The organism is Pannonibacter phragmitetus DSM 14782 (assembly GCF_000382365.1).
Lineage (GTDB): Bacteria > Pseudomonadota > Alphaproteobacteria > Rhizobiales > Stappiaceae > Pannonibacter > Pannonibacter phragmitetus.
In genome coordinates this window covers 1-56,797 of record NZ_KB908221.1, presented here as the reverse complement: position 1 = coordinate 56,797, position 56,797 = coordinate 1, and the positions used below count along the sequence as shown (strand labels likewise).

The window sequence follows — 56,797 nt, the reverse complement described above, 5'->3', positions numbered from 1 at the left end:
GCTGTGGCCGAGCTGGACAACTCCATCGCCGCGCTCAAGCAAGATCTCGCGTGGCGCCAGCGCGCCTTTGACGAGTTGCTGCCGAAGATCAGCGCCTATGATGCTGCCACCAGCGGCACCATAGGCCTGCGCCAGCTGCCGCGCCTGCCGCGTGACGTTGCGGTGGCGCTGGCGCCGTGCCTGTCGAAACACCGGGATGTCTCGCTGAATTTCTGACAGCTGGCTATTGACGAAAGCAGGGCGGGGATGGCTGATGGTCTTCCCCGCCCTTTGCTTTTCCGAAAAGGCTCCGCGATGTTCCGCACCGCTCAGGTGATCACGTCCCTCAATTCGGCGATTGGCCGCGCCGTGTCCTGGCTGATGCTGGGCATTGTGCTGGTGCAGTTTGCGGTGGTCATCCTGCGGTATGTGTTCGGTGCAGGGTCGGTCTGGGTGCAGGAAAGCATCCTCTACATGCACGGCTTCCTGTTCCTGCTCTCCGCCGCCTATGCGCTGGCCATTGATGCCCATGTGCGGGTGGATGTGTTCTACCGGGATGCCAGCCCCGCCCGCAAAGCGCTGGTGGATCTGGCCGGGTGTGCCCTGTTCCTCCTGCCCATGTGCGCCGTCATCCTCTGGCACGCCTGGCCCTTCGTGCAGATCTCCTGGATGATCCGGGAAGGCTCGCGCGAGACGTCGGGCATTCCGGCGCTTTATGTGCTGAAGACGGCGATCCTCGTCTATGCCGGGCTGCTGGCGCTGCAGGGCCTGGCCTTGATGCTGCGCGCTGCCGCGGCCCTCTCGGGCAATGCTCCAGCGCTTGAAACATTCGCCCGGAAAGAGGGCTGAGACAGACCATGGACCTGATTTCCATCCTCGACATCCTTATGTTCGCCACGGCTGTGGTCTGCCTGATGGCCGGTTTCCCGGTGGCCTTCACGCTGGCAGGCGTTGCTCTCGTCTTTGCGCTGCTGGGGCATTTCTCAGGTGCTTCCTTGTCGCTCGGGGCCATTCCGCTGCGCATCTTCGGCATCATGACGAACGAGACGCTGATTGCGGTGCCGCTCTTCATCTTCATGGGCGTCATGCTGGAGCGCTCCAAGGTGGCGGAAGATCTGCTGGAGGCCATGGGCCGCCTCTTCGGCAAGATGCCCGGCGGGCTCGGCCTTTCGGTCTCTATTGTCGGCGCCCTGCTGGCCGCCTCCACCGGCATCGTCGGCGCCACGGTGGTGACCATGGGGCTCCTGTCCCTGCCGACCATGCTGCGCAACGGCTACAGCCCGCGCCTTGCCACCGGCTCGATTGCTGCGGCCGGAACGCTGGGCCAGATCATTCCGCCGTCGATCGTGCTGGTGTTCCTCGCTGACCAGCTGTCCAGCGCCTATCAGACGGCGCAGCGCAACCTCGGCAACTGGTCGCCGGACCCGTTCTCGGTGGGCGATCTTTTCGCCGCTGCCCTCATTCCCGGCCTCTGCCTCGTCGGCCTTTACATCGCCTATCAGATGGCCGTTGCCTTCCTGTCGCCCCATAAGGCCCCGCCCATGCGCGGAACGGATGGCGGCGCGCCGCAGAAGGTGAGCCTGAAGGAACTGGTCAGCGTGCTGGTGCCGCCACTGGCGCTGATCATCGCCGTTCTCGGCTCGATCCTGGCCGGTGTGGCAACGCCGACGGAAGCTGCCGCAGTCGGCGCCGTGGGTGCGCTGCTTTTGGCGGGCTTCCGGGCCGATGTGTCGCGGCCCCTGCCGGTTTATGCCGGGGCGGTCTGCCTGCTGGCAGCGCTTGCCCTGTCGCGGGTGGTGGATCTTCGCATCACCCGGCTGGAAATCGGGGCGCTGGAATGGGCCGGCATCGGCCTTGCGGCGCTGCTGTGTCTTGTTGGTGCCTGGGGGATTGCCGTCTGCCTTGCCCGCGTGCTGCGCTCGGGCGTGCTGGCGCCGGTCATCCAGTCCTCGACGCAGATCACTGCCATGGTCTTCACCATCATGATCGGCGCCACCTTCTTCTCGCTGGTGTTCCGGGATCTGGGCGGTGACGAGCTGGTGCACTCCCTGCTGAAGGATCTGCCGGGCGGCGCACTTGGCGCCATGCTGGCGGTCATGCTCGTCATGTTCGTGATGGGCTTCTTCCTTGATTTTCTGGAGATCGTTTTCGTCGTGGTGCCGCTGGTTGCCCCGGTGCTGCTGCAACTGCCCATGCCCGACGGCAGTTCCATGCATCCGGCCTGGCTGGGCGTGATGATGGCGGTCAACCTGCAGACCTCCTTCCTCACCCCGCCCTTCGGCTTTGCCCTGTTCTATCTGCGTGGTGTAGCCCCAGCCTCCGTGCGCAGCTCGGACATCTACCTCGGCATCATTCCCTTCGTGCTGATCCAGCTGCTGATGCTGGTGATCCTCTGGTTCGTGCCGCAGCTTGCCACCTGGCTGCCGGAGGCGATCTACGGGTAGAGCCCGCGCAGGGCATTACGCCCAGTCCACCTGTGCCGTCAGCATGTAGCCCGAGCCGTAAATGGTGCGGATGAGGGGCGTATCGGATTCGGTCGCCAGCTTCTTGCGGATGCGGGAGATGCGCACGTCGATGGAGCGGTCGAGGCTGTCGTCGCGGCCGCCGTGCTCCAGCAGGTAGTCACGCGAGAGCACGCGCTTGGGCGCCCGCAGCAGGGCCTCCAGCAGCGTTGCTTCGCCGGTGGAGAGGAACGTCTCCTCGCCCGAGGGAGAGACGAGGCGCAGGGCGCCGGGATGAAAGGTCCAGCCGGCAAAGCGGGCGGCATTGCCCTTGCCGGGAGCTGCAGTCTGACGCTCGGACGAGCGGCGCAGCACGGAGCGCAGCCGCGCCACGATCTCGCGCGGGTCGAAGGGCTTCACCACATAATCGTCTGCCCCCATCTCCAGCCCCATCACCCGGTCGGAGGAGTGGCTGCGGGCGGAGAGCACGATGACGGGCAGGGAGGTGCGTTTGCGGATCTCGTTGATGAGGCTCATGCCGTCCATGTCCGGCAGGCCAAGGTCGATGAGGCAGGCGTCGGGCAGCTGCTGGTCCATCATGGCAAGCATCTTGCCCGCCTGCTGGAAGCAGACCGAGCGGAAGCCGTAGACCTCCAGGGTGCTGGCCAGAATGGAACAGATCTCCGCCTCGTCATCGCAGATGTAAACCAGCCCGGACGTGGCTGTTGTGCTGCTTCCGGTGCCGGGCGTCTCAGGCGTCATGTGCGGTGATCTTCCTCAAGGTTTCAGACAGTGCCGCCATGTCAAAGGGCTTGGTCAGAAGCGGAAAAGCTGCGGCATCGGCCTTCTGGCAGGTCCCGCCGGCAGGCGCACCATAGTCGGCGTAGCCGCTCATCAGCGCAATGCCGATGTCCGGCCGTCCCTGCCGGATCTGGCGCACAAGGGCGAGCCCGTTCATCTGGCCAGGCATCACCACATCGGACAGCACGGCCCGGATTTCCCGAACATCTTGCGCCAGCTCGAGGGCATCTGCCGGGCTTTCCGCCGTCAGCACTGTGTAGCCGAGGTCGCGAATCTGCAGGGCAACAGCTTCGGCCACGGCTGCTTCATCCTCCACCAGCAGGATCAGCTCACCGCAGCCCATGGCAAGGGCCTTTTGTGCGCCCTCGGCCCCCGTTCCGGAAGGGCCGGTGCTGGCGCTGAGGGGCAGCAGCAGCGACACGGTGGTGCCTGCGCCGGGGGCGGTGGAAATATCCGCATGCCCGCCCGCCTGCCGGGCAAGGCCATAGACCATCGACAGGCCAAGGCCGGAACCGGTGCCGAAGGGCTTTGTCGTGAAGAAAGGCTCGAAGGCCCGCTGCCGGGTGGCTTCATCCATGCCCTGGCCAGTATCGCGTACGCTGATGCGGGCATGGGCGCCTGCGCTCAGGCCGGTGCCGGGCAGATCGCGCTCCGCCAGCTGCTCCTGCGACAGACTGACGGTGATGCTGCCGCCTTCCGGCATGGCATCGCGCGCATTGAAGACAAGGTTGACGATGGCCGTCTCCAGTTGCGCCGGGTCCACCCGCGCCACCAGCCGTTCGCCGGAAAGATCAAAGGACAGGCTGATGGTGCCGGGGAGTGAGCCATGCAGCAATGTCGCCGTGTTGGCCAGAAGCGGTGCCAGTTCCACGGTCTGCAGGTCTGAGGACTGGCCCCGGCTGAAGGCCAGCATGCGCTGCGTCAGGTCCGCCCCGCGCTGCGCCGCCTGCAGCATGGGGGCAAGGTGGGCCTCCACATCGGCGGGCGTCACCTCACTGCCCTTGCGCTTCAGGCTGAGGAGATTGCCCATCAGGATGGCGAGCAGATTGTTGAAGTCATGCGCCAGCCCGCCGGTCAGCTTGCCGACCGCATCCATGCGCTGCGATTGGGCGAGGGCCGCCTCGTTGCGCTTTTGCTCCGTGGCATCCAGCGACAGCACGAAAACGCCCAGCGTGCGCCGGTCCACCGTCATGTCCGGAATGAGGGTGGAGCGCATGTAGGCCAGCTCGCCGGTCTGCTTGCGGCGGCTGTACTCATAGGACACCGCATGGCCGCTGAACGCATGCTCGATCTGCGGCTGCAATTCGGTGAAAAGCTCTGCCCCCAGCACTTCGCGGGCGGCTCTCCCCGCAATGGACGCGATGGAATGGCCGAACCATTCCGCATAGCGCCGGTTGGCAAAACGGAAGACGGGGCCGGCTCCGGAGCCCGTGTCCGGGGCCATATAGGCCACAAGAGCCGGGATGTTGTCGGTGACGAAGCGCAGCCAGTCCTCGCTTTGGCGCAGGGCGCGGGTGCGCTCGGCCACGGTCCGCTCCAGCTTTTCCTGCCGCCGCCGTTCCTCGGTGATGTCGGTGTAAATGGTGACGAACCCGCCCTGAGGCAGGGGCGTGCCGCGCACGGCGATCACCTGGCCGTTAGGGCGGATGCGCTCGAAATAATGCGGCACGAACTGGCGCGCCCGCTCCAGCCGCCGCTGGATCTTGCCTTCCACATCACCGGGGCCGTATTCCCCGCGCTCCGTGTTGACCCGCAGGAACTCCGCCAGATGCGCGCCGCGCCGGGCCAGTTCCGGCGGAAAGTCCAGCATGTCGCAAAGGCCCCTGTTCCAGGCCACAAGCTGCAGGTTTGCATCGAAGACCGAGAAGCCCTGATTCACATGATCAAGGGCAGCCTGCAGCATGTCGATATATTCGGTGGTGCCGGAGCTGATCGTCATGGCGTGAGTTTAGGCAGAAGGCAGCAGGGAACACCAGTCAGCCATCGGATGAAGGGAGGATGGCGCTGAAACAATTCGTCACAGTCTGAACATACTGGAGCAATGCACCGGGTCTACCGTCAAATGCAACCCATGGTGAAACATCCGCAGGCTCCTCCAAAGAAAGAGCTTGCGGCCCTTCGGGAGGAAGGCGTTTCATGAGGGATAAAACGCGACCCTGGCAAACGGGGCGCCTGGGAGGGTGGACGACGCGATGGCAAGATTGACCAGCGCTGCGAGGGAAGGTGCCGACACCTTTCCGAAGATTCTCTTGTGCAATGCGAAAGAACTCGGATCCCGTACTGCAGTGCGGGAGAAGGACCTTGGTATCTGGCAAAGCTGGACCTGGGCAGAAGTTCTTGACGAAACGCGCAGATTTTCAATCGGCCTGGGCAGAATTGGCTTGAAGGCAGGCGACAAGATCGCCATTGTTGGCGCCAACAGACCCCGGCTTTACTGGTCGATGGTGGCAGCGCAGGCGCTCGGCGCCATCCCGGTTCCGGTCTATGCAGACTCCGTCGCAGAAGAAATGGCCTATGTTCTGGGTCATGCCGAAGTTCGCTTTGCAGTTGTGGAAGATCAGGAGCAGGTCGACAAGCTTCTCTCCATGGCGGAGACCGTGCCGAGCCTGAATGCCGTGATCTATGATGATCCGCGCGGCCTGCGCGACTATGACCACAGCCGCCTGTTCAGCTTCACCGGCGTGCAGGATCTTGGCCGCCAGCATGTGGCAGCAGATCCGAAGGCGGTCAGCGCCTGGGAGGAGGGGCTGGCGCAGGGCAAGGGCAGTGACATTGCCGTGATGCTCTACACCTCCGGCACCACTGGCCGCCCCAAGGGCGTCATGCTGTCCTTCGACAATCTGGTCATTTCGGCCCGCAACGCCAATGCCTTCGACAAGCTGGACGAGAGCGAGGACATCCTCGCCTATCTACCGCTGGCCTGGATCGGCGACCACGTGTTCTCGCTGGCGCAGGCCTATACGGCCGGTTACTGCGTCAACTGCCCGGAAAGCCTCGACACGGTGGATCTGGACCGGCTGGAGATCGCACCGACCTATTTCTTCGCTCCCCCGCGTGTTTTCGAAAGCATGCTCACCCGCATCATGGTGCGCATGGAGGACGCGGGCCGGATGAAGAAGGCCATGTTCGACTATTTCATGGGCGTGGCCCGCCGGTCGGGCGAAAAGATCCTCAACGGCCAGCCGGTGCCGCTGAGCGACCGGCTGCTCTATGGCCTTGGCGAGCTTCTGGTCTATGGCCCGCTGAAGAACCGCATTGGCCTGACCCGGCTGAAGGTCGGCTACACGGCGGGTGAAGCCATCGGGCCGGAGATCTTCAGCTTCTACCGCTCGCTCGGCCTCAATCTGAAGCAGCTCTACGGCCAGACGGAAGCCAGCGTCTACATCACCCTGCAGCCGGATGGCGAGATCTTCGCCGATACGGTCGGCAAGCCCGCGCCGCAGGTGGAGCTGAAGATCGCCGAAAACGGCGAGGTGCTCTACCGCTCGCCGGGCACCTTCGTTGCCTATTACAAGAACGACGAGGCCACCCGCACCACCAAGACGGAGGATGGCTGGGTCTTTACCGGTGACGCCGGCTTCATTGCCCCCAACGGCCACCTGAAGATCATCGACCGCGCCAAGGATGTGGGCAAGCTCAATACCGGTGCGCTGTTCGCGCCGAAATACATCGAGAACAAGCTCAAGTTCTTCCCCAACATCAAGGAGGCGGTGGCCTTCGGCAATGAGCGGGATTTCACCGGCGTGTTCCTCAACATCGACCTGACGGCGGTGGGCAGCTGGGCGGAGCGCAACAACGTCAATTACGCCAGCTATCAGGAGCTTGCCGCCCATCCGGACGTCTACCGGATGATCCAGCAGCATGTGGACCAGGTGAACCGGGATCTGGCGGCGGAGCCGATGATGGCGGGTGCGCAGATCCACCGCTTCCTCATCCTGCACAAGGAGCTGGATGCGGATGACGGCGAGCTGACGCGTACGCAGAAGGTCCGCCGCTCCTTCATCGCAGAACGCTATGCCCCGCTGATCGAAGGGCTTTATGACGGTTCCACCTCGCGCCATGTGCGCACTGAAGTGACCTTCGAGGACGGCCGCACGGGCGTCATCGAGGCCACGGTCGAGATCAGGGACATGACGCCGCACGCCCCGGTGCAGGCCATACGGGAGGCTGCAGAATGAATGCCGTGACAGCAACCAGCCTGCCTGCTGCCGAACCGGCGGCCAGAGCCGAACCTGCTCCCGAAGTGCTGCTGAAGGTGGACAATGTCTCGCTGTCCTTCGGCGGTGTGAAGGCGATCACCAACATCTCCTTCGACATCCGCAAGGGCGAGATCCGCGCCATCATCGGTCCCAACGGGGCGGGCAAGACGTCGATGCTCAATGTCATCAACGGCTTCTACCATCCCCAGCAGGGCACCATCACCTGGAGGGGCACGGCCCGCAGCAAGATGCGGCCCTATGATGCGGCGGCGCAGGGCATCGCCCGCACTTTCCAGAATGTGGCGCTGTTCAAGGGCATGAGCACGCTGGACAACATCATGTCCGGCCGCTCGCTGAAGATGCACCGCAACTTCTTCTGGCAGCTCCTGCATTACGGCCCGGCGCGGGACGAGGAAATCGAGCACCGCCGCAAGGTCGAGGACATCATCGACTTTCTGGAGATCCAGGCCATCCGCAAGACGCCGGTGGGCAAGCTGCCCTATGGCCTGCAGAAGCGGGTGGAACTGGGCCGGGCACTGGCCATGGAGCCGGAGCTTCTGCTGCTCGACGAGCCGATGGCCGGCATGAACCTTGAGGAGAAGGAGGACATGAGCCGCTTCATCCTTGATGTGAACCAGCAGTTCGGCACCACCATCGCCCTCATCGAGCATGACATGGGTGTGGTCATGGATCTGTCCGACCGGGTGGTCGTGCTCGACTACGGCAAGAAGATCGCCGATGGCCCCCCTGCCGAGGTGCAGGCCAGTCAGGAAGTCATCGACGCCTATCTCGGCGTGGCGCATTAAGGGGGACGGCGATGCTCTATGATATTTTCATCCTGCCGTTTGCGCAGATGGCCGATCAGCCGGATTTCCTGCTGCAGGTGCTGTGGGAAGGCTTCGTGGCGGGCATTCTCTATGCCCTGATCGCCCTTGGTTTCGTGCTGATCTTCAAGGCCTCCGGCGTCTTCAACTTCGCGCAGGGCATCATGGTGGTGTTCGCCGGGCTGACGCTGGTCGGGCTCTATGAGCACGGGGTTCCTGCGTTTCTGGCGCTGCTGCTGACCATCGGTGTGATGGGCATTCTGGCCTACACCATCGAGCGGGTGGTGATGCGGCCGCTGGTCAACCAGCCGGAAATCATCCTGCTGATGGCGACCATCGGCATGACCTACTTTCTCATCGGTTTCGGCGAGTTCATCTTCGGCGGCGAGCCGAAGCGGATGATCACCGAAGAACTGTGGCTACCGACGGGCTCCACCGCCATCGAGTTTGGCGAGCGCGGCCTCGTCATCCTCCAGCATATCGACATTGCGGCTGCGGTCATCGCCATGCTGATGGTGGCAAGCCTTGGCATCTTCTTCAACAAAACCCGCATCGGCCGTGCACTGCGTGCGGTGGCCGATGACCACCAGGCCGCGCTTTCGGTCGGCATTTCGCTGAACCAGATCTGGGCCATCGTCTGGTTTGCTGCCGGCATCGTGGCGCTGGTGACGGGCATCATGTGGGGGGCGCGTTCGGACGTGTCCTTCGCGCTGGAGATCGTTGCTTTCAAGGCGCTGCCCGTTCTGATCCTTGGCGGCTTCACCTCCATCCCCGGCGCCATCATCGGCGGGCTGATCATCGGCTTCGGCGAGAAGCTCGGCGAGATCTACTGGGGTCCGCTGGTGGGCGGGGGCATCGAGTCCTGGCTCGCCTACATCATCGCCCTGATCTTCCTCCTGTTCCGTCCGCAAGGTCTCTTCGGCGAACGCATCATCGAGCGCGTGTGAGGTCCCATGTTTTACCGTGAGGCAGGCCAGTTCAAGACGAGCTACGAGGCGGATCAGGCGCTGTTCCCGATCCGGCAGGACCGGATCGGCATTGCGATCCTCATCTTTGCAGCCTTTGTCGCAATTCCTTATCTGGCTAATGACTTCTTTCTCAGCTCGATCATGATCCCGTTCCTGGTGTTCTCGCTGGCGGCGATCGGGCTCAACGTGCTGACGGGCTTTGCCGGTCAGCTCTCCCTCGGCTCCGGCGCCTTCATGGGCGTGGGTGCCTATGCAGCCTACAAGCTCACCTCCCTCTTCCCGGATGTGAACGTGATCCTGCTGGTGCTGGTGTCGGGCGTGTTCTCGGCCGGCATCGGCGCGATCTTCGGCCTGCCGAGCCTGCGCATCAAGGGGCTCTATCTGGCGGTGACGACGCTGGCAGCGCAGTTCTTTCTGGAATGGTGCTTCATCCGCATCGGCTGGCTCTACAATTACAACGCCTCCGGCGCCATCGAGATCCCGCACCGGACCATGTTCGGCATCACCATTGCCGGGGCTGAGGCCACACCGCTGACGCGCTACTTCATCGTGCTGTGCATCACGCTTGCCATTGCGGGGCTGGTGTCGAACCTGATCCGCGGCCGCATCGGCCGGTCCTGGATGATGATCCGCGACATGGACATTGCGGCGGAACTGATCGGCATCCGCCCGCTCCGGGCCAAGCTGCTGGCCTTCGCCGTATCGTCCTACATCTGCGGCGTGGCGGGTGCGATGATGGTGTTCTTCTGGCTCAATGCGGCCGAACCCTCGTCCTACTCCATCGCCCTGTCGTTCCAGATCCTGTTCATGGTCATCCTTGGCGGGCTGGGCAGCATCGGCGGCTCGTTCCTGGGCGCTGCCTTCATCTGGATCCTGCCGGTCGTGCTGCGTGCCATTCCGGCCATGACGGGTATCGAGGTGGGGGCCGAGACGATCCAGCATCTGTCTCACATGATCGTGGGCGCGCTGATCATCTTCTTCCTGATCGTGGAACCGCATGGTCTCGCCCGGCTGTGGCAGATCGGCAAGCAGAAGCTTCGGGTGTGGCCGTTCCCGTATTGACGGCCACCTGGAAACAAACCCGGCTGGAGCCTTCGTCCGCCACAACACACAAAGGCAAGCGGACCAGAAAGCCAGCCGTTCTTTGGGAGGAAAGCAACATGAACTTCAAGGCAATCGCATTGGGTACCGCACTTGCGCTGGGGGGCGCCGCGCCCTTCGCCGCCCACACGGCCGCAGCTGCGGAAGGCAACTATATCCCGCTGCTCACCTACCGCACCGGCGCCTTTGCGGGCTCTGGCATCCACATCGCCAATGGCATGTATGACTATCTGCAGATGCTGAACGAGCGCGATGGCGGCATCGGCGGCGTCAAGGTCATCCTTGAAGAGTGCGAGACGGGTTATGATCCGCAGAAGGGCATGGAGTGCTACGAGGCGACCAAGGGTAAGGGCGCCCTGATGTACAACCCGTATAACACCGGCACGACGCTGCAGATCATTCCGAAAGCCGGTGTCGACAAGATTCCGGTTCTGTCCATGGGCTATGGCCTGTCGGCTGCAGCCATCGGCAACACCTTCCCCTGGGTCTTCAACGTGCCGGACACCTACTGGGACGGCCTCTCCGTGGTCATCAAGTACATTGGCGAGCAGGAAGGCGGACTGGACAAGCTGAAGGGCAAGAAGATCGGCTATATCTTCCTTGATGCCGGTTTCGGCCGCGAGCCGCTGCCGCTGCTGGAGCAGCTGTCAAAGACCTACGGTTTCGATGTCACCCAGTATCCGGTGCCGGCCAAGGAAATGCAGAACCAGTCCTCGCAGTGGCTCAACATTCGCCGCGACCGTCCGGATTACGTGATCATGTGGGGCTGGGGCGCGATGAACCCGACCGCCATCAAGGAAGCTGTCAAGACCCGCTTCCCGATGGACAAGATGATCGGCGTGTGGTGGTCCGGCGGTGATGATGATGCCGCAGCCGGTGGCGCCGGTGCCAAAGGCTACAAGGCGCTGAACATCTCCGGCCTCGGCACCGACTATCCGGCACTGGCCGACATCAAGAAGCTGGTCGTCGATGCTGGCAAGTCGCAGACCACCCAAGCCAACTTCGGCACCGTTCTCTACAACCGCGGCGTCCTGAACGGCGTGCTGATTGCCGAAGCCATCCGCACCGCGCAGGAAAAGACCGGCAAGACGGTTCTGACCGGTGCAGATGCCCGTATCGGCCTTGAGGCGCTGGAACTTTCCGAAGAGCGGCTGAAGGAAATCGGCCTGTCCGGCTTCGCCCATCCGATGAAGGTCACCTGTGAGGATCACACCGGTTCGCACCCTGTCTACATTCAGGAGTGGGACGGCACCAAGTGGGTGAAGGCTTCGGACTGGATCGAGCCGATGAAGGACGCCGTGCGTCCGCTGCTTGAGGCCGCCGCCAAGGAATACACCGAGAAGAACGCTCCCTGGCCGGCCCGTACGGAGCCCTGCCCGAACTGACAAGAGTTCAGGAGCGCTTTCTGCCGCGGACGTGAACCGCCCGCGGCAGGGACATGCCGGAAAGAGGATCAGACCCGTGCTTCAAGCTTCCAGCCCGGCTGCGGCCAGCAGCCCCATCCTGTCGGTGAACAACATCGAAGTGATCTATGATCACGTCATCCTGGTGCTGAAGGGCGTGTCCCTGACGGTGCCGGAAGGCGGCATCGTTGCCCTTCTGGGGGCCAATGGCGCGGGCAAGACCACGACGCTGAAGGCCATCTCCAACCTGCTGCGGGCCGAGCGCGGGGACGTGACCAAGGGCAGCATCACCTTCAAGGGCGATCAGGTGCAGGATCTGTCTCCCAATGATCTGGTGCGGCGCGGCTGCATTCAGGTGATGGAAGGCCGTCATTGCTTCGGTCATCTGACCATCGAGGAAAACCTGCTCACCGGCGCCTACACGCGGCGGGACGGGGCAGGGGCGATCAAGGCTGATCTGGAGATGGTCTACAATTACTTTCCCCGCCTGCGGGAGCGGCGGCGCAGTCAGGCGGGCTATACCTCCGGCGGCGAGCAGCAGATGTGCGCCATCGGCCGGGCGCTGATGAGCCGCCCGCGCATGATCCTGCTGGATGAACCCTCCATGGGACTGGCGCCGCAGCTGGTGGAAGAAATCTTCGAGATCGTGAAGCAGCTCAACGAGGAGCAGGGCGTGTCCTTCCTCCTGGCCGAGCAGAACACCAACATCGCGCTGCGCTATGCCACCTACGGCTACATCGTGGAATCGGGCCGCATTGTGCTCGATGGCGAGGCCAAGGCGCTGCGCGAGAATGAAGACGTCAAGGAATTCTACCTTGGTGTCGGCGGTGAGGGCCGCAAGTCCTTCCGTGATGTGAAGCATTACAAGCGCCGCAAGCGGTGGCTGGCGTAACCAGCGCAGGTATTTCAAGGCGAAGCAAGCGAGGACAGGCTATGACGGCGGAACATCGTGAAGCGCGCGAACGGCGGTCGCCGGATCAGCGCGAGGCGGAGCTTTTTGCCCGGCTTCCGGAAATCTTGCGCCATGCGCGAGAGGAAGCGCCCGGCTGGGCCCGCCATCTGAAAGACGTGGATCCTGCTGCCGTCACCTCGCGGCAGGCGCTGGCAGCCGTGCCTGTGCTGCGCAAGTCGGACCTGCTGCAGCACCAGAAGGCGGAGCCGCCCTTTGGCGGGTTTCTGGCCGGTTCTCTCAAGGGTGTGCAGCGGGTGTTCATGTCTCCGGGGCCGATCTGGGAGCCGCAGCCGGAAGGACAGGACCCGTGGAATGTGGCCCGTGCATTGGAAGCAGCCGGGTTTCAGGCGGGCGATGTGGTGATCAACACCTTCTCCTATCACCTGACGCCGGGTGGTTTTCTGCTCGATCACGGCGCGCGGGCGCTGGGCTGCACCGTCTTCCCCGGCGGCGTCGGCAACACGGAAATGCTGCTTGAGGCCATCGAGACGCTGAAGCCCTCCGGCTATGTGGGGACGCCAGACTTCCTGAAGGTGCTGCTCGACAAGGGCAAGGAACTGGGGCGGGACATGTCCAGCCTCAAGCGCGGGCTTGTCTCCGGCGGAGCGCTGTTTCCCTCGCTGCGGGCCGATTATGCTGCACGCGGTATTGCCGTTCTGCAATGCTATGCTACGGCGGAACTGGGCGTCATTGCCTATGAGAGCGAGGCTGGCAGCGGCATGATCGTCAACGAGGACTATATCGTCGAAATCGTGCGTCCCGGCACGGGAACGCCCGTGGCAGACGGCGAGGTTGGCGAGCTGGTGGTCACCAATTTCAACCGCATTTATCCGATGATCCGCTTTGGCACGGGTGATCTGTCGGCAGTGCTGCCGGGCCAGTCCCCTTGCGGGTGCACCGGGCAGCGCATTGCCGGCTGGATGGGCCGGGCCGATCAGCGCACCAAGATCAAGGGCATGTTCGTTGATCCGGTGCAGATCGCCGATGTGCTCGTCCGCCATCCGGAAATCCGCAAGGCGCGGCTCGTTGTCACACGCGCCAGCGAGCAGGATGTGATGACCCTGCAGGTGGAAACGGCCACTTTGGAAACGGTCTCTGCAATTGCCGCAACCCTTCGGGAGGTGACCAAGCTCAAGGGCGCCGTTGAATGCCTGGCCGAAGGCAGCCTGCCGAATGACGGCAAGGTCATTTCCGATGAGCGCGACTATGGAGGGCAGGCGGCCTGATCCGCCTCTTTCCCTTCTTTTTTGGCGGTAATGATCCGGACTGTGAGTTCTGACGTACTGGACAAGGCTGGCTGGTGTCTTATGTTCCGGCCAAATGTGCGCATTTGCACGCCTGCCCGTTTCCGGAGTTGTCATGACCGTCCAGTTTTCCCCTGAAGCCCTGGCTGAAGCCGGCCCATCCATGCGCAGCATCAAGCTGCCGGAGGCCCACCCGCCGGTGAAGGCGGGCAAGATCGGCGTGCTTCTCGTGAACCTCGGCACCCCGGATGCCACCAGCTACTGGCCGATGCGCCGCTATCTGCGCGAGTTCCTGTCCGACAAGCGTGTCATCGAATGGCCGAAGGCGCTGTGGTATCCGATCCTCTATGGCATCGTTCTGATCACCCGGCCGAAGAAGTCCGGCAAGGCCTATGACGAGATCTGGAACAAGGAGCTGGACGAGTCGCCGCTGCGCACCATCACCCGCAGCCAGTCGGACAAGCTCGCCGAGCTGATGGGCGATCACGGCGGACGGCTGAAGATCGACTGGGCCATGCGCTATGGCCAGCCCTCCATCCGCTCGCGCCTTGAAGCGCTGAAGGCCGATGGCTGCGACCGTATTCTGGTGTTCCCGCTCTATCCGCAGTATGCCGCCTCGACCACGGCGACGGTGAATGACGAGGTCTGCCGTGCCCTGCTGGAAATGCGCTGGCAGCCGGCTATCCGCACCGTGCCGCCCTATCACGACGACCCGGCCTATATCGAGGCTTTGAGCCAGTCGGTGGAGCGCCATCTTGCCGGGCTCGATTTCGAGCCGGATGTGATCCTCACCTCCTATCACGGCATTCCGCAGTCCTACTTCAAGAAGGGCGACCCCTATCACTGCCATTGCATGAAGACGACGCGGCTGATGCGCGAGCGGCTGGGCATGAGCAAGGAGAAGCTGCGGGTTACCTTCCAGTCTCGCTTCGGCCCGGAGGAGTGGCTGCAGCCCTACACGGACAAGACCGTCGAGGCGCTGGCGAAGGAGGGGGTGAAGAACATCGCCGTGATGAACCCCGGCTTCGTCGCCGACTGCCTTGAAACGCTTGAGGAAATTGCCGGAGAAGCCGGAGAGATCTTCCACGAGAATGGCGGCGGCGAGTTCACCCACATCCCCTGCCTCAACGACAGCGATCTGGGCATGGCCGTGCTGCAACAGGTGGTGCAGCGCGAGCTGTCCGGCTGGCTCTGAACCGTCCGGCCTTCCAGGACCATGCTTCTGATCCGGGCGGCGGTGCTGCCCGGCTCTTTCCGGGTGGCATCGCAGGCTGATCCGTCGCATACTCTGCCCGTTTTAAAGGCAGATAAGACGGGAGCCTCGCATGCCCTTGGCCGATTACGGTTTCAACATTGTTCTAGTCGCACTCTTTTTCTTCGTCATCCTGCTGATTTTTGCGGGCGTGAAGACTGTTCCGCAGGGCTACAATCTCACGGTCGAACGCTTCGGCCGCTACCGGCGCACCCTCTCGCCGGGCCTCAACCTGATTGTTCCGGTCATCGACAAGATCGGCCGCCGTCTCAACATGATGGAGCAGGTGCTCGACGTCCCCTCCCAGGAGGTCATCACCCGCGACAATGCCACGGTGACGGCGGATGGCATCACCTTCTATCAAATTCTGGACGCCGCCCGTGCCGCCTATGAAGTGGCGGGGCTGGAGAACGCCATTCTCAACCTCACCATGACCAACATCCGCTCGGTGATGGGGTCGATGGATCTGGATGAGCTGCTGTCCAACCGTGACGAGATCAACACCCGCCTGCTGCGCGTGGTGGATGCCGCCGCCGAGTCCTGGGGCGTGAAAGTCACCCGCATCGAGATCAAGGATATCAATCCGCCGCGCGATCTGGTGGATTCCATGGCCCGCCAGATGAAGGCCGAGCGTGACAAGCGCGCCTCGATCCTGGAGGCCGAAGGCAAGCGGCAGGCCGAAATCCTCAAGGCAGAGGGTGAGAAGCAGGCCCTTATCCTGCAGGCCGAAGGCCGCCGGGAATCGGCGTTCCGTGATGCCGAGGCACGCGAGCGCGCGGCTGAGGCCGAAGCCACGGCGACCCGCCTCGTCAGTGAGGCGATTTCTGCCGGCGACATGCAGGCGATCAACTATTTCGTTGCGACGAAATATATCGAAGCCTTCAAGGAACTGGCGACATCCCGCAACCAGAAGACCCTGATCCTGCCGATGGAATCAACGTCACTGCTGGGTGCTCTGACCGGCATCGGCGAGATTGCCCGCGAGGCATTCGGCAACAAGGACGGCGAGAGCCGGTCCAGCTCAGGCTCGGGACTGCCTTCGGTGCCGCGTCCGGGGCAGAGTGAGGGTGCATGAGCACATTTGAGCAGATCTTCCAGGGACTTGGCGCCTGGGGCTGGTGGTTTTCCGGCATCCTGCTCTTCGGGGTGGAGGTGCTCGTTCCGGGCACCTTCTTCCTCTGGTTCGGCGTCGCAGCCATCCTGGTTGGCGTGGTCAATCTGATCGAACCGCTTGCCTGGCAGACGAACATCATCCTCTTCGCAGTGCTGTCCGTCATCAGCGTGATTGCCGGGCGGTGGTTCATGCGGCGGCGGGAAAGCGCCTTTGGCGATCCCGGTCTCAACCGGCGGGGCAGCCGCTATGCTGGCCACATCTATGTTCTGAAGGACCCGATTGTCTCAGGAACTGGCTGGCTTTCCGTTGACGACACTGTTTGGCAAATCTCCGGGCCGGATCTGCCCGCCGGAACCCGCGTGCTTGTGGAAGGCGTGGAAGGTGTGCGCTTGCGCGTCAGGCAGGCGGACTAAGCCCAATTCTCATAGAGAACGGCTCAAGGCGTGCGGCGCTTGAGCCGTTTCAAACCGTGCTGCGCAAGCAGCGCAAGTCCGGGCAGCTTACAGATTGCCCGGCGGGATTGGCGGGGCTTCGCGCATCAGCAAGACGCTGATGCGCCGGTTTGCTGCCAGGAAGGGGTCGTTCGGGAACAGAGGTTCCGTATCGGCCTTGCCCACCACCGAGAAAATCTGGTCTGACGGCACCCCATATTCATTGAGGATCTGCCGGGCGATGTTCGCCCGGTCGGTCGACAGCTCCCACGTGGTGTAATTGGGGTCCGTGGCGGCGCTGCCGGTTGTCGTGTGACCGGTGACCTCGATCCGGTTCGGCATATCCGCCAGAACCGGGGCAATCTTTGCCAGAATCCGGCGGGTTGTTTCGTAGGGATATTTCGAGCCTTCGCGGAACATCGACCGCCCATCCTGATCCACGATCATGATGTTGAGGCCTTCTTCTGTTTCCTCGAAAATGATGTGCTGGGAGATTTCGGTGATCTCCGGCATTTCCTGCAGGGCCTGGCGCAGGGTCGCAGCCGCCGTGGCGAACTGGCGGGAACGCTCGATTTCGGCCTCCACCGTGTCGTGGGTGTTGGCTTCGGGGCCCTGCTTGGTGTTTTTCTCGTGACGCTCGCTGGCGAAGTCCGAATCCAGTTCCTGCGGAACCTGTGAGACCTGCTTCATGTAGTCGCGGATCGGAATGCCTTCCATTTCGATCACGCCAAGACGCCGCGAGTTCTCCTTGACGCCGAAGGCATCCTTCATCGAGCCGGCGACGATCTGGAGCTTCTGCTTGTCCTGAACCGAGAAGGAGATGATCAGCACGAAGAAGCAGACGAGCAGGGACATCAGGTCAGCGAATGTCACCAGCCATTCCGGGGCGCCGCCGCCTGCAGGCTTCTTGCGTGCCATGATCTGTGCTCCCTTTCCGGCTTCTGCCTTATGCCGCGTCGATCAGCCCGGCACGGGCGCTTTCCGGCAGATAGGCGATCAGCATCTCGCGGATCAACGCCGGGCTCTTGGATTCGCGGATCTGCAGGATGCCGTCGATGATGAGGGTCTGGTTGACCTCTTCCACGTCGAACTTGGCGTCGAGCTTGTCCACCATCGGCAGACAGAAGCAGTTGGAAATCAGCGCGCCATAAAGCGTGGTCAGAAGGGCGATAGCCATGGAGGGGCCGATCGCAGACGGATCATCCATGTTGGCCAGCATCTGCACCAGACCGACGAGCGTACCGATCATGCCAAAGGCCGGGGCACTGTCGCCCAGTGCCTTGAACACGCGCTTGCCTTCGGACAGGCGCGAAAGCGTCAGGTCCCGCTCGCGCATCATGGATTCGCGGATGAACTCGATCTCATAGCCATCGGCGATGTACTGCACGCCCTTTGCAAGGGTCGGGTCCGAAACAGCGGCATTTTCCAGCCCAAGCGGCCCGGACTTACGCACGATTTCGGCAAGGCCGCTGATTTCCTCAATCAGGTCGCGCGGCTTGATGTTCTTGGCGCCAAAGCCGACCTTTGCGCCAACCGCAAAGGCACTGACGATGCCACCAAGCGAAAAGCGGATGAGGGTTGCGGCCAGGCCGCCGCCGATCACAATGAGAACGGACGGAACATCGATGAACTGACCGAAGCTGCCGCCCAGCAGGATTGCGACCATGACGATCGCAAAAGAGCCGACAATTCCGATAATTGAACCCAGATCCATTCCTTGCACCGTTTCCAAAGGCCGGAGAGGCCGAACACTCTGGAGAGGGAGCTTAGAGAAACTAGGCTAATCAATCCCTAATCAAGCTGCGAATTGAGGTTTCTGCGTTAAGCAACCCTAGCGTCAGGCAGCGCCGATCCGCAGCAGGTCGTGCATGTGGATGATACCGGCAGGCTTGCCATCTTCCACTACGAAGATCGAGGTGATCGCCGCCGTGTTGAGGAACTCCAGTACGGCACCTGACAGCATGTCGCCCGGAACGGACTTCGGCCGCCGCGTCATGATTTCATCGACGGTCTTGTCGAGGAAATTGCTGCTCATGTGACGGCGCAGATCGCCGTCGGTGACGATGCCGGTGAGCTTGCCGGCCTGATCCGTGACACCGGCGACGCCAAAGCCCTTCTGTGTCATCAGCACGATGGCATCACGCATCCGCGTGCCTTCCACCGTGAGCGGCATGGCCTCGCCCTTGTGCATGATGTCGCGGGCAAGCCTGAGGCTTGCTCCCAGTTTTCCGCCCGGATGGAAGACGCGGAAATCCTGCGCGGTGAAGCCGCGCGCTTCCAGAAGAGCCACGGTCAGCGCATCGCCGATGGCCAGTTGCAGCAGCGTCGAAGACGTCGGCGCAAGGCCATGCGGACAGGCTTCCGTCACCTGCGGCAGCGCGAGGACGATATCGGCAGCCTTGCCGAGCGCGCTGGTGGCCGATGAGGTGATGGCGATCAGCGGCACCTTGAAGCGGCGGGTATAGGCGATGATGCTGGCCAGTTCCGGCGTTTCGCCGGACCATGACAGGGCAACCACCGCATCATTCTGCGTGATCATGCCAAGGTCGCCGTGGCTGGCCTCGCTGGCATGGACGAAGAATGCGGGCGTGCCGGTGGAGGCCATGGAGGCGGCAATCTTTGTGCCGATATGGCCGCTCTTGCCGATGCCGGAAATGATGACGCGGCCTGCAATGCCATGCAGAAGCGCCACCGCACGTGTGAAGGGCAGAGCCAGACTGTCCTGCAGCGCATCGCGCAGCGAGGTCAGAGCTGCCAGCTCCGTGCCGAGTGTGCGGTCCGCTGAGGCAAGAGTCTCGCGGTCCTCACTGGAAAGTGATGAGGGGTCGGTTCCGGTAAGGCTGGCGCTGTGCATGGCTTGTCCTTTTGCGCTGCGGACCTGAGCCCGTTTGCGGGCTGAGCCCCTTTTGCGGACTGGCGTCTGTCTAAGCCAGCTGTGACGGAGGCGCAAGCATCCGGGTGGATGATGGCTTGTGCAAGGCGGCTGCGGAGCCTTCCCGCGCTGCCAAATGCCCGGACGGAAACCCGTGGTTAACCATGTATCCCGCATTTTGAGACGAATTGTACCCATGGGTCCCGGTCCGGCTTTTGATGATGCGCCAGTTCCTCTCCTGTCTGCTCGTGAGCGTCTTTGGCGCCTTGCCTGCGGCTGCGCAGGTGGCCGGCAGTCCGTCGACGGGCGCCACGGGACTGCGCACCAGCACCTTTGATGGCAGCGGGCAAGCCATGGACAGCACCAGCGGACAGGTGCTGCCGCCGGCCGGCGGTTCGGCTCCGGCGGCAACGGGCACCCTGTCACCGGTCAATCCCACGCAGGCGCAGGTCTACTCCCTGACGGGCGGCACGCAAGACGCCGGTTCCGCAGGGCTTGCCGGCACCGGCCGCCAGAGCCAGACGCGGCCCTTTTCCGACCGGGTCAACGCCGTGCGCAGGGTCAGCGCCAATGGCGGGCAGGGCGGTGCCCTCGGCAACGATGTGTTTGACGGCGAGACCACCTATGACGCGCCGCTTGGACTGCGGGTGGGCACCTTCACGGTTGTGCCGCAACTCACGGTCTCCGGGGGCTGGTCGGACAATGCGGCCGGCTCTTCCAGCGGGCGCGCGAACTCGCTCTACTCGGTTGCGCCCGATCTGCAGATCCGCTCGGACTGGTCCCGGCATCAGCTGGATGTTTCGCTGCGCGGCTCCTATGCGGCCTATCCCGGCAGCAATGTGCGAAGCGAGCCTTCCATCGACACCAGAGCGGCGCTGCGGCTGGATGCCGGGGACAGCACGCAGATCAACAGCTCACTCGGCCATTCCTATTCGCGTGAAGACACCTCCACGGCGGAGAACCCGAATGGGGAGGGCGATGTCAATGTGGTGAATGCCTCGCTGGGCGTGACCCGCGAGGCAGGCATTGTGGCGGCCACCCTGCGCGGCGATGTGGCCCGGACGATGTATTCGGAAGGGCAGAGCCGTGAGGGCCGCAGCGGGCGGGACAACACGCTCTATTCTGCGACGCTGCGGCTGGATGCCCGCACGGGCGCAATGCTGCAGCCCTTTGCCGAAGTGACGGCTCTGCGCCGCTCCTTCGATGAGGATTGCGCCGCCCCTTGCATCCGCCGCGATGCCAAGGGCTATGCCCTGCGCAGCGGCGTGACCATTGCCGCCGGGCCAAAGCTGGCGGGCGAAGTGGCTGCCGGATGGCGGGTGGAGCGTCTGGACAGCCGCCAGCTTCAGGATCTGGCGGGCCTGACCATCGACGGTTCGCTCGTCTGGTCGCCGACGCGGCTGATGACAGTCACCGCAGGCCTGACCACAACGCTCAGCCCCTCGGATCTGGCCGGATCCTCCGGCTCGATCCTCTACAGCGCGGACCTGCGCGTGTCCCATGCCCTGTCCGAGCGGCTGGTGGCGCAGGCGGGCGCGGGCTATGCGCGGCGCCACTATCAGGGCGTGGGCATTGAAGAGGCAACCACCAGCACGCTGGCGGGAGCAACCTATGCCCTGACACGCAACGTTGCCTTGACGGGGACATATACCTATCGGACCTTTGACAGCTCAATCGCCGGTGCGGATTACGATGAAAACCGCATCCAGGCGGGTGTCCGGATACGCCGGTGAGCCGATGGGGCCAGAAGATCAGCTTGCCAACATGGGGTGCGGGGGCATTCCGGGCATTAAGGAGGCCTGAATGACGAACAACGGTTTGACCGGACAGGATGTGTCCCGGCCAATGGGCCGGATCGCCAGAAAGGCTCGCGGCCTTGCCGCTGCCGTGCTGCTTGCTGCTGGAGGGATGATGCAGGCTGGCTCTGCGCTCGCGGATGCGGGCTTTCAGACGTGGGTCCGCAATTTCTGGCCGCAGGCACAGGCGGCCGGGATCAGCAGCCAGACCTACAACGCCGTTTTCACCGGCATGACGCCCGATCCGGACACGGTGCGCCTGATGTCGCGCCAGTCCGAGTTCGTCAAGCCGGTGTGGGACTATCTCGAAAGCGCGGTTTCCACCACGCGTATCGAGAACGGCCAGAAGATGCTGCGTGAGCATGCCGCCGTTCTGCGCGAGATCGAGGCCCGCTACGGCGTGCAGAAGGAAGTGGTTCTGGCCGTCTGGGGCATGGAAACCAACTACGGCAGCTTCATGGGCGGCCATGACGTGATCCGCGCGCTGGCGACGCTTGCCTATGAAGCGCCGCGCCGGAGGGACTTCTGGCAAGGTGAACTGGTGTCCGCCCTGGGGATCATTCAGGCGGGCCACGTGCGCCACAAGGACATGATCGGCTCCTGGGCCGGTGCCATGGGGCACACCCAGTTCATGCCGTCGAGCTGGAAGCGCTACGCTGCCGACTTCAATGGCGATGGCCGCCGGGATATCTGGACGTCCATTCCTGATGCTCTGGCCTCCACCGCCAACTACCTGAAGGAACACGGCTGGCAGTCAGGCAAGACGTGGGGCTACGAGGTCAATCTGCCGCGCGGTTTCGACTATTCGATGGCCGATGACACCACCTCCAAGACGCTGGCCGAATGGGGCCGGCTTGGTGTTGTGCGGCCCAATGGCCGCGGCTTCCCGCGTGCCGATGACACCGCCGTGCTGGTCCTGCCGGCCGGGGCGGCCGGTCCGAGCTTCCTGATGCTGAAGAACTTTTCCGTCATCAAGCGCTACAACAACGCCACGGCCTATGCGCTGGCTGTTGGCCATCTGGCCGACCGGATCCGGGGCGGCGATGCCTTTGCCGGGTCTTGGGCGCGGGAGCATCTGCCGCTCAATAAGGATCAGACCATGCAGTTGCAGGCAGCCCTCAACCGCAAGGGCTTCCAGGCAGGTGAGCCGGATGGCCTTGCAGGCCCGGCCACCCGCCGCGCCATCCGCGCCTTCCAGAAGTCGCGTGGCCTGATCCCGGATGGCTATGCCTCGGTGATGCTGCTATCCAGGATCGGCAGCGGTAGCTGACACTTCCGGAGCGGCGCCAGATTGCCTATAGTCTGACCTTGTTCAGATGGAGGTTACCGGGTGCCGCTTCTTTCGTTCAGAATGCGCTGGCTTGCCATTCTCCTTGCAGCGCTGGTTGTTCTGCCGGTGCTGCAGGGGGGCGTGCTGGCGCAGGGGCGCCCCATTCCGCCTCCCCCTTCCGAAGATGGCTTCAACCCGCTGCGCCCGCTCATGCGCCTGTTCGGCGTGTCCCGGCCCGAGGTGCGGGTGCAGGAAGCCAAGCCTGTGGTGCGCAAGAAAGCCCCAGCCGCTCCCAGCAATACCCCTCCCAAAGTCGTGGAAGCGCCGAAAGAGCCGGATGCAGGTGTTGTGCTTGTGCTCGGCGGGCCGGCAGCTGCGGCGCTTGCGGAAGGGCTGAGTGCCATTTTCGCGCAAAAGCCGATGATCCGTGTCGAGCTGCTGAGCGCAGCACCCGCTGTCTCGCAGCCGGCTTCTGCCGAAGCTGCCGCTGCCACCGCCGCTGGGGCGGTGCCTGCTCCCGCACAGCCTGTTGCCCTCCCGGATGGACTGATGGGCGATCCGGACCCGGCCTGGACGGACAGGACCGTTTCCCGGATCCGGCGTGGCGGCGTCAAGGCGGTTGTCGCCGTGTTCGGCTATGCCGACGTCAAGGATGTGCCGCAGCCGGATGGCGGTCTGGTATCCTTTGGAAGCGATGCCTTCAAGGCGGATTACCGCAAGAAGCTGCGGGCTCTGGCGCTGGCCATGCGGCAGGAGCGCAAGCCGCTCGTGCTTGTCGGCCTGCCGCCGACCGAAGCAGCGCGGCTTGATCCCGGCTTCATCATTCTCAATGACCTGTTTCAGGCCGAAGCGGCCATGACCCGCTCGGCCTATGTGGACATCTGGAAGGTGTTTCTTGATGACAACGAGGCCTATACCGCTTTCGGGCCGGATGTGGACGGCCAGCGCCGCCGCCTGCGCGCCAATGATGGCGTCGGCTTCACATGGGCTGGTGCCCGCAAGGTGGCCTTTTTCGTCGAGAGGGAGCTTGCCCGCGTGCTTGGCGGCTATGGTGGGCTCGCCTTTGAAGGGGTGGCGGACGACCCGAACTTCATCGTCCTGACCGGACGCGCCCTGTCGGCAGAGGACCATCTGGCGGGCGATGCCAACGAACCCCAGATCCTGCCCCCGGTGGAAACCGAAGCCGCCGCCCGCCTCGCCCGCAGGTTCCTGGCCACAGGCGACACCGGCACCCCCATTCCCGGCCGCGTGGACTTCACGGGCAGCCTGCCGAATTGACCTTTTCCATGTCCCAAAACAAAAGGAGCGGCCCGGGGGCCGCTCCTGAGGATTGTGCTGTTCCGCCTGCCGCTCAGCGCGGCAGGTTGGAGGAGCCGGTGAGGAATTCGTCCACGGCGCGGGCGGCCTGGCGGCCTTCGCGGATGGCCCAGACGACCAGCGACTGGCCGCGGCGGACGTCGCCGGCAGCAAAGACGTTGGCATAGCTCGTCTTGTAGTCCTCGGTGTTGGCCTTCACGTTGGTGCGGCCATCCAGCTCCAGCTTGCCGTCCAGCTCGGCGATGAAGGTGTCGAGGCGCGGGCCGGAGAAGCCGATGGCGGCCATCACCAGATCAGCGCGCAGGATGAACTCCGTGCCGGGGATCGGCTTGCGCTTTTCGTCCACGCGGGCGCACTTGACGCCAACGATGTGCCCGTCCTCGCCGACGAGGCCGAGGGTGGCGGCGGAGAATTCGCGCTCGGCGCCTTCGGCCTGCGAGGAAGACGTGCGGAACTTCGTCGGCCAGTAGGGCCACACGGTCAGCTTGTCTTCCTTCAGCGGCGGGATCGGGCGGATGTCGAGCTGGGTCACCGACAGGGCGCCCTGACGGAAGGCCGTGCCGACGCAGTCGGAGGCGGTGTCGCCGCCGCCGATGACGACCACATGCTTGCCTGCGGCCCAGATCGGCGCCTCGCCGGACACATCCTCGCCGCCGACGCGGCGGTTCTGCTGGACCAGATAGTCCATCGCCCAATGGCAGCCTTCCAGCTCCATGCCGGAGACGCCCGGATCACGCGGACGCTCGGCACCGGTGCAGATGATCACCGCATCATGGCGCTCGGACAGCTCTTCCATGGTGACGGTGACGCCGACGTTGACGCCATAGTGGAAGGTGACGCCTTCTTCTTCCAGCTGCTTGACGCGCAGGTCGATGTGGCGCTTTTCCATCTTGAAGTCCGGGATGCCATAGCGCAGCAGGCCGCCGGCCTTGGGCTCGCGCTCATAGACATGCACCGTGTGCCCGGCGCGGGCCAGCTGCTGGGCAGCGGCCATGCCGGCCGGTCCACCGCCGATGATGGCAACCGTTTTGCCGGTCTTGGTGGCGGAAGGCTCGGCGCGGATCCAGCCTTCCTTCCAGCCCTTGTCGGCAATGGCCTGCTCGATCGTCTTGATGTTGACCGGTGCGTCCTCAAGGTTCAGCGTGCAGGCTTCCTCGCAGGGGGCGGGGCAGACGCGGCCGGTGAACTCCGGGAAATTGTTGGTCGAATGCAGGTTGCGCAGTGCCAGTTCCCAGTCGCCCTGATAGACCAGATCGTTCCAGTCCGGGATCTGGTTGTGCACCGGGCAGCCGACGGGGCCGTGGCAATAGGGGATGCCGCAATCCATGCAGCGTGCCGCCTGACGCTCGACCTCGCCCTGGTTCAGCGGCAGGGTGAACTCGCGGAAATGGCGGATGCGGTCGGATGCCGGCTGGTACTTCTGCTCCTGCCGGTCGATTTCCATAAATCCGGTGACCTTGCCCAAGGTGACCTCCTCAAAACTCGTTTCATCCTCAGCCGCCTCGACCTGATCTCAGGGAGACGGCTCTGTTGCCGGGTGGTGCCGGCCCTCAGCGTGTGCCGCGAGGGCCGGGTGCAGGTGGCGGGCTTATTCCGCCGCCACCATGCCGAGCCGTTTCTCTTCCATCTCGCGCAAGGCCCGGCGGTACTCGACGGGCATCACCTTGACGAATTTCGGCCTGTACACATCCCAGGCATCCAGGATCGCCTGTGCCTTGGTGGAGCCGGTGTGGGCCACATGGTTGAGCAGGAGCTGGCGCAGGCGCTCGTCGTCGTGGCGGGTCATGTCGCCCGTCACGTCCACGCGGCCCTTGTGCTCGATGTCGCCGCCATGGTGGTGGAGCTTCTCCAGCAGGTCGTCTTCCTCGGCCACCGGTTCGATATCGACCATGGCAAGGTTGCAGCGGGAGGAGAAGTTGCCTTCCTCATCCAGCACATAGGCGATGCCGCCCGACATGCCGGCTGCAAAGTTGCGCCCGGTCTGGCCGATGACGACGACGATGCCGCCGGTCATGTATTCGCAGCCGTGGTCACCCACGCCCTCGACCACTGCAATCGCACCGGAGTTGCGCACGGCGAAACGCTCGCCCGCAACACCGCGGAAGTAGCATTCACCTTCGGTCGCGCCGTAAAGCACGGTGTTGCCGACGATGATGGACTCTTCCGGCACGATCCGTGCCTTGTCCGACGGGCGCACGATGATCTTGCCGCCCGACAGGCCCTTGCCGACATAGTCGTTGGCATCGCCCCGCAGTTCCATGGTGATGCCGCGGGCAAGGAACGCGCCAAAGGCCTGACCGGCAGTGCCCTTCAGGTTGATCTTCAGCGTGTCCGCCGCAAGGCCCTTGTGGCCGTAGCGCTTGGCTACTTCGCCCGAGAGCATGGCACCGGCAGACCGGTCGACCGAGCAGATGGTCTCCTCGACGATGGTCGGCGTCTTGTCTTCCAGCGCCGGGCGGGCGGCCGCGATGAGGCGGCGGTCCAGAATATCCGTGATCGGATGCTCCTGGCGCTGGGTCCAGCGGGTTTCTTCGGGAGCTGCCTCCGGCTGGAAGAAGATGCGGCCGAAGTCGAGGCCCTTCGCCTTCCAGTGGTCGATGGCAGTGTCCTTGTCGAGGAAGTCGGAGCGTCCGATGATCTCGTTGAGGTCGGCAACGCCGAGAGAGGCCATCAGCTCGCGCAGCTCTTCCGCGACGAAGAAGAAGTAGTTGATCACATGCTCCGGCGTGCCCTTGAAGCGCTTGCGCAGCACCGGGTCCTGGGTGGCGATGCCAACCGGGCAGGTGTTGAGGTGGCACTTGCGCATCATCAGGCAGCCTGCGGCGATCAGCGGCGCGGTGGCAAAGCCGAACTCGTCCGCACCCAGAAGGGCGCCAATGAGCACGTCACGGCCGGTCTTCAGGCCGCCATCCACCTGCAGCGCCACGCGGGAGCGCAGGCCGTTGAGCACCAGCGTCTGCTGGGTTTCGGCAAGGCCGATTTCCCAGGGGCTGCCGGCATGCTTGATCGAGGTCAGCGGCGAAGCGCCGGTGCCGCCGTCATAACCGGAGACCGTGATGTGGTCGGCGCGGGCCTTGGCAACGCCTGCGGCCACCGTGCCGACACCGACTTCCGACACCAGCTTCACGGAGATGTCGGCTTCCGGGTTCACGTTCTTCAGGTCGTAGATCAGCTGCGCCAGATCTTCGATCGAGTAGATGTCATGGTGCGGCGGGGGCGAAATCAGGCCCACGCCCGGGGTCGAGTGACGCACCTTGGCAATGACCGCATCCACCTTGTGGCCCGGCAGCTGGCCGCCTTCACCGGGCTTTGCGCCCTGTGCCACCTTGATCTGCAGCATGTCGGCATTGACCAGATATTCGGTGGTGACACCGAAACGGCCGGACGCGATCTGCTTGATGGCGGAGCGCTGCGGGTTCATCGAGCCATCCGGCAGCGGCTTGAAGCGCTCGGCTTCCTCGCCGCCTTCACCGGTGTTCGACTTGCCGCCGATCCTGTTCATGGCAATGGCCAGCGAGGTATGTGCCTCGCGGCTGATCGAGCCGAAGGACATGGCGCCGGTGACGAAGCGGCGGACGATCTTGTCGGCCGGCTCCACGCCGTCGATGGAGATGGGCTTGCGGCCCAGCTCTTCCGCGCTCTTGATGCGGAACATGCCACGGATCGAGAAGCGGCCGGTTTCCTTGTTGGAAAGCTCGGCGAATTCCCGGTACTTGTCCGGCAGGTTGCCGCGCACGGCGTGCTGCAGGGTGGCGATGGAATCCGGCGTCCACATGTGGCTTTCGCCGCGGATGCGGTAGGCGTATTCACCGCCCACTTCCAGCGACCGGCGCAGGATGGCGACATCCTCGAAGGCCATCTGGTGGCGCATCACGGTTTCCTGCGCCACTTCCTTCAAGCCGATGCCTTCAATGGTCGTCGCCGTGCCGAAGAAGTACTTCTCGACAAAGGCGGACGACAGGCCGATGGCGTCGAAGATCTGCGCGCCGCAATAGGACTGGTAGGTCGAGATGCCCATCTTGGACATGACCTTGAGGATGCCCTTGTCGATGGACTTGATGTAGCGGTAGACCACTTCATCGGCATCAACTTCCTCGGGGAAGTCCATCTCGTGGTGCATCGAGAGCAGGGTCTCGAAGGCGAGATACGGGTTGATCGCCTCGGCGCCGTAGCCTGCCAGCACGCAGAAATGATGAATTTCGCGTGCTTCACCCGTCTCCACCACGAGGCCCACGGAAGTGCGCAGGCCCTTGCGGATCAGGTGATGGTGCACGGCAGCGGTGGCCAGCAGCGCCGGAATGGCGATGCGGGCGCGGCTGATCAGGCGGTCCGACAGGATGATGATGTTGTCACCATGCCGCACGGCCTTCTCGGCCCGCTGGCAAAGTTCCTCCAGTGCATCTTCCATACCCTCAGCGCCACGCGCTGCGGAATAGGTGATATCGAGCGTCTTGGCCGAGAAGTGATTGTCCGCGATGTCGCCGATGCGGCGGATCTTTTCCAGATCCTCGTTGGTGAGGATCGGCTGGCGGACTTCCAGGCGCTTGGCGTGCGACAGGCCCTTGAGGTCGAACAGGTTCGGACGCGGGCCGATGAAGGAGACGAGGCTCATCACCAGCTCTTCGCGGATCGGGTCGATCGGCGGGTTCGTCACCTGCGCGAAGTTCTGCTTGAAGTAGGTGTAAAGCAGCTTCGACTTGTCGGAGAGCGCCGAAATCGGCGTGTCCGTGCCCATGGAGCCCACGGCTTCCTGACCCACGGTCGCCATCGGCTGCATCAAGAGCTTGATGTCTTCCTGGGTGTAGCCAAAGGCCTGCTGGCGGTCGAGCAGGCTTTCACCGGCCACCGGAGCGCGCTCGCGCACGCCCGGCATGTCCTCAAGCACGATCTGCGAGCGGTGCAGCCAGTCCTTGTAGGGGTTGGCGGTGGACAGCTGGCGCTTGATCTCGTCGTCGGAGACGATGCGGCCCTGTTCCAGGTCGATGAGCAGCATCTTGCCCGGCTGCAGGCGCCACTTCCTGACGATCTTCTCGTCCGGGATCGGCAGCACGCCCACTTCCGAGGACATGATGACATAATCATCATCGGTGACGATGTAGCGGGCCGGACGGAGGCCGTTGCGGTCCAGCGTTGCGCCGATCTGGCGGCCATCGGTGAAGGCCACGGCGGCGGGGCCGTCCCACGGCTCCATGATGGCGGCGTGATAGGCGTAGAAGGCGCGGCGGTTCTCGTCCATCAGCGGGTTGCCGGCCCAGGCTTCCGGGATCAGCATCATCGCCGCATGGGCCAGCGAGTAGCCGCCCATGACGAGGAATTCGAGCGCGTTGTCGAAGCAGGCGGTGTCCGACTGGCCTTCGTAGGAAATCGGCCACAGCTTTGAGATGTCGTCGCCGAACAGCGGCGAGGACACGGACGCCTGGCGGGCAGCCATCCAGTTGACGTTGCCGCGCAGGGTGTTGATCTCGCCGTTATGCGCCACCATGCGGTAGGGGTGGGCGAGATCCCAGGACGGGAACGTGTTGGTGGAGAAGCGCTGGTGCACCAGGGCGAGGGCCGAGGTGAAGCGCTCGTCCTTCAGGTCCTTGTAATAGGCGCCAAGCTGGTAAGCCAGGAACATGCCCTTGTAGACCAGCGTGCGGCTGGACATGGAGACCAGATAGAAGCCGTGCTTCACCGCGTTGCTCTCGGCGCGGACGGTGTTGGAAATCACCTTGCGCAGCACGAACAGGCGGCGCTCGAAGGTGGTCTGGTCGATGCCATCGGCCGCGCCAATGAAGAGCTGGCGGGAATAGGGCTCGGTGGCGGCAATGTCCGGTGCCTTGGACAGGGACGAATTGTCGACCGGCACGTCACGCCAGCCGAGGACCTTCTGGCCTTCAGCTGCGACAACGCGCTCGACGATTTCCACGCACTTGGCGCGCAGGGCCTCGTCCTGCGGCAGGAACAGGAAGCCAACGCCATACTGGCCAGGCTCCGGCAGGGTCACCCCTTGCGCCGACAGTTCGGCCTTGAAGAAGTCATGCGGGATCTGCACGAGCATCCCTGCGCCGTCGCCCATCAGGGGATCGGCGCCAACCGCGCCGCGATGGGTAAGGTTTTCAAGGATGTTCAGGCCGTCCGCGACGACCTTGTGCGATTTCTGGCCTTTGAGATGCGCAATGAAGCCGACGCCGCAGGCGTCGTGTTCGCGAGAAGGATTGTAGAGCCCTTTATCTGCCGCCTCGCGCAGACGCGTGGCGATAGTGGTCGCGGTGCGGGCTTTTTCCGCTCCCTCGCGCCCTGCTACGGCCATGGCTGTGCTGGTGGTCAGCTCACTCTTCATCATATGCGCCCTCACTGTAATCCAGTGTTTCCGCAGCCGTCCTCAGGTCGCATGTGCGCACCTTTCCCCTCTTGGGGGCAAGACACGCAGATCTCCCTCAGCCTGTGCCGCGGCTCTGTCGTAGTTTTAACGCTTCGCTTCCACAAAGCGAACCGTCTTCTGGCGAAAGCAAGCCTCCCGCTTCGCCGGTGATGCCCTTTTTCTGCCTGCCGCACGGGGCAGCAAGGCAGTCCTGAGCCTGTCCGCAGGCTCTCGCATGAGGTGCCGGTGTCTGTGGTGCCTCCCCCATATCCGGCGATTGCCGCGGATTGGCCACGGCCCAGCGAGTAACCTCGGGGCTCGAAAAAAGGGACAGTATTCCTGCCCTATTCCGAGCCGGGGGAACATGCCAGATTTCCCCCGGGGGGGCAAGACCGTTTATAAGGATTAAAATTCATTTTGTTTCGCCATTTGCAGCGTCAGGTTCATTTTCGGAACGGGCTGCGGCGGAATGAGCAACAAAGTTTCATGATTGCAGTTCACACTCCCGGCATCAGCACCCGGTTCCGCCGTCACGGGCCTTTGATTTCCCGGCGGTTGGGGAATGCAGCAGGATGCAGCCATCCGGGAAACGGCGCCATCGGGGGAGCCGGGACGGATGAAACGAGGTACGAAAATGAGCAAGACCTTTCTTTCTGCGGCAATTGTGGCCAGCGCTGTGGCGGCGGCGGTGGCTGGCGTGACTGCGCCGACAGAAGCTGGCGCACAGGCCAAGGAGAAGTGCTACGGCGTGTCGCTCGCCGGCAAGAATGACTGCAAGGCCGGTCCGGGCACGACCTGCGCCGGTACGTCCACGGTTGACTATCAGGGCAATGCCTGGACGCTGGTGCCCGCAGGCACTTGCACGGAGATGAAGCTGCCGGATGGCCGCATGGGCTCGCTGGCCGAGCTGCAGCGCGATCTGCCGAAGTCCTGAGGCTGCAAGACTGGAATGCAGGATCAAGGCTTCCGGCGCGCGCCGCCGGAAGCCGCATTGCGGGGGAGTGATTGCCATCATGACCGGGCTGCAGGAGACGGCGGACCTCAGTTTCACCCTGCCGCAGCGCGGTGGGGCTGGGCTGAAGCCGGAGCATTACAGCGAAATTCTGTCGCAGAAGCCCGATGTCGGCTTCTTCGAGATCCACGCCGAAAACTACATGGGCGCAGGCGGCGCGCCGCATCATTATCTGGAGCGTATCAGGGCGGACTATCCCATCTCCCTGCATGGTGTGGGACTGTCGATTGGAGGCGATGGCTCGCTGGATGAAGCCCATCTTGCCCGGCTGAAGCATCTTTGCGCGCGCTATGAGCCGGCTTCTTTCTCCGAGCACCTGGCCTGGTCCAGCCATGACACCGTTTTCCTGAACGATCTCTTGCCGCTGCCCTACACACAGGAGCGGCTGGATCTGGTCTGTGACCATATTGACCGGGTGCAGGAGGTGCTGGGGCGGCGGATGCTGCTGGAAAACCCCTCCACCTATGTGGCCTTTGCCTCCAGTGAAATGGATGAGCTGAGCTTTCTGGCCGGAATTGTCCGGCGCACCGGCTGCGGGCTGCTGCTTGACGTCAACAATGTCCATGTTTCCGCTGTCAATCACCGCCGCGATGCGCGGGACTATCTGGCGGCTTTTCCCATTGAACATGTGGGCGAGATTCATCTCGGCGGCCACGCGCCTGACACGGATGACCAGGGCGGGCCGCTGTTGATCGATGCCCATGACCGGGAGGTGGAGGCCGCCGTCTGGAGCCTCTTCGCGGATCTCATGGCGCGGACCGGGCCGCTGCCGGTGCTGATCGAGTGGGACAACAACGTGCCATCCTGGCCGGTGCTGCTGGGGCAGGTGCAGGAGGCGGAGCAGGTCATGGCTCAACTTCGGCATGAGGCCCGGCCGCAGGGGCTTCTGCGTCATGGCTGAGCAGGCCTCTGTTTCCAGCGCAGACTTTGCGGCGGCGCTGATGCGCGCCGGCCTGCCGGTGCCGGAGGATGTGACCGGTCCGGACGGCGCCCCCGCGCCCAAGCGTTTTGGCGTTTACCGCAACAATGTCATCGTCAGCTTGACCGAGGCGCTGATGGCGACCTATCCGGCGCTGGTGCGGCTGCTGGGAGAAGAATATTTCCGGGCGCTCGCAAGGCTTTATGTGAGCGCCGAGCCGCCGTCATCGCCCGTGCTTCTGACCTATGGCGGCAGTTTTTCCACCTTCATTGCAGGGTTCCCGCCGCTGGAAGGCTATCCTTATCTGCCTGATGTGGCCCGGCTGGAATGGGCCTGGCTCGAGGCCTATCACGCGGCAGACCGGGTGCCGCTCGATCCGGCCCAGCTTGCCGCTGTGCCGCCGGAGCAGCTTGGCGCCCTGCGCTTCATGCTGCACCCGGCCTGCCGTCTGATTATGTCGTCTTATCCGGTGCTGGATCTGGTCAGGGCCAACCGGTTCGAGCTTGAGGCTGGGGTAGAGGTTGATCCGGGGCAGGGGCAGAGTGTACTCCTCACCCGGCCCGGCATCGATGTCATCCTTCACCCCTTGCAGGCGGGGGAGGCGGCTTTCATGGCGGCGCTGGCAGCTGGCGATCGTCTCGCAGAGGCCGCAGGCAGCGCGCTGGCTGTCGATCTGGCCTTTGATCTTGCCACCGCCATTGGCCTGTTGCTGCGCAGCGGCGCAGCTTGTGAATGCCAAATTGACCTTGCGTAAATTTTATCCGGATGCACTCTAACACCAAGCCTTGCCACGCTGACGCATCACGCTTCGAAAATGCTCAGACGCCGCACGGGCTTGGTATGACACCCGGAACTGTCCGGGAGGGACACAATGTTTGATTTCTTCATCCGTATGTACAATGGCTTTTTCGCTGGGCTGGAACGGGCCAGCCATGGCTGGCTGATCGGCCTGGCCGGGCGCTTCGTCTTTGCCAGCGTGCTTCTGTTTTACTTCTGGAATTCCGCCCTCACCAAGATCGGGCCGGGCGTTCTGGGGTTCCTTCATCCGTCTGATGGCGCCTTTGCGCAGATCCTGCCGTCGATGATGGAAGCGGTGAGCTATGACACCACCAAGCTCGCCTTCTTTCCCTATCATGTGATCGTGATTGCCGGGACCTGGGCCGAATTCATCCTGCCGGCGTTGATCACGATTGGCCTGTTCACCCGTGCCGCCAGCCTCGGCATGATCGGCTTCATCGCGGTCATGTCCTATGTGGATGTCTATCAGCTTGGGGCCGATGCAACGGCCATCGGCGCGATGTTTGATGGCAATCCCTCGTCGATGATTGCCGATCAGCGCCTGCTCTGGGGCTTCCTGCTGCTGGTTCTGACCATCTACGGGCCGGGGCGCTTCTCCATTGACTGGGTCCTGCGCCGCGCGCTGGCCCGGCGGGCGCGATATTATTGAGAGCTGTTGCAAGGCACGGGCTGCGGCGGATAGTGTGACTGCATGATATTTGCCAGTGACAATTGGGCCGGTGCCAGCGCACCGGTCGCCGCCGCCCTCTCCCGCCATTCCACCGGGCTTGCTCCGGCCTATGGCGGCGATCCGTTGACGCTTTCGGTCAAGGCCCGCTTCAGCGAGCTTTTCGAATGCAACGTCGAGGTCTTCTTTGTGCCGACCGGCACGGCCGCCAACGCGCTGGCGCTTTCGGCCTATGCAAAGCCCGGCGGCGTGGTCTTTGCCCATGCCACGGCGCATGTGGCCAATGACGAATGCAATGCGCCCGAGTTTCTGACCATGGGCCAGAAGATTCGCGGCCTTCCCGGCGCCAATGGCAAGCTGACACCGGCCGTTCTCACAAATGCCATGGCCGAGCATCCGGACGGGGAGCTCAACAGCGGCCAGGTGGCCGGTCTCTCCCTGACCCAGGCAACTGAATGCGGCACGGTCTATACCGCGAAGGAAATCCGTGCTCTGGCCGATGTGGCCAAATCGCGTGGCATCGTTGTGCACATGGACGGCGCCCGCTTTGCCAATGCGCTGATCACCAGCGGGGGTTCGGCAGCGGATATCACCTGGCGCGCGGGCGTGGATGTTCTGTCCTTCGGCGGCACCAAGAATGGCTGCTGGTGTGCCGAGGCGGTGATCTTCTTCAATCCGGGCGAGGGCAGCCAGTTCCGCTATCTCAGCAAGCGGGCCGGGCATATCCTGTCGAAGAGCCGCTTTGTGGCGGCCCAATTCGAGGGCTATCTGGAGGACGGCCACTGGCTGGACAATGCCCGCCATGCCAATGCCATGGCCCGCCGTCTGGCCGATGGCCTTGTCCGCTCCGGCTTTGCCCGGCTCGCCTGGCCGGTTGAGGCGAACGAGGTCTTCCCCGTGCTGCCCACCCATGTGATCAACCGGCTGAGGGCCGAAGGCGCCGTCATCCGCGAATGGCCGCCCGCCGGTCTTGAGGGCCACACCGCACCGGGCGCCGATGAAGCGCTGCTGCGCCTTGTCTGCTCCTTCGCCACGACGGAAGAGGAAGTCGAGCGCTTTCTGGCACTGGCTGCTGGCTGATAAGCCAGCGGAGCACTTTGCGCGCCGTGTAGGATAATTTTTCTTCAGGCTTGGGATTTCTCTGCACTTTTGGAAGTGGATTCTGCAATCCGGGTTTGCCTTTTCCAGTCTTATTCTAGCCTTGCAGGTCTTGAGTCGTTGCAGTGCGGATCCTTCATGCGGTCCGCCCGGCCAGTGAGGATCGTGCTATGAAGATTCACCCAACCGAAGACTTGCGGGTCTTGTCGATTGCCCGGCGGCTGCGGATCCCCGGCGTGGGAGCCGCTGCTGCAGAGCTGGCCCCCGTGATTGAAGCCGACTGCCACCGGCATGGGCTTGTGGCCGCAGGTCCCTGGATCTTCATTGCACAGGGCCTGCCGCGCGATGGGAAAACAGAGTTCGACTGGCGAATCTGTCTGCCCGTCACTGGTGCTGAAACCTATGACGGGCCGCTGGATTTTCTGCATCTGGAGCCGGTCATGGTGGCTTCAGCGGTGCACATGGGTCCGTTGCGCAGCCTCTTTACGCAAGGATACCGCCCGCTGCTGCGGGATATCGAGGCTTCCCGCCATGTCCTTTCAGGCCAGAGCCGGGAAATCTATCATGACTGGCGGGGAGCAGGGGCGAGCTTCGGCCGTATCGAGATCCAGTTCGAACTGGCACGCTGAACGGAAAAAGCGCCCGGTGGGGCCGGGCGCTTCTGTCCTGTCTCTTTTCCCCGCGCACTGCGGAGAGTTTTGAACGGTGGCTTCATACCAAGGCCCTGAGATGCTGACGCATCACGCCTTGAAGATGCTCAAGCGCCGCACGGGCTTAACCAATGCTCGATGAGTCAAGCTCATCGAGCATTGGTCTCAGTGGGCCTTTGCCTCGATCTGCTTCGGCGTGCCGGCGGCGTTGATCTCGATCTTGCGCGGCTTCATGGCTTCGGGGATTTCGCGCAGAAGATCGATGTGCAGCAGGCCATTCTCCAGATGGGCGCCTTCCACCTTCACATACTCGGCGAGCTGGAAGCGGCGCTCGAAAGCGCGCGAGGCGATGCCGCGGTAAAGCACTTCACCGGCGGTTTCCTCAGACTTCTTCTCGCCCTTCACTGTCAGCGCATGTTCCTTGGCTTCGATCGAGAGATCGTCATTGCCGAAACCTGCGACGGCCATGGTGATGCGGTAGGTGTTTTCGCCCGTCCGCTCGATGTTGTAGGGCGGATAGCTCGGGGTGTCGGAGGTGGCGCTGTCGAGCATCGAAAGCAGCCGGTCAAAGCCGACGGTGGAGCGGTAAAGCGGGCTGAGATCAAAATGACGCATGGTTCTGTCCTCTTCATGAGCAACTGAATGCATGGGCCGGTGCTCCCCCAATTCAGGCGGGAAACCGGCCGTTCCGCAGGCCCGTCTGGCGCCTGCAGCAATGAGGTGGGGAGGGACTCCGGCGGTTTCAAGACCCGGTTTCGCCCCCTGCCGGTGCAGATGAACGGCGGATGAACAACGCCTTCCGTTTTGGTTCAAGCGCCAGGGCGCATCTTCCTCTCAACAGGCTGGCACTGCAGAGAAACGCCGCCAGCCGCAGACAGGAAGAAAGGAGCATACCATGCTGAAGACCCTCATCTCCGCCACCGTGATTGCCGCCACCGCAGCTCTCGCCACCGTTCCGGCTCAGGCCTCCTCCGGCCTGTCCATTGAACTTCGCGCCGGTCAGGGTGCACCTGCCGTCCATATCGATGGCCGTGGAGGTGACTGGGGCTGGCACCGTGACCGCGGCAACCATGGCCGCGATTGGGGCCGCCGCGATGCCCGTCTGTCCCCGCGTGACATCCATCGCAGCCTGCGCCGTCAGGGGTATGAGAACATCGACGTGCGCGGCGGCCGTGGCCCGGTCTATGTGGTGTTCGCCACAGGCCGCCGGGGCATGCCGGTCAAGCTGACGGTCAACGCCTTCAACGGTCACATCGTTGATCGTGAGCGCCTCGGCCGCCGCTGGTAAACCCTGCTGGTAAATCCCCGGGCCCGGAGAGTTTCCCTCTCCGGGCCCTGACTTGTACAGCTCCCTGTCCAAGACAGTTGAGCTGCCGCGCTGGCCAAGGTAACTCTGGGAAGCCTGCCCCTTGAGCCCGAGGCTTCCCAGATGACGCTGACCGAAATTCCCGGCAACCCGATCCCTGATGGCGCGGTGGCCGGCTTCATTGAAACGCCGGACCGCGTCAGGCTGCGCTATGCCCGCTTTCCCGCAAAGCCGGGCCAGCTCAAGGGCACCGTGACACTGCTGCAGGGGCGGGCGGAGTTCATCGAGAAATATTTCGAGGTCATCACCGAGCTGCAGGAGCGCGGCTTCCATGTGGTGGCTTTCGACTGGCGCGGGCAGGGCGGTTCCGACAGCCATCCCGGCTCGTTGAAGCGTGGCAATGTCAGCAGCTTTTCCCGTTACCGTATCGATCTTGAGGCTGTGGTGAGGCAGATTTCGCTCGCCGACTGTCCGGGGCCGCATTATGTGCTGGCCCATTCCACGGGTGGTGCGGTGTTCCTCTCGGCAACAGAGCGCCTGCGCACGCAGATTTCCCGGGCCGTGCTTTCGGCGCCTTTCACCGGATTGAGCGATTTTGGCCGCAAGGAACGGATGATCTTCCGGCTGGCGCGGCTTCTGGCCATGCTGGGGCTTGCCCTTGCGCCTGTGCCGGGGCGTGGGAACGGCAAGGCCGAGACCTTCGAGACCAACCGTCAGACGAGTGACCGGCGGCGCTTTGAGCGCATGGTGGAGATCGGCAAGGCGAATCCCGCTCTCGAGATCGGGCCGCCCACCATTGGCTGGCTGGCGGCCGCCGTACGCTGCCTGATGTCGTTCCGCGAATTGCGGTTTGGCCCGTCCGTGGCTGTGCCGGTGCTGATGATCACCGCCGGACGGGACCGGATCGTCTCCAGCCGGGCAACGGAAGAGCTGTCCACTCGCATCCGGGCCGCCGGCTTCATCGAGATTCCGGGCGCAGAACACGAGCTGCTGATGGAAGAGGACGTCTACCGCGACCAGTTCTGGGCTGCCTTCGACGCCTTCATCCCCGGCGAGGAATGAAGACGCCGTAGAAAAGGCTCAGGTCTGCGGCTCATCCATAAGCTGCTTCAGCACGATTTCATGCAGGCGCGGATCGCCGCTGGCAACGATGCGCCCGCCATTGGCCGGTGAGCCGCCGCTCCATGTGGTGACAACGCCGCCCGCCCCTTCGATGATGGGGGCAAGAGCCACGATGTCATAGGCCTGCAGACCGGCTTCGATCACCACATCGGCCATGCCGGCGGCCACCATGCAATAGGCGTAGCAATCGGTGCCATAGCGGGCGAGGCGGACCTGTTTCTCGATGCGGTCATAGGCGTCCTTCTCCACCGGCTTGAAGATGCGCGGGCTGGTGGTGAAGAGCACAGCATCGGCAAGGCTGCCGCAGGCGCGGGACTTCAGCTGCCGTGTGCCCAGCGGGCCGCGGTACCATGCGGACCTGGTGTCGCCGGCATAGGCCTCGTTCACATAGGGCTGCACCATCATGCCAAGGCTGGGCTTGCCGTTGGTCGTCAGGCCGATCAGCGTGCCCCAGGTGGGCAGACCGGTGATGAAGGATCGGGTGCCGTCGATCGGGTCCAGTACCCAGACATGCTCCGCATCCGTGCGTTCGCTGCCGAATTCCTCGCCCAGAATGCCGTGCTCCGGGTGCCGGGCGTTGATCAGGGCGCGCATGGCCTCTTCGCCGCCCCGGTCGGCCACCGTCACCGGATCAAAGCCGCCGCTGAGCTTGTTTTCGACCCCGTGGCTGGTGCGGAAATGCGGGAGGATGGCTGCGCTGGAGGCTTTGGCCATGTCTTCGAGGAAGGGATAGAAGTCATGTGAGATTTGCATGTCTGGTATGCCTTCCTTGCATGTCTTGCCGTTTGAGGCCTGTTCTGCCGCGCAACATACGGATTTTCGCGGAGACTGCCATTTATTTCAGCCACTTAATAAATGCTGCAGTGCCCGCAGTTTTTGCCTCCGCCATGCCATGCCGTCAAAGGGAACCGCTTGGAAAGGTGCGGAAGCTCTTGACGTTTGTGCGCTGCAATGCGACCTTATTGCAGCGCGATACGACGCGTTGCGTTGTAGCGCCGCCCTCCTTGGGCGTTTCCTCCCTAGACTCGGGCCGCCTCTTTTGAGTGCGGCCCTTTTTTCTGTGGCGCGCCTGCCTGAGCTGTCTTGAGGTGCGTTACTCGGCGGCGATGGACCAGGCCGAAAAGGCGCTGTCGGGCATGGCGGTTAGCTCCCGGACAAAGTCCATGAGATCGGCCGCGACGCGGACGAAATCCGCGCCCCGCTCATGGGTTTCCTCATCCATATAAAGGCCCCGGTTGATTTCCACCTGCAGGGCATGCAGACCCTTGGCCGGGCGCCCGTAATGCTCGGTGATGAAGCCGCCCGCATAGGGCTTGTTGCGGCTGACCGTGTAGCCCTTCGAGCGAAGCAGATCCGCCGCCATGTCCGTCAGTTCGATGGGGCAGGAGGTGCCATAGCGGTCACCCAGGATGAAATCCGGCCGGATGCCCGAAGTCTGGCACCTCACGGTAGACGGCATCGAGTGGCAGTCGATCAGCACTGCGTAGCCGAAAGCCACATGGGTCTGCGCCAGAAGGCGGCGCAAGGTGGAGTGATAGGGTTTGTAGATGGCCTCGATCCGCGCCATGCCCTCTTCCACGGTCAGGCGGCGGGCGTAGATCTCCTGGGTCTCGCTGACGACACGGGCAATGGTGCCAAGGCCTCCGGCCACCCGCAGGGAGCGCACATTGGCATAGGCGGGCAGGCGCCCCTCGAACATCTTCGGGTCGAGTTCATAGGGCTCCCGGTTCACGTCAAGATAGGCGCGGGGGAAGCGTGCCCGCAGCAGCGGCGCACCTATCGGCACCACGCCGGCAAACAGCTCGTCCACGAAGGCATCTTCCGACTTGCGGATCGTCAGCCGGTCCAGCCGGGAGGCGTCGAGAAAGCTCTGGGGGTAGCAGACACCGGAATGGGGGGAGTTGAACACGAAAGGGAGGCGCTGGTCGGCGGGCGCGAGAATCTCGAAGGCTGGTTCAAAGACGGGCTCCGCTCCGAAGCCGGTGATGATGCGCATGGGGCTGACCGCTTTCCGCTCTGCCGGCAAACCTGCCCGGGCGCAAGCTTGCTGTTTCCTTATCTTGCCAAGGAATCAACAGTCCTGTCCACAAATGAGCGAAAGCGCGGTGTTCAAGCCCGCTTCACTCTATCTTTACGGCGGATTGGAATTATAACTGGCATCGAGCACCCACCCCCGGCGGTGGTTTCCCTGAGTTTCGGAGTTTGACGGTTGTCCACCATGTCGCGAATCCTTCTGGCGGAAGACGACAATGATATGCGGCGCTTTCTGGCCAAGGCGCTTGAGAACGCCGGCCATGATGTCGTGTCCTTTGATAACGGCAAGAGCGCCTATGAACGCCTGCGGGAAGAGCCTTTCGCCCTGCTGCTGACGGATATCGTCATGCCGGAGATGGATGGCATCGAACTCGCCCGCCGCGCCACCCAGCTGGACCCGGACCTCAAGGTCATGTTCATCACCGGCTTTGCCGCCGTGGCACTGAACCCGGATTCCAATGCGCCGAAAGATGCCAAGGTTCTGTCCAAGCCCTTCCACCTGAAGGACCTTGTGCAGGAAGTCGAACGCATGCTGGCAGCCTGAGGGCTGCCGGTCAGTGATGTGGGAAGGCGTCTTTCCACAGGTCAGTGCCGTCTGAAAAATTGTTTGACGGTTCTGAGATTGGGGTCTTGCACAGTCCGGCGATCCCCGTTATATCGCTGACCACCGCAGCGCTCCGGCGCTTGGTTCCGAAGATTTCGGGCGTGTAGCTCAGCGGGAGAGCACTACGTTGACATCGTAGGGGTCACAGGTTCAATCCCTGTCACGCCCACCATTATTGCAGCAGGCAAGGCGAGGGCCCGGTCAGCTGCAGGTGAGGAAAGAAGCCTCTGGCGCGATATCCGCGCCGGGGCTTTCGACCAGAAACCAAGTCCATGCGGGCGCCCAGGCGCCCGTTTCTTTTGAGTAGAACAGCAGGGCCCTTCCGGGGACACAACGATGAAGATCAAGAACTCTCTCAAGGCGCTGATGGCCCGTCACCGGGAAAACCGCATGGTTCGCCGTAAGGGCCGTGTCTACATCATCAACAAGAAGAACCCGCGCTTCAAGGCTCGTCAGGGCTGAGTTGCTGGTGCTCGCGGGATCGTGAGCCCCTTCTTGCTTTGCAGGATTGACGGCCGCGTGCAGCAAGGTATCCTTGCCAGCATGCGGCTTTTCCTGTTTGTAGCTTCCCTTCTCGCCCTTCCACTCCAGCCATCGCTGGCACAGGAAGTGACGCCCGGCACACCACCGCCTTCCGCAGAGGATCTAAATACTCTGCCGCCGGAGGGCCAGGAGGATGCGTCCGGTGCGGCAAGGGCGCCTGAGGTCCAGGCTGACGAGAAGCCGCTGGACAGCCTCTACCGGGATCTTGCTGCTGCAAAGTCGGACCGCGACGCGGCTCCGATCGCGCGCAAGATCCAGCGGGCGCATCTTGAATCCGGCAGCGACACGGTGAACCTGCTGATGCAGCGTGCGGCCGTTGCTCTCAGGGCCGAGGACTATGGCCTTGCCCTCGATCTCATGGATGTTGTGCTGCGCTTGAAGCCCGATTATGCCGAGGGCTGGAACCGCCGGGCGACCATCTACTACGTGCAGCGCGAGTACGGCCGTTCACTCGCCGACATCGAGCATGTTCTGGCGCTGGAGCCCCGCCATTGGGGCGCGCTGTCCGGTCTGGCGATCATCCAGCGCCATCTGGACCAGAAGGAAAAGGCCTTGGCCACCTTCCGGAGTGTCTCGCAAATACATCCGGGACTGGAAAGCGCACGTAAAGCGATCGAAGAGCTTGAAAAGGAACTGGCCGGCGAGCCGGTCTGAGGCCGGGCACTGTTCCCTTGCTGCTGCACTCAGGCTCAACCGGCTGCCGGAGTGTCGTTGTTGCTGATTGTTCTCGCCGTTTTCCTGCTCCTCGCTCTCTATACAGAACTGCGCCGCAGGCGCATCAATGCCCGTCACAAACCGGCAGGAACCCTTGGTTTTGTTGACTGTGCACAAGTGCACTATGTCCATTCGCGGCCTCCTGCTGTCTCTGGCGATGTGCCCCGCCTGGTTTTCATCCATGGGGCGAGCGGAAACCTGCAGGATCTGCACCTCGCCTTTGCGCCGCATTTCAAGGACACGCACGAGATGCTGTTCGTGGACCGGCCGGGCCTTGGCTTCTCCGAACGGAGCTTGCCGCCGGATGCCTCGCCGCGGGATCAGGCCCGGCGCATCGCCGCACTGCTGAAGATGCTGGACTTCGGGCCGGCTGTTGTCATCGGCCATTCCTTTGGCGCCTCGGTGGCCGCTGCATTGGCTCTGGAGGCGCCGGAGCGGGTTAGGGGCCTCGTCTTTCTGGCGCCCGCCACACATCCCTGGAATGGCGGCGTCGCATGGTACTACAAGCTCGCTGCGCTGCCCGTGATCGGGGACCTGTTCTGCCGCACGCTGGCCTTGCCCGCTGCCGAACGTCTGGCACCTGCCTCCATACGCAACGTGTTTGTGCCCGCAAGCGTGCCGGAGGGATATGATGCAGCCATCGGCGTGGATCTGTTGTTCCGGCCGGAGAGCTTCCGTGCCAATGCCATGGACCTTGCCGCCTTCAACCGCCATCTGGCGCAGCAGTGCCGCGACTACGGCGCCATCACCCAGCCGGCACTTGCCATCACAGGGGATCAGGACACGGTTGTCTGGCCCAGCATTCACTCGAAGGGCCTTGCGCGCGATCTGCCCAATTGCCGCCTGATCGAACTGCCTGGCGCCGGCCATATGCCGCAGCATAGCCACACGGATGAGATCGTGGCGCTGATCCGGGGGCTTGGAAGCGTGGTTGGGGAGCGTGCGGGCGCTTGAAAAACCAAAGCCACCCCGAGGGGTGGCTTGGCATTTAACTCCCGTCTCCGGGCGGCGAAAGAATGTTTCCATTCCCGCGTATATCTTCAAATATGCGTCTTACTGCTCAAAAGTCAAGGTAAGCGCTTAAGGAAGAGGTTCCGCAAGAGCCCTTGTCATCAGAAGCAGGACGTCCCTCAGTTCCGCAGAAGGCAGTTTCGGGACACCGCCCTTCACTTGCCGCAAGCGGCTGGTGGCAACGGTGCAGGGGTGATCGCATAGAATCCAGCTTACTCTGCCATCCAGCTTGTCGCGAGTCGCCTTGCTGACCTCATGGGCCATCCCGTCATCTGCATTTCTAAGTGATGTTGAAAAAGGCAGAACTGGAACCTTGCCGTGAAGCACGTTCTTGCGGCTTACGATGACGCAGGGCCGGGTCTTCCACATTTCAGGGAGCTCAACTTCGGTTTCCCGATGGAAGTTGCACCAGTAAAGGTCGCCGACGCGCGGTGTGCCCTTGATGACTGGCCTGAATTTCTTGGGCCAGCGTGATTCAGAAACTCGTTTGATCTGAGTAAGCCATTCCTGGATCCAGAACCCCGGGTCTGTTTGATGATGGCCGCTCTGATTCATTCGAGTGCAGTCCAGGAAATTTGTCAGAAGAGATTTTCGCAAACTTCGCCATATATCAAGTGCAATCTATTCTTTGCCCCCTTGGGTTGTGCGCTTTGAAACAAAATGGCCCGCCAGGGGCGGGCCATCAGATGTCTGGTGTTTGAGGGCTCTCAGAGGCCGCTCTGGCCGTCGCTGCCGACGAAGGCGATGCGCAGCATGTTGGTGGAGCCGGGGGTGCCGAAGGGCACGCCGGCCGTCACGATCACGCGCTGGCCGGGCTTGGCGAAGCCTTCCTGGCTGGCGATCTTGCATGCGCGGTTCACCATGTCGTTCTCGTCGTTCGCATCCTCGCTGACAACGCAGTGCAGGCCCCACGCAAGGGCGAGACGGCGCGCGGTGGAGGCGACCGGCGACAGGGCGATGACCGGGGCGGAGCAGCGCTCACGCGCCGCGCGCAGGCCCGTTGCGCCCGACGAGGTGTAGCAGACGACAGCTGCAAGGTTCAGCGTTTCGGCGATCTGCCGTGCTGCTGCCGAAATGGCATCGGCGCCGGTGGCTTCCGGTTCGGTCCGCTGTGCGTGGATGATGGTGCGGAAGTTCTGGTCCGTTTCCACCTGCTGGGCGATCCGGTCCATGGTGCTGACCGCCTCGATCGGGAACTGGCCTGCAGCGGACTCGGCCGACAGCATGATGGCATCGGCGCCTTCGAACACAGCCGTGGCGACGTCCGACACTTCGGCGCGGGTCGGCACCGGAGCGGTGATCATGGATTCCAGCATCTGGGTGGCGACAACCACCGGCTTGCCGGCGCGGCGTGCCGCACGGGTGATGCGCTTCTGGAGGCCAGGAACCTGCTCCAGCGGCATTTCCACGCCAAGGTCACCACGGGCCACCATCAGGGCGTCGGACAGCTCGATGATTTCGGCCAGACGGTCGATCGCCTGCGGCTTCTCGATCTTGGCGAGGATGCCGGCGCGGCCGCGCACGATCTTGCGCACTTCAGCGATATCGTCCGGGCGCTGGATAAAGGAGAGTGCGATCCAGTCCACGCTGGTTTCCAGCACGGCCGTCAGGTCGGCGCGGTCCTTGTCGGTGAGGGCGCTCATGCCGATTTCCGAATCCGGAACGCTGACGCCCTTCTTGTCGGAGAGCTTGCCGCCGACTTCCACGCGGGTCATGGCGCGCGAGGCGGTGCACTCGGTGACAACAAGGCGGATCTTGCCATCGTCCAGCAGCAGGCGGTGGCCCGGCTGAAGTGCCTTGAGAATTTCCGGATGGGGCAGGAAGACGCGGGAGACGTCGCCCGGCGTGGGGTCGGAGTCCAGCACGAAGGTGGCGCCGTCTTCCAGCATCACCGGGCCTTCGGCGAACTTGCCGACGCGCAGCTTCGGGCCCTGGAGGTCGGCGAGAATGCCGATCGGGCGGCCCACCTTTTCCTCGACAGCGCGGATGCGGCGCACCAGTTCGCGCATCAGATCGTGGTCCGCATGGCTCATGTTGATGCGGAACACATCCGCGCCAGCCATGTACAGCTTCTCGATCATCTCCTGGGTGGAAGAGGCCGGTCCCAGAGTTGCAAGAATTTTAACGCGCCGATTTCGCCTCATTGTGCACCCGTTCCCTGTTGTACCGGCTCAGTCAGCTGAACCGTCCAGTTGCTCTGCTCGCCTGTGTCGATCTCGAAAAATCCGGTGCGCTCATAGCCGCGCGCCACACAGTCTTCAATTCCGCGAATCGTGAACTCTTTTTCGCGCGTACACATGTACGCCCGGCCGCCCCATTCGCCAAACTGATCGTAATCGACGGCATAAATGTAATAGTAGCGTGACACAAGTGCTCCTGGCACAAGCGTTTCACAGCTGTTGGCGGCAAGGTTCCACCAGCCTTCGGTGACCCAGTCAGTCTTATCCTTGTATCCGATGGCAACGCCAACGTTGCTTTCGGTCTTGTTACACAGACGCAAGTCCGCTTTTGCCGTATCGCTCAGGAAAGCCACAGCAACGAATACCGCAAATGCAAGAGCTGCACGCGCAAAGCCTGTGCCGGTCCATGCCGGATCTCTCATGCCCTGCGTTCCTTGTCCGTGATCATTAAACCGATTTAATCCGATAATTTGTGAGGACCTTTGCGGTCCGGGTCATGTCCTGTCAATGACAACGGCACGGAAGTCGTTGACATTGGTGAAAGTCGGCCCGGGGGTCAGCAGATCCCCAAGCTTCTCGAAGAAGCCGGTGCTGTCGTTTCTCGCCAGAAATGCGGCAGCATCAAGACCCAGAGCGCTTGCCCGGGAAAGGGTGGACGAATCAAGCATGGCGCCGGCTGCGTCGTCTGCGAGCCCGCGTCCGCCATCCGTGCCGTCCGTGTCCCCGGCAACAGCCGAAATGCCCTCTGCCCCGCCAAGAGCGAGCGCCAGTGCCAGCGCATATTCCTGGTTCGGCCCGCCGCGCCCATCTCCCGCGATGGTCACCGTCAGTTCGCCGCCCGACAGAAGCACGCACTTTCGGCCATTCCGTTGCAGATCCCTGGCAAGCGCGGCATGCGAAGCTGCAACATCGCGCGCTTCGCCTTCAAGGCTGTCGCCCAGGAGGATCGTTTCGTAACCTGCCGCCTCTGCCACGCGCTTTGCTGCCTCGATGGATTGCATCGGCGTTGCCACAAGCTTGTAGCTGCGCCCTTCGAAAGCGGCATCTCCCGGCTTGATGCTTTCGTTGGCCGGGTCGTTCAGTGCAGTCTGAATGGACGGGGGCAGGGTAATGCCGCGTGCCAGGCACAGTCCGCGCGCATGCTGCAGCGTGGTTGGGTCCGGTACGGTAGGGCCTGAGGCAATCACCGCCGGGTCGTCACGGGGCACGTCGGACACGGCCAGCGTCGTCAGCGCCACATCGGGACGGATTGCCTTGGCAAGACGGCCGCCCTTGATGCGGGAAAGGTGTTTGCGGATGGTGTTGATCTCGTCGATCGTCGCGCCGGAGCGCAGCAGCGCCTTGGTCAGAGCCTGCTTGTCAGCAAGTGACACACCTTCAGCGGGGGCAATCCAGTTGGCCGAGCCGCCGCCCGAGAGCAGCACCACCACATGATCCCCGGGTTGCGCGCTGCGGGCAATGTCAAGGCAGCGCAGCGTTGCTGCAACGCCAGCCTCATCCGGCACGGGGTGTCCGGCCTCGATCAGCTCGATGGTGCCCGTCGGGCGGGCGTAGCCATGGCGGGTGACGCCGAGACCCAGAAGCCGGTTCGGGCCGAGGCCCCGGTCTTCCCGGTAATGGCGCTCGGCTGTCTCCAGCATGGAGCCTGCCGCCTTGCCTGCCGCCAGCAGAATGATCCGCCCGCTTTCCACAGGTTCAGGCAAATGCGGGGGAAGGCACTGTCCCGGCAGCGCGGCATCAACGGCCGCCTGAAACAAGGTTTCGAGAAAGGAAGCGGTATGTGTGGCGACGGGCATCGAAAACCTGTTGGTAGAGGCGCCTCTGTGTTCTATTTCTTACGCAAGCAAAGCGCTTGCGTCACCCGAATTGCGCATCCTCTCAACCGTCATCCCCGAGCAATGCACTTGAACCCTTCCGCATTTGAACCTGTCGAAGCAATTGACGGGAATCTGGGCTGCGGCCTGCTGCTGTTGTGCGATCATGCCCGCAACGCCCTGCCGCCCGAATATGGCGATCTGGGCCTGCCTCCGGCACAGTTTGAACGGCATATCGCCTATGACATTGGCGTGCGGCCGCTGACGCTGGAGCTGGCACGGCGGCTTGCCGCGCCAGCGCTGATGACGACCTTCTCGCGCCTGCTGATCGATCCCAACCGGGGTGAGGATGACCCGACGCTGGTGATGCGCCTTTCGGATGGTGCCGTTGTTCCCGGCAATGCCCGCCATGATGCGGCGGAGCGGGAGCGCCGCATTGCGCTCTACCACCGTCCCTATCATGACCGCATCGCGGCCACTCTGGATGCCATGCTGGAAGCGGCGGCGCCTCCAGTCGTGGTATCGGTCCACAGCTATACACCGGTCTGGCGCGGCACGCCGCGGCCCTGGCATGCCGGCCTTCTGTGGGACAAGGATCGGCGCGCGGTTACACCCGTCTTTGAAGCCCTGTCTGCGGATGGAACGCTGGTCGTTGGCGACAATGAGCCTTACGATGGAGCCCTGAAAAACGACACAATGTACCGCCACTGCACCCGGCGCGGCCTTGCCCATGTGCTGATCGAGGTGCGTCAGGATCTGATCGGTGATGAGGCGGGCGTGCTGGAATGGGCCGGCCGGCTGGAACCAGTCCTGCGCGCCATGACGGCGATGCCTGACCTGCGCCAGATCCGGCATTACGGGTCGCGGGCGGACTGATACAAGCGGAGAGACAGCGATGGATCTTGATGCAGCGACACAAGAAAAGCTGGAAGCAGCGGCCTTCCGCCGGCTGGTGGAGCACCTGCGCAAGCGCACCGATGTGCAGAACATCGACATGATGAATCTCGCCGGTTTCTGCCGCAACTGCCTGTCCAACTGGATGGCGGAAGAAGCGGGCAAGGCCGGTATGAACCTCGGCAAGGACGAGGCAAGGGAACTTGTCTACGGCATGCCTTATGAAGACTGGAAGCGTCTCCACCAGCGCGAGGCGACGGCGGAACAGAAGGCCGCCTTCGACGCCAGCCGTCCGGAGCACTGATCCGTCTTCAAACTTTGGGGCTTCCCCTCAAGCCGCCGCTTGACCCGGCCTTCAGGCCGTGGCAGGGCAGGCGCAATTCAAAACTGAAGGAGTGCTAGCATGTCAGATCCGGGTGGCGTTGCCGCAGACCAGCTCAGGGCGTTCATCGAGCGTATCGAACGCCTTGAGGAAGAGAAGAAGGTGATCTCCGATGACATCAAGGATGTCTATGCAGAGGCCAAGGGCAATGGCTTCGACGTCAAGATCCTGCGCAAGGTGATCTCCCTGCGCAAGAAGCAGCCGCACGAGCGCGAGGAAGAGGAAGCGATCCTCGATCTCTACCTTCAGGCTCTTGGCATGTCTGCCTACGCCGGAAACGGCTGATCACCGGTCCACGACCGGCACACACGGGCGGCTTGGCCGCCCGTTTTTGTTTCAGGATACCGGACATGAAAAAAGCGGCCCCGAGAGGCCGCTTTTTTTTGTTCCGAGCTGTCTACGCCCGCAGATCAGCGCGTGTAGACCACCGGGAGGATTGCCACGGCATTGCCAGTGAAGCTGTCCGCACGGATGTCCTGAGGAGCGGCCGTGGTGAAGCTGTTCTTCAGGAAGCGGTTGCCCGGCTCCAGCAGCTCCGTCAGCTTGCGCTGGTTCGGATGGCTCATCTTTGCAAAGGTGCCGGTGCGCAGCGTCGATTCAGCCGAGATGATTTCCGGCGAAGTCTTGTCCGGTGCGCGGGCAAAGCCTGCGAGCGGGTCCTTGATCTGTGAGGGGACGAGACCTGCAAGGGTCGGAGCAGGCGCCGCCGGCTTCTTCTTGTCGCGGGCCATGCGGGCTGCAGCTTCTGCGGCCTTGGCGCGCAGCACGTCCTGCGTGGCCGGCTGCGGCTGTGTGGCTGCCTGCGAGGCATAGGCCATGGCCGCTGCTGCCAGTTGTGGCTTGGGTGCGGGCTGGGTGCCCGTGGCTGCGAGGATTGCAGAGACCGGGTCGGTGGCCTGCGCCACGGCACGTGCGGCGGCCGACTGCGGCTTGGCATGCGGTACAGCCACTGCCGCCAGCTGCTGCACGGCGGCTGCCGGCTGTGCCGGAGCGGAGGCCGGGACAGGCGCCGCGGCAGCCTGTTTCAGAGCATCGTCTGCGCTGACGCCACCTGCATCAGCCGATGCGATCTGGAAAGGAATGTTGGCCGGCTCGCGCGCCTCGGCGGGCTTGCCTTGCGGCAGCGTGGCTGCGGTCACAACAGGAGCTTCAGGCTCGGGTGCCCGTGCCGGTGCTGCAGCAGGGGCCTGGACCGGCGCTGCGGCGGGCGGAGTTGCTGCCGCAGTGCCGCGTGCAGCGACTGCACCCGGGCGCACCTGGGCAGGGGCGCGCTCAGGCTGTGCAGCAGCCTCTTCGACGTCATCATCCTCGCCGGAGAAGAGGGCAGCCAGGAAGTTGCGGCCACCGGTCGAGGCCGGGCGCACGATCCGGCCGTCGTCACCTGAGGTGAGGGTCTGGCCACGCGTGTTCATACGGCTGTTGCCGCTGCCGCCTTCCTCGTCATCCGAGTTGCTGGCCACGACAACCGGTGCGGACCGGCGCCCGCTCTTCAGTTCGGCGAGCGCCTGCTGATAGCCCTGCATCGGCTTGCCATCAGAGGGAATGTGAACGGTCTTGCCATCCGGGAAGACGTTTGCCAGCTGCTGGCGCGTCATCTTCGGCCAATGGCGGACGCTGCCGGTATCCATATGGACGAAGGGCGAGCCGGAGGTGGGGTAGAAGCCGACGCCGCCAACCTGCCTGCGCAGGCCGGTGGCACGGAGCTTTGCAAGATCAACGCCGGGGATGAAGAAGTCCATCGCCTTGCCGAGCATGTGCTGGCTCTTCTGCGCCACACCGCGAGAGCGGCCGCGCAGCATGTTGTTGGTTGCCGGCGAACGGTAGCTCGACACCACGTGGATGTAATCACGTCCGCCGACCTGCTGGTACACTTCCCAGACCAGGTCGAGCAGATTCGGGTCGATGTTGGTGATCTCGTTGCGCCGCCAGTCCCGGAGGAAACGGTTCGCGTCACGCAGGCCGCCCGGGATATACCGGCCGTCTTTCTTGAACGTGATCTGAACTCTTTCCTTGGTGTGCACGTTATAGAGCTTGAGGGTGCGGCTTTCGGCATGTGCAGATGACACACCGGGTGCAACCAGGGCAGGTGCAAGGAGCATGGCGCCGGCAACACAGACGAGCGCCGCAAGGCGCTTCAGTCGTGTCATGGCGTTGTCTCGGGCAAACCGTTTACGCAAATCACTTCTCGCATTCTATCGGCCTGGCGGCCGGAACTTCCCCCCGATGATGAAGAGGACGTTACCGGCGCGAGGTTAAGAAGTTTTTACCGTGATTTCATTTCACGGCCCATAGTGGCGAATTTACAATAAGGAATCCAGCCCCTGTTTCTGCGTATACCGCATTTGATAACCGGCTGATTCCCATCGTCTTGTCCTCCTGCAGAGACAGCACCGGCTGGCATTTGCGAAGGTGCTGCGCGGTCAGCGCGCTGCGAAACTTCTGTTGACAGGTGCCAAAATGCCGCAGCCTTGGCCGCTACACGTCCTCGCGCTGGTCCGCACCGTCCTCCAGACCGTAATCCTTCAGCTTTCTGTACAGTGTCGAGCGGCCAATTCCAAGCCGCTTTGCCACTTCGGTCATCCGCCCGCCGTAGTGGCTGATGGCTGTCCGGATCATTTCCTCTTCCACGGCCGTCAGGCTGCGCAAGTGCCCGTCGTCGTCCAGACTGCGGAGGAACCCGTAGGGTGCGCTTGTGGCAGCTTGATGATGAGGCGGCACAGCCTGGCCGCCCTGTGGAGAGCCTATGGAAAACGTGGCGGCTGCACCTGCCGCTGGCGAAGAGCCCGCGGTCACGCTGGCAGGCCCGGCCTTCAGTTCCGGAACCGGCAGGGGATGATCGAGTGCTGCTGCCACCTGCGGGAAATCCTCAGGCACGAGCTGGTCGCCGTCGCACAGCACCACGGCGCGGAAGATGGTGTTTTCCAGCTGGCGGATGTTGCCGGGCCAGGTATAGGCCTGCAGCAGGGCCAGAGCCTCAGCCGAAATGCCGCGCACCTGCGGCTTGCCTTCCTCCGCTGCAAAGCGAGCGAGGAAATGGCGGGCCAGCGCCGGAATGTCCTCGATGCGATCGCGCAGCGGCGGGATCCAGATCGGAAACACATTGAGCCGGTAATAAAGATCCTCGCGGAAGCCGCCTTCCTTCACCAGATCCAGCAGGCGCCGGTTGGTGGCGGAAATGAGCCGGAAGTCCACCTTCACGGGGCGGCGGGCGCCGATGGGGTCGATCTCCCCTTCCTGAAGCGCGCGCAGGAGCTTGACCTGCACTTCCATAGGCAACTCGCCCACTTCGTCCAGGAAAAGGGTGCCGCCATGGGCTTCCTGGAACTTGCCGACATGCTTGTCGACCGCGCCTGTGAAGGCGCCTTTCTCGTGGCCGAAGAGGATCGATTCCACCAGATTGTCCGGAATGGCGCCGCAGTTCACGGTGATGAAAGGGCGCGACTTGCGGTCACTGGTGCCCTGGATGGCGCGGGCGATCAGCTCCTTGCCGACGCCGCTCTCTCCTTCGATCAGGATCGGAATGTTGGACGAGGCGGCCCGCTGGCCAAGACGCAGCACGCGCTCCATGGCGGCCGAGCGGGTAATGATCTCGTTGAAGGTCAGCGTGCCGGACGCGCGCTTGTGCAGGCGGGTGATTTCGCTCTCGAGTGCTGAGACCTTCATCAGATTGCGGATGGAAACCTCCAGCCGCTCCGCCGACACAGGCTTGACGACGAAATCCTGCGCGCCCGCATTCATGGCATTGACGACTGTGTCGATGCCGCCATGTGCGGTCTGCATGATCACCGGCACGGCAATCTTCTGGGCGCGCATCTGGCGCAGGGCGCCAAGGCCGTCCAACTCCGGCATCACCATGTCCATGACGACAAGGTCGATATCCGCGCCTTCCGCACCTGTCATGATCTTCAGCGCTTCGGCACCGTTTTCGGCAAGCTTCACCCTGTAGCCAAAACGGGTGATGGCCTCCTGCAACAGGCGGCGCTGGATCGGGTCGTCATCAACAACGAGGATGCGTCCGCTGGCTGCTACCATTTTACGTCCCGGCCTTACCTGTCTCAATTCGGGCCATCATTCGCAGCCGCAAGTAAACAAATCGTCCATAATCATGGCGCCATTCGATAGAATGATGATTGCTTGTGACGGGGTTTGCGCCCTAATTTCAACAAGCACAGACTTGCAGACATGTCTTTGACGCATCGCACGGATGCAACCGGAGGATTTATGAAGGGTATTGAAGCCGCCAGCGCCCACGCAACCGCAACAGGGCTGGGCGACTTGCCGGAATGGGATCTCACAGACCTCTATCCGGCACTGGATGCACCGCAGGTTCAGGCTGATCTGGCCGCAGGTCTCGAACGCTCCCGCCAGTTTGAAGGCGCTTACAAGGGGCATCTGGCAAGGCTTGCCGCTGAAGACAGGGACGGGCTTCTTGCTGCGATCCAGTCCTTTGAGGATCTGGAAGACCTGCTCGGCAAGCTGATTTCCTTCGCGGGCCTCGTCTATGCCGGCAACACCACCGATCCGGCCCGTCAGAAGTTTTATGGCGACGTGCAGGAAAAGATCACGTCGGCCAGCTCCCACCTCCTGTTCTTCACGCTGGAGATCAACTCCATCGAGGATGCGGTGATCGAAGCGGCGCTGGAGGATTCCGGCCTGAAACACTACCGGCCCTGGTTCGAGGATCTGCGCAAGGAAAAGCCGTTCCAGCTGGAAGACCGGGTGGAGCAGCTGTTCCACGAAAAGTCCGTCACCGGGCGCGGTGCCTGGAACCGGCTATTTGACGAAACGATCGCCTCGCTTCGCTTCACCGTTGGCGGGGAAAACCTTGCCATTGAGCAGGTGCTGAACCTGTTGCAGGATGCTGATCCGGCTCGGCGCAAGGCAGCCTCCGATGCGCTGGCCGAGACCTTCAAGGCGAACCTGCGGGTCTTCACGCTGATCACCAACACGCTGGCCAAGGACAAGGAAATCTCCGACCGCTGGCGCAAGTTCGAGGACATTGCCGACAGCCGGCACCTTGCCAACCGGGTGGAACGCGAGGTGGTGGATGCCATGGTGGCTGCCGTGCGCGAGGCCTATCCGCGCCTATCGCACCGCTACTATGCGCTCAAGGCCCGCTGGCTCGGCATGGACAAGCTGAACCACTGGGACCGGAATGCGCCGCTGCCGAAGGCGGACAACCGTGTCATCCCCTGGAGCGAGGCCCGCGATACGGTCCTGGCAGCCTATGCCGGTTTCTCGCCGGAGATGGCGGAAATCGCGCAGCGTTTCTTCGACAAGGGTTGGATCGACGCGCCTGCGCGCGACGGCAAGGCACCGGGTGCCTTTGCCCACCCCACCGTGCCGAGTGCGCATCCCTATGTGCTGGTCAACTATCTGGGCAAGACGCGGGACGTGATGACGCTGGCCCATGAGCTGGGTCACGGCGTCCATCAGGTGCTCGCTGCCCCCAACGGCCCGCTGATGGCGCCGACGCCGCTGACGCTGGCCGAGACGGCGAGCGTCTTCGGCGAGATGCTGACCTTCCGCTCGCTGCTGGACAAGGCCGAGGACAAGCGCACTCGCAAGATCATGCTCGCCTCCAAGGCAGAGGACATGATCAACACGGTGGTGCGGCAGATTGCCTTCTACAGCTTCGAGCGCCGCATCCATTCCGAGCGGCGCAACGGCGAGCTGACGGCGGAGCGCATCGGCGAGATCTGGATGGATGTTCAGCGCGAAAGCCTTGGACCCGCCATCCATCTGGGTGAGGGCTATGAGACCTTCTGGACCTATATCCCGCACTTCATCCATTCGCCCTTTTATGTCTATGCCTATGCCTTCGGCGACTGCCTCGTGAATTCGCTCTATGCTGTTTACGAAGAGGCCGAAGCCGGGTTCCAGCAGAAGTATTTTGATCTGCTGAAGGCCGGTGGCACCAAGCATCATTCGGAGCTGCTGGCGCCCTTCGGGCTTGATGCCGGCGATCCGGGCTTCTGGAAGAAGGGCCTGTCGGTGATCGAGCGCATCATCGACGAGCTGGAGGCGATGGAAGACTGAAGCTCGGTTTTCCATTGTTGAAATGAGGAGAGGGGATGTTCCGTTACACGCCTTATGACGGCTCGAAGCGTCCCTTCTCCATTGGTCTGGAACCGGTGCCGCAGGAGCGCTGGTTTGATCCGGACGAGCGTTTTGCCGAACAGCTGGCACGCAAGCGGGAGCTGATGGCAACCGTGCCGGATGTGGTGATCCACAGCGAGCCTGAAACACTGGCGGCTCAGGCCGAGGCATTCGCTCTTCTCTCAGAGCATCTGCCGGCAGCCCATCCGGATCTTTACCGCGCTGAGGGCGGCGGCGTTGCGTTGCAGGCGGATGGCTCTGTCTTCCGTATGCAGGGTGCCGAGCCGCCGCTGCAGACCATCAGCCGCGCCGTGCAGGAAGATCTGGTGCTGATGCGCAAGGGGGAGGGCGGCTGGCGCCTGGCTGCGGCCTCGCTCTGTTTTCCGTCCTCCTGGTCGCTGGCCGCCAAGGCGTCGCAGCCGATGGCGCAGATCCATGAGCATGTGCCCGGTTACGCCGGACGTATGGGGCAGACGATTGACCGGATCTTCGACAATCTGAAGCCCGGCCAGCTTGTGGCGCGGCTCAACTGGTCGGTCTATGACAGCCCGGAGCTGCACCACTCCCGCCCCAAGCAGATGTCTCCGCAAATGGCGGAAGGCGAGGGGGCGATGCTGGCGGGCGCCTTCATCCGGGTGGAGCGGCAGACGCTCTCACGGCTGCCGGATAGCGGCGATCTGCTGTTCACCATCAAGATCCATCACGATCCCTTGCGCCTGCTGGCCGCGCAGCCGGGGGCGCGGGAATTGGCCGCAGGGCTGGTGGAGCAGCTTGGAAGCCTTGATGAGGCGCAATTGCGCTACAAGGGCCTGACGCTGCACCGCGACCAGCTCGTCGCAGATCTCGCCAGTGTCCGTTGATGGGGCCAGCCTCCGTTGATGGGGATTGGCAATGTGACTTGCTGAACGGAGCCAGCGTCCCATATGGGAGCAGGACAAGAGTTCAGCATGTCAGGAAGCCTTGATGTCCGCAGGTAATGACAGGGAAGCCAACCGGTTTTCGGCCCGCGTTGGCCGCTATGCCCGCGTGGGTACCAATGTGGGCGGCGTTGCCGCCAAGCTGGCGGGGGCGAAGCTCTTCGGTCTTGCGGCGGACAACAGGAAGGATGCCGAGAGCCTTGCCGCCGCGCTGGGCGGCCTGAAGGGGCCGCTGATGAAGGTGGCACAGCTTCTCTCCACCATCCCCGATCTGCTGCCACCCGAATATGCTGCCGAACTTGCCAAGCTGCAGGCCAATGCCCCGCCGATGGGCTGGGCTTTCGTCAAGCGCCGCATGCGTGCCGAACTGGGCGCGGACTGGGAGCAGCGCTTCGCCATCTTCGAGAAGGAGCCCGCGGCGGCCGCCTCGCTGGGGCAGGTGCACCGGGCCGAGGCGAAGGACGGCCGTGCACTGGCCTGCAAGCTGCAATATCCCGACATGGCCTCTGCCGTTGAGGCGGATCTGAGCCAGCTTTCCGTGCTGTTCTCCCTGCACCGGCGCATGCAGTCGGCCATCGATACCCGCGAAATCGCCAAGGAAATCGGCGAGCGGCTGCGCGAGGAGCTGGATTATCAGCGCGAAGCGCAGCAGACGGCCGTCTACCGCGCCATTTTCAAGGATGAGCCGCGCATCCGCGTGCCCGAGGTGGTGCCGGAACTCTCCACCAATCGCCTGCTGACCATGGGCTGGCTGGATGGCCGGCCGCTGCTGGACTGGAAGGACGCGGATCTGGAGACGCGCAACCGGCTGGCCGCCACCATGTTCCATGCCTGGTGGCATCCTTTCAGCCATTTCGGTGTTATCCATGGCGATCCGCATCTTGGCAATTACACCGTGTTTCAGGAAAACGGCGAGGCGGCAGGCATCAACCTGCTCGACTACGGCTGCATCCGCATCTTCCCGCCTGCCTTTGTCGAAGGCGTGGTGGATCTCTATCTGGGGCTCCTGCATGAGGATGAGGCACGGGTGGTCTCGGCTTATGAGCGCTGGGGCTTCAAGGGACTGACGCGGGAGCTGATCGATGTGCTGAACATCTGGGCCCGTTTCATTTATGGCCCGCTCTTGAGCGACCGCGTGCGCTCCATCGCTGACGGGGTGAGCCCGGCCGAATATGGCCGCAAGGAAGCCTTCCGCGTGCAGCAGTCGCTGAAGAAGCTTGGCCCGGTGACGGTGCCGCGCGAGTTCGTCTTCATGGACCGCGCCGCCATCGGCCTCGGCGGTGTGTTCCTGCATCTGCGCGCCGAGCTGAATTTCTTCCGCCTGTTCAACGAACAGATTGATGGTTTCAAGGTGGAGACGGTCGCTGCCCGTCAATCTGCGGCACTGGAAAGCGCGGGGCTTGTGGCGGGCGGGTAATTTCTTCTGTCTGTGAAAGTGACGAGAAGAGCTGGCCTTGCAGGCCTCAAGCCCCTTACAGGCCCCGGCACAAGACCCATACGCGCTAACTTATTTTGTTGCGACGATTTTTGCTTTGTGATTCTGAGTTTGCATGAGACCCGAATCACTTCTGACTGATGACTGGCGAGGCGTTGTCGAGCGGCTTGGCGGCAGCGATTTTCTTGAGCAGAGCGCGTCGCAGACCGGTGCCTTGCGGCGGCGGCGGTCGTTTTCGAGTGCGGTGGATCTGCTGCGGCTCATTCTGGGCTATTGCCTTGGCGATCATGG

At 63.2% G+C, this 56,797-nt stretch carries 49 protein-coding genes, 1 tRNA gene and 1 pseudogene (1 of these 51 cut by a window edge); 35 read left to right on the top strand and 16 right to left on the bottom strand.

From position 1 onward, the window contains the following. The 3 genes from H163_RS0112210 to H163_RS0112200 all read left to right on the top strand — a co-directional run. A protein-coding gene (locus H163_RS0112210; RefSeq protein WP_019964871.1) for a TRAP transporter large permease crosses the window boundary here: on the top strand, nt 1-216 show its final stretch. It extends 2,451 nt beyond the left edge of the window; 216 of the gene's 2,667 nt are visible here — the last part of the coding sequence; the start codon falls outside the window, past its left edge; the stop codon is at nt 214-216. Between the two features lie 78 nt (nt 217-294). Next, nucleotides 295-828 carry a TRAP transporter small permease subunit gene (locus H163_RS0112205; protein ID WP_019964870.1) on the top strand — a complete coding sequence of 178 codons (534 nt, stop codon included), beginning with the start codon at nt 295-297 and terminating at the stop codon, nt 826-828. An 8-nt stretch (nt 829-836) separates the two neighbouring features. Continuing rightward, entirely contained in the window at nt 837-2,423 is a 1,587-nt protein-coding gene (locus H163_RS0112200; protein WP_019964869.1) for a TRAP transporter large permease, read from the top strand. 15 nt (nt 2,424-2,438) lie between these two features. Here the strand turns inward: H163_RS0112200 and H163_RS0112195 are convergent, their stop codons facing one another. Together H163_RS0112195 and H163_RS0112190 are read right to left on the bottom strand one after the other, a co-directional pair. Further along, entirely contained in the window at nt 2,439-3,182 is a 744-nt protein-coding gene (locus H163_RS0112195; protein WP_019964868.1) for a response regulator transcription factor, read from the bottom strand. After that, a complete protein-coding gene (locus tag H163_RS0112190) occupies nt 3,172-5,160 on the bottom strand; it encodes a PAS-domain containing protein (RefSeq protein WP_019964867.1) in 1,989 nt (662 codons plus the stop codon). The genes H163_RS0112195 and H163_RS0112190 overlap by 11 nt, the downstream gene beginning before the upstream one ends. 253 nt (nt 5,161-5,413) lie before the next feature. Here H163_RS0112190 and H163_RS0112185 point away from each other — a divergent pair, with 253 nt between their 5' ends. The 10 genes from H163_RS0112185 to H163_RS0112140 all read left to right on the top strand — a co-directional run bounded on the left by H163_RS0112185 (nt 5,414) and on the right by H163_RS0112140 (nt 16,691). Further along, nucleotides 5,414-7,399 carry an AMP-binding protein gene (locus H163_RS0112185; protein ID WP_026355772.1) on the top strand — a complete coding sequence of 662 codons (1,986 nt, stop codon included), beginning with the start codon at nt 5,414-5,416 and terminating at the stop codon, nt 7,397-7,399. Beyond that, nucleotides 7,396-8,226, top strand: coding sequence for an ABC transporter ATP-binding protein (locus tag H163_RS0112180; RefSeq protein ID WP_019964865.1), 831 nt, complete (start codon nt 7,396-7,398; stop codon nt 8,224-8,226). The genes H163_RS0112185 and H163_RS0112180 overlap by 4 nt, the downstream gene beginning before the upstream one ends. A gap of 11 nt (nt 8,227-8,237) precedes the next feature. Then, nucleotides 8,238-9,191 (top strand): branched-chain amino acid ABC transporter permease, encoded by a 954-nt coding sequence (locus tag H163_RS0112175; RefSeq protein ID WP_019964864.1) that lies wholly within the window; start codon nt 8,238-8,240, stop codon nt 9,189-9,191. A 6-nt stretch (nt 9,192-9,197) separates the two neighbouring features. Then, a complete protein-coding gene (locus H163_RS0112170; RefSeq protein WP_019964863.1) occupies nt 9,198-10,274 on the top strand; it encodes a branched-chain amino acid ABC transporter permease in 1,077 nt (358 codons plus the stop codon). Nucleotides 10,275-10,372: 98 nt separating this feature from the next. Further along, a complete protein-coding gene (locus tag H163_RS0112165) occupies nt 10,373-11,698 on the top strand; it encodes an ABC transporter substrate-binding protein (RefSeq protein WP_019964862.1) in 1,326 nt (441 codons plus the stop codon). A 76-nt stretch (nt 11,699-11,774) separates the two neighbouring features. Continuing rightward, the gene (locus H163_RS0112160) at nt 11,775-12,608 is read left to right on the top strand and encodes an ABC transporter ATP-binding protein (RefSeq protein ID WP_019964861.1); all 834 of its coding nucleotides are present in this window, start codon (nt 11,775-11,777) and stop codon (nt 12,606-12,608) included. Between the two features lie 41 nt (nt 12,609-12,649). Beyond that, a complete protein-coding gene (locus H163_RS0112155; protein WP_019964860.1) occupies nt 12,650-13,894 on the top strand; it encodes a phenylacetate--CoA ligase family protein in 1,245 nt (414 codons plus the stop codon). 133 nt (nt 13,895-14,027) lie between these two features. After that, the gene (gene hemH / locus H163_RS0112150) at nt 14,028-15,107 is read left to right on the top strand and encodes a ferrochelatase (protein WP_019964859.1); all 1,080 of its coding nucleotides are present in this window, start codon (nt 14,028-14,030) and stop codon (nt 15,105-15,107) included. A gap of 130 nt (nt 15,108-15,237) precedes the next feature. After that, the gene (locus tag H163_RS0112145; RefSeq protein WP_019964858.1) at nt 15,238-16,239 is read left to right on the top strand and encodes an SPFH domain-containing protein; all 1,002 of its coding nucleotides are present in this window, start codon (nt 15,238-15,240) and stop codon (nt 16,237-16,239) included. Beyond that, a complete protein-coding gene (locus H163_RS0112140) occupies nt 16,236-16,691 on the top strand; it encodes an NfeD family protein (RefSeq protein ID WP_019964857.1) in 456 nt (151 codons plus the stop codon). The genes H163_RS0112145 and H163_RS0112140 overlap by 4 nt, the downstream gene beginning before the upstream one ends. Nucleotides 16,692-16,778: 87 nt before the next feature. Here H163_RS0112140 and H163_RS0112135 read toward each other — a convergent pair whose 3' ends face one another. The 3 genes from H163_RS0112135 to H163_RS0112125 all read right to left on the bottom strand — a co-directional run bounded on the left by H163_RS0112135 (nt 16,779) and on the right by H163_RS0112125 (nt 19,563). Then, on the bottom strand, nt 16,779-17,627 hold the full coding sequence (locus H163_RS0112135; protein ID WP_019964856.1) for an OmpA/MotB family protein: 849 nt from the start codon (nt 17,625-17,627) through the stop codon (nt 16,779-16,781). 28 nt (nt 17,628-17,655) lie between these two features. Next, nucleotides 17,656-18,423 carry a MotA/TolQ/ExbB proton channel family protein gene (locus H163_RS0112130; protein WP_019964855.1) on the bottom strand — a complete coding sequence of 256 codons (768 nt, stop codon included), beginning with the start codon at nt 18,421-18,423 and terminating at the stop codon, nt 17,656-17,658. A gap of 123 nt (nt 18,424-18,546) precedes the next feature. Next, entirely contained in the window at nt 18,547-19,563 is a 1,017-nt protein-coding gene (locus H163_RS0112125) for a KpsF/GutQ family sugar-phosphate isomerase (protein ID WP_019964854.1), read from the bottom strand. 236 nt (nt 19,564-19,799) lie between these two features. Between H163_RS0112125 and H163_RS0112120 the strand changes: the two genes are divergently transcribed. From H163_RS0112120 to H163_RS0112110, 3 genes are all read left to right on the top strand, one after another. Then, entirely contained in the window at nt 19,800-21,314 is a 1,515-nt protein-coding gene (locus tag H163_RS0112120) for an outer membrane beta-barrel protein (RefSeq protein ID WP_115336500.1), read from the top strand. Nucleotides 21,315-21,426: 112 nt separating this feature from the next. After that, nucleotides 21,427-22,647, top strand: a complete 1,221-nt coding sequence (locus H163_RS0112115; protein WP_019964852.1) for a lytic murein transglycosylase — start codon at nt 21,427-21,429, stop codon at nt 22,645-22,647. 60 nt (nt 22,648-22,707) lie between these two features. Continuing rightward, on the top strand, nt 22,708-23,925 hold the full coding sequence (locus tag H163_RS0112110; protein WP_147290459.1) for an SGNH/GDSL hydrolase family protein: 1,218 nt from the start codon (nt 22,708-22,710) through the stop codon (nt 23,923-23,925). A 73-nt stretch (nt 23,926-23,998) separates the two neighbouring features. On the opposite strand, the gene H163_RS0112105 is transcribed toward H163_RS0112110, so the two are convergent. After that, nucleotides 23,999-25,429 (bottom strand): glutamate synthase subunit beta, encoded by a 1,431-nt coding sequence (locus H163_RS0112105; protein WP_026355771.1) that lies wholly within the window; start codon nt 25,427-25,429, stop codon nt 23,999-24,001. Between the two features lie 123 nt (nt 25,430-25,552). Continuing rightward, nucleotides 25,553-30,175, bottom strand: a pseudogene (gene gltB / locus H163_RS0112100) (glutamate synthase large subunit); the annotation flags it as partial. A gap of 766 nt (nt 30,176-30,941) precedes the next feature. On the opposite strand from gltB, the gene H163_RS0112095 reads away from it, so the two are divergent. The 6 genes from H163_RS0112095 to H163_RS0112070 all read left to right on the top strand — a co-directional run bounded on the left by H163_RS0112095 (nt 30,942) and on the right by H163_RS0112070 (nt 35,430). Continuing rightward, nucleotides 30,942-31,241, top strand: coding sequence for a BufA1 family periplasmic bufferin-type metallophore (locus H163_RS0112095; protein ID WP_019964848.1), 300 nt, complete (start codon nt 30,942-30,944; stop codon nt 31,239-31,241). 79 nt (nt 31,242-31,320) lie between these two features. After that, the gene (gene bufB / locus H163_RS0112090) at nt 31,321-32,220 is read left to right on the top strand and encodes an MNIO family bufferin maturase (RefSeq protein ID WP_040678802.1); all 900 of its coding nucleotides are present in this window, start codon (nt 31,321-31,323) and stop codon (nt 32,218-32,220) included. After that, nucleotides 32,213-32,992: an HvfC/BufC N-terminal domain-containing protein gene (locus H163_RS0112085; protein WP_019964846.1), complete on the top strand. Its 780-nt coding sequence runs from the start codon at nt 32,213-32,215 to the stop codon at nt 32,990-32,992. The genes bufB and H163_RS0112085 overlap by 8 nt, the downstream gene beginning before the upstream one ends. A 117-nt stretch (nt 32,993-33,109) precedes the next feature. Next, complete coding sequence (locus H163_RS0112080) at nt 33,110-33,685, top strand: DoxX family membrane protein (RefSeq protein ID WP_019964845.1); 576 nt, start codon at nt 33,110-33,112, stop codon at nt 33,683-33,685. A gap of 42 nt (nt 33,686-33,727) precedes the next feature. Next, nucleotides 33,728-34,783: a threonine aldolase family protein gene (locus H163_RS0112075; RefSeq protein ID WP_019964844.1), complete on the top strand. Its 1,056-nt coding sequence runs from the start codon at nt 33,728-33,730 to the stop codon at nt 34,781-34,783. A 188-nt stretch (nt 34,784-34,971) separates the two neighbouring features. Beyond that, nucleotides 34,972-35,430, top strand: coding sequence for a GyrI-like domain-containing protein (locus tag H163_RS0112070; RefSeq protein WP_019964843.1), 459 nt, complete (start codon nt 34,972-34,974; stop codon nt 35,428-35,430). 186 nt (nt 35,431-35,616) lie between these two features. Here the strand turns inward: H163_RS0112070 and H163_RS0112065 are convergent, their stop codons facing one another. Then, nucleotides 35,617-36,066 (bottom strand): Hsp20 family protein, encoded by a 450-nt coding sequence (locus H163_RS0112065; protein ID WP_026355768.1) that lies wholly within the window; start codon nt 36,064-36,066, stop codon nt 35,617-35,619. Between the two features lie 280 nt (nt 36,067-36,346). Here H163_RS0112065 and H163_RS23695 point away from each other — a divergent pair, with 280 nt between their 5' ends. After that, nucleotides 36,347-36,739, top strand: coding sequence for a hypothetical protein (locus H163_RS23695; protein ID WP_019964841.1), 393 nt, complete (start codon nt 36,347-36,349; stop codon nt 36,737-36,739). A 141-nt stretch (nt 36,740-36,880) separates the two neighbouring features. Then, nucleotides 36,881-37,819 carry an alpha/beta fold hydrolase gene (locus tag H163_RS0112055; RefSeq protein WP_019964840.1) on the top strand — a complete coding sequence of 313 codons (939 nt, stop codon included), beginning with the start codon at nt 36,881-36,883 and terminating at the stop codon, nt 37,817-37,819. 18 nt (nt 37,820-37,837) lie between these two features. On the opposite strand, the gene hisN is transcribed toward H163_RS0112055, so the two are convergent. Further along, complete coding sequence (hisN, locus tag H163_RS0112050; protein ID WP_019964839.1) at nt 37,838-38,632, bottom strand: histidinol-phosphatase; 795 nt, start codon at nt 38,630-38,632, stop codon at nt 37,838-37,840. A gap of 340 nt (nt 38,633-38,972) precedes the next feature. Continuing rightward, nucleotides 38,973-39,875 (bottom strand): N-formylglutamate amidohydrolase, encoded by a 903-nt coding sequence (locus H163_RS0112045; protein ID WP_019964838.1) that lies wholly within the window; start codon nt 39,873-39,875, stop codon nt 38,973-38,975. 222 nt (nt 39,876-40,097) lie between these two features. On the opposite strand from H163_RS0112045, the gene cpdR reads away from it, so the two are divergent. The 5 genes from cpdR to H163_RS22730 all read left to right on the top strand — a co-directional run bounded on the left by cpdR (nt 40,098) and on the right by H163_RS22730 (nt 42,728). After that, on the top strand, nt 40,098-40,457 hold the full coding sequence (gene cpdR, locus H163_RS0112040) for a cell cycle two-component system response regulator CpdR (RefSeq protein ID WP_019964837.1): 360 nt from the start codon (nt 40,098-40,100) through the stop codon (nt 40,455-40,457). A 157-nt stretch (nt 40,458-40,614) separates the two neighbouring features. Next, nucleotides 40,615-40,689, top strand: a tRNA-Val gene (locus H163_RS0112035). A 164-nt stretch (nt 40,690-40,853) separates the two neighbouring features. Beyond that, nucleotides 40,854-40,979, top strand: coding sequence for a type B 50S ribosomal protein L36 (ykgO, locus tag H163_RS0112030; RefSeq protein ID WP_019964836.1), 126 nt, complete (start codon nt 40,854-40,856; stop codon nt 40,977-40,979). A gap of 57 nt (nt 40,980-41,036) precedes the next feature. Further along, a complete protein-coding gene (locus H163_RS0112025; protein WP_208975387.1) occupies nt 41,037-41,714 on the top strand; it encodes a tetratricopeptide repeat protein in 678 nt (225 codons plus the stop codon). A 51-nt stretch (nt 41,715-41,765) separates the two neighbouring features. Continuing rightward, nucleotides 41,766-42,728: an alpha/beta fold hydrolase gene (locus H163_RS22730; protein WP_115336498.1), complete on the top strand. Its 963-nt coding sequence runs from the start codon at nt 41,766-41,768 to the stop codon at nt 42,726-42,728. Between the two features lie 126 nt (nt 42,729-42,854). On the opposite strand, the gene H163_RS23990 is transcribed toward H163_RS22730, so the two are convergent. The 4 genes from H163_RS23990 to H163_RS0112000 form a co-directional block, all read right to left on the bottom strand. Continuing rightward, on the bottom strand, nt 42,855-43,340 hold the full coding sequence (locus H163_RS23990) for a type II toxin-antitoxin system PemK/MazF family toxin (RefSeq protein ID WP_019964833.1): 486 nt from the start codon (nt 43,338-43,340) through the stop codon (nt 42,855-42,857). Between the two features lie 152 nt (nt 43,341-43,492). Then, nucleotides 43,493-44,929: a pyruvate kinase gene (gene pyk / locus H163_RS0112010; protein ID WP_026355766.1), complete on the bottom strand. Its 1,437-nt coding sequence runs from the start codon at nt 44,927-44,929 to the stop codon at nt 43,493-43,495. Next, a complete protein-coding gene (locus H163_RS0112005; RefSeq protein ID WP_019964831.1) occupies nt 44,926-45,387 on the bottom strand; it encodes a DUF1036 domain-containing protein in 462 nt (153 codons plus the stop codon). Before H163_RS0112005 ends, pyk begins: the two co-directional genes overlap by 4 nt. Before the next feature lie 72 nt (nt 45,388-45,459). Next, nucleotides 45,460-46,761 (bottom strand): glycerate kinase type-2 family protein, encoded by a 1,302-nt coding sequence (locus H163_RS0112000; protein ID WP_019964830.1) that lies wholly within the window; start codon nt 46,759-46,761, stop codon nt 45,460-45,462. Between the two features lie 102 nt (nt 46,762-46,863). Between H163_RS0112000 and H163_RS0111995 the strand changes: the two genes are divergently transcribed. From H163_RS0111995 to H163_RS0111985, 3 genes are all read left to right on the top strand, one after another. After that, nucleotides 46,864-47,655: an N-formylglutamate amidohydrolase gene (locus H163_RS0111995; RefSeq protein WP_019964829.1), complete on the top strand. Its 792-nt coding sequence runs from the start codon at nt 46,864-46,866 to the stop codon at nt 47,653-47,655. 19 nt (nt 47,656-47,674) lie between these two features. Further along, nucleotides 47,675-47,977 carry a DUF1244 domain-containing protein gene (locus H163_RS0111990; protein WP_019964828.1) on the top strand — a complete coding sequence of 101 codons (303 nt, stop codon included), beginning with the start codon at nt 47,675-47,677 and terminating at the stop codon, nt 47,975-47,977. 99 nt (nt 47,978-48,076) lie between these two features. Beyond that, complete coding sequence (locus tag H163_RS0111985) at nt 48,077-48,340, top strand: DUF2312 domain-containing protein (protein WP_019964827.1); 264 nt, start codon at nt 48,077-48,079, stop codon at nt 48,338-48,340. A 125-nt stretch (nt 48,341-48,465) separates the two neighbouring features. Here the strand turns inward: H163_RS0111985 and H163_RS0111980 are convergent, their stop codons facing one another. After that, a complete protein-coding gene (locus H163_RS0111980) occupies nt 48,466-50,202 on the bottom strand; it encodes a peptidoglycan L,D-endopeptidase MepK (RefSeq protein WP_019964826.1) in 1,737 nt (578 codons plus the stop codon). A gap of 328 nt (nt 50,203-50,530) precedes the next feature. Next, on the bottom strand, nt 50,531-52,087 hold the full coding sequence (locus H163_RS0111975; RefSeq protein WP_019964825.1) for a sigma-54-dependent transcriptional regulator: 1,557 nt from the start codon (nt 52,085-52,087) through the stop codon (nt 50,531-50,533). A gap of 189 nt (nt 52,088-52,276) precedes the next feature. Here H163_RS0111975 and H163_RS0111970 point away from each other — a divergent pair, with 189 nt between their 5' ends. From H163_RS0111970 to H163_RS0111960, 3 genes are all read left to right on the top strand, one after another. Then, nucleotides 52,277-54,094, top strand: a complete 1,818-nt coding sequence (locus tag H163_RS0111970; protein ID WP_019964824.1) for a M3 family oligoendopeptidase — start codon at nt 52,277-52,279, stop codon at nt 54,092-54,094. Nucleotides 54,095-54,129: 35 nt separating this feature from the next. Further along, on the top strand, nt 54,130-55,014 hold the full coding sequence (locus H163_RS0111965) for a heme-dependent oxidative N-demethylase family protein (RefSeq protein WP_019964823.1): 885 nt from the start codon (nt 54,130-54,132) through the stop codon (nt 55,012-55,014). 103 nt (nt 55,015-55,117) lie between these two features. Then, on the top strand, nt 55,118-56,488 hold the full coding sequence (locus H163_RS0111960; protein ID WP_019964822.1) for an ABC1 kinase family protein: 1,371 nt from the start codon (nt 55,118-55,120) through the stop codon (nt 56,486-56,488). Nucleotides 56,489-56,797 lie beyond the last annotated feature (309 nt).

What these genes read in the sequence shown, in the direction of transcription:
- H163_RS0112205 (WP_019964870.1), top strand. Translation starts at nt 295, where the DNA reads ATGTTCCGCACCGCTCAGGTGATCACGTCCCTCAATTCGGCGATTGGC.
- H163_RS0112200 (WP_019964869.1), top strand. Translation starts at nt 837, where the DNA reads ATGGACCTGATTTCCATCCTCGACATCCTTATGTTCGCCACGGCTGTG.
- H163_RS0112195 (WP_019964868.1), bottom strand. Translation starts at nt 3,182, where the DNA reads ATGACGCCTGAGACGCCCGGCACCGGAAGCAGCACAACAGCCACGTCC.
- H163_RS0112190 (WP_019964867.1), bottom strand. Translation starts at nt 5,160, where the DNA reads ATGACGATCAGCTCCGGCACCACCGAATATATCGACATGCTGCAGGCT.
- H163_RS0112185 (WP_026355772.1), top strand. Translation starts at nt 5,414, where the DNA reads ATGGCAAGATTGACCAGCGCTGCGAGGGAAGGTGCCGACACCTTTCCG.
- H163_RS0112180 (WP_019964865.1), top strand. Translation starts at nt 7,396, where the DNA reads ATGAATGCCGTGACAGCAACCAGCCTGCCTGCTGCCGAACCGGCGGCC.
- H163_RS0112175 (WP_019964864.1), top strand. Translation starts at nt 8,238, where the DNA reads ATGCTCTATGATATTTTCATCCTGCCGTTTGCGCAGATGGCCGATCAG.
- H163_RS0112170 (WP_019964863.1), top strand. Translation starts at nt 9,198, where the DNA reads ATGTTTTACCGTGAGGCAGGCCAGTTCAAGACGAGCTACGAGGCGGAT.
- H163_RS0112165 (WP_019964862.1), top strand. Translation starts at nt 10,373, where the DNA reads ATGAACTTCAAGGCAATCGCATTGGGTACCGCACTTGCGCTGGGGGGC.
- H163_RS0112155 (WP_019964860.1), top strand. Translation starts at nt 12,650, where the DNA reads ATGACGGCGGAACATCGTGAAGCGCGCGAACGGCGGTCGCCGGATCAG.
- hemH (WP_019964859.1), top strand. Translation starts at nt 14,028, where the DNA reads ATGACCGTCCAGTTTTCCCCTGAAGCCCTGGCTGAAGCCGGCCCATCC.
- H163_RS0112145 (WP_019964858.1), top strand. Translation starts at nt 15,238, where the DNA reads ATGCCCTTGGCCGATTACGGTTTCAACATTGTTCTAGTCGCACTCTTT.
- H163_RS0112140 (WP_019964857.1), top strand. Translation starts at nt 16,236, where the DNA reads ATGAGCACATTTGAGCAGATCTTCCAGGGACTTGGCGCCTGGGGCTGG.
- H163_RS0112135 (WP_019964856.1), bottom strand. Translation starts at nt 17,627, where the DNA reads ATGGCACGCAAGAAGCCTGCAGGCGGCGGCGCCCCGGAATGGCTGGTG.
- H163_RS0112130 (WP_019964855.1), bottom strand. Translation starts at nt 18,423, where the DNA reads ATGGATCTGGGTTCAATTATCGGAATTGTCGGCTCTTTTGCGATCGTC.
- H163_RS0112125 (WP_019964854.1), bottom strand. Translation starts at nt 19,563, where the DNA reads ATGCACAGCGCCAGCCTTACCGGAACCGACCCCTCATCACTTTCCAGT.
- H163_RS0112120 (WP_115336500.1), top strand. Translation starts at nt 19,800, where the DNA reads ATGATGCGCCAGTTCCTCTCCTGTCTGCTCGTGAGCGTCTTTGGCGCC.
- H163_RS0112115 (WP_019964852.1), top strand. Translation starts at nt 21,427, where the DNA reads ATGGGCCGGATCGCCAGAAAGGCTCGCGGCCTTGCCGCTGCCGTGCTG.
- H163_RS0112095 (WP_019964848.1), top strand. Translation starts at nt 30,942, where the DNA reads ATGAGCAAGACCTTTCTTTCTGCGGCAATTGTGGCCAGCGCTGTGGCG.
- bufB (WP_040678802.1), top strand. Translation starts at nt 31,321, where the DNA reads ATGACCGGGCTGCAGGAGACGGCGGACCTCAGTTTCACCCTGCCGCAG.
- H163_RS0112085 (WP_019964846.1), top strand. Translation starts at nt 32,213, where the DNA reads ATGGCTGAGCAGGCCTCTGTTTCCAGCGCAGACTTTGCGGCGGCGCTG.
- H163_RS0112080 (WP_019964845.1), top strand. Translation starts at nt 33,110, where the DNA reads ATGTTTGATTTCTTCATCCGTATGTACAATGGCTTTTTCGCTGGGCTG.
- H163_RS0112075 (WP_019964844.1), top strand. Translation starts at nt 33,728, where the DNA reads ATGATATTTGCCAGTGACAATTGGGCCGGTGCCAGCGCACCGGTCGCC.
- H163_RS0112070 (WP_019964843.1), top strand. Translation starts at nt 34,972, where the DNA reads ATGAAGATTCACCCAACCGAAGACTTGCGGGTCTTGTCGATTGCCCGG.
- H163_RS0112065 (WP_026355768.1), bottom strand. Translation starts at nt 36,066, where the DNA reads ATGCGTCATTTTGATCTCAGCCCGCTTTACCGCTCCACCGTCGGCTTT.
- H163_RS23695 (WP_019964841.1), top strand. Translation starts at nt 36,347, where the DNA reads ATGCTGAAGACCCTCATCTCCGCCACCGTGATTGCCGCCACCGCAGCT.
- H163_RS0112055 (WP_019964840.1), top strand. Translation starts at nt 36,881, where the DNA reads ATGACGCTGACCGAAATTCCCGGCAACCCGATCCCTGATGGCGCGGTG.
- hisN (WP_019964839.1), bottom strand. Translation starts at nt 38,632, where the DNA reads ATGCAAATCTCACATGACTTCTATCCCTTCCTCGAAGACATGGCCAAA.
- H163_RS0112045 (WP_019964838.1), bottom strand. Translation starts at nt 39,875, where the DNA reads ATGCGCATCATCACCGGCTTCGGAGCGGAGCCCGTCTTTGAACCAGCC.
- cpdR (WP_019964837.1), top strand. Translation starts at nt 40,098, where the DNA reads ATGTCGCGAATCCTTCTGGCGGAAGACGACAATGATATGCGGCGCTTT.
- ykgO (WP_019964836.1), top strand. Translation starts at nt 40,854, where the DNA reads ATGAAGATCAAGAACTCTCTCAAGGCGCTGATGGCCCGTCACCGGGAA.
- H163_RS23990 (WP_019964833.1), bottom strand. Translation starts at nt 43,340, where the DNA reads ATGAATCAGAGCGGCCATCATCAAACAGACCCGGGGTTCTGGATCCAG.
- pyk (WP_026355766.1), bottom strand. Translation starts at nt 44,929, where the DNA reads ATGAGGCGAAATCGGCGCGTTAAAATTCTTGCAACTCTGGGACCGGCC.
- H163_RS0112005 (WP_019964831.1), bottom strand. Translation starts at nt 45,387, where the DNA reads ATGAGAGATCCGGCATGGACCGGCACAGGCTTTGCGCGTGCAGCTCTT.
- H163_RS0112000 (WP_019964830.1), bottom strand. Translation starts at nt 46,761, where the DNA reads ATGCCCGTCGCCACACATACCGCTTCCTTTCTCGAAACCTTGTTTCAG.
- H163_RS0111995 (WP_019964829.1), top strand. Translation starts at nt 46,864, where the DNA reads ATGCACTTGAACCCTTCCGCATTTGAACCTGTCGAAGCAATTGACGGG.
- H163_RS0111990 (WP_019964828.1), top strand. Translation starts at nt 47,675, where the DNA reads ATGGATCTTGATGCAGCGACACAAGAAAAGCTGGAAGCAGCGGCCTTC.
- H163_RS0111985 (WP_019964827.1), top strand. Translation starts at nt 48,077, where the DNA reads ATGTCAGATCCGGGTGGCGTTGCCGCAGACCAGCTCAGGGCGTTCATC.
- H163_RS0111980 (WP_019964826.1), bottom strand. Translation starts at nt 50,202, where the DNA reads ATGACACGACTGAAGCGCCTTGCGGCGCTCGTCTGTGTTGCCGGCGCC.
- H163_RS0111975 (WP_019964825.1), bottom strand. Translation starts at nt 52,087, where the DNA reads ATGGTAGCAGCCAGCGGACGCATCCTCGTTGTTGATGACGACCCGATC.
- H163_RS0111970 (WP_019964824.1), top strand. Translation starts at nt 52,277, where the DNA reads ATGAAGGGTATTGAAGCCGCCAGCGCCCACGCAACCGCAACAGGGCTG.
- H163_RS0111965 (WP_019964823.1), top strand. Translation starts at nt 54,130, where the DNA reads ATGTTCCGTTACACGCCTTATGACGGCTCGAAGCGTCCCTTCTCCATT.
- H163_RS0111960 (WP_019964822.1), top strand. Translation starts at nt 55,118, where the DNA reads ATGTCCGCAGGTAATGACAGGGAAGCCAACCGGTTTTCGGCCCGCGTT.